Here is a 57671-nt window from a genome sequence, read left to right on the forward strand (position 1 = left end):
CGTTCTTGGTGACCGGCAGCAAGTCGCCCTCGAGCAGCTGGATCTGCAGCGGCACCGCGAGGCCCGCCTGCGGTGAGCGCAGCCGGCGCCGCACCAGCACCTCGCCGTCGCTGAAGAACGCGCGCGCGGCCAGCGTCTGCAGACCGTACAGGTCGTGCACGCCGTCCGCGTCCAGCTCGCTCGTGCTGTCGTCCCACAGTTGCTTCTGTTCACGACGCACCGTCGCGTCCGGATGCTGCGGGTGCGGCTGGACCCCGGTGCCGATCGTGTTCGACACCAATCTCGCGATCGCCGTCTTGGCCCATGCGTCGTTGCGGATCGCATCGCGCGCGCGGTGGCGCATCAGCGGCAGGTTCTGCACCACCGACGCGTTGGGCCCCGCGCTCGATGCGTGCCACGACTTCGCGCGCGCGCCGCGTGTGCCCGCCGATTCGTACGCGGCGGCTTTCAGGCGCGTGGGCACCACAAAGCCGCGCTGCGCGAGCACTGGATACGTGCGACTCATCGCATCCCCTTGCCGGCATGGCGCAGGCGGATCAGCCGCGAGCGGCCGGTCGCGCCGTCCAGTGCCCGAATGATCTCGGTTTGCGCGTCGCGCAGCTCCGCGATCGAGCGGTAACGCACCTTGCGATCCGCGTACTGCACCTCGAGCTCGCCTTTGGCGATCGCGGACTGGATCCGCTCGAGGTCCTGCTTGGTATAGGCCACGATGGCTCTCCTATCGTCGCGTCAGGTAGGTGGAACGTCCAACACGCCGGCCCTGAATGCGCGAAGCCCCGCTCGGGGGCGGGGCTTCGGTCGGTTGTGCAATAGCCGATGACTTCTCGTCGGGCGGATCCGGTGCGTCCGGTGGCTCCAGCGGCGCCAGTGGTTCAGGCGGCGCCATCGGCAGCGCCTCGAGCACCGGCACCATGTCGAACAGCGACACCTGCGACAGGCGCTGCTGCTCGAGCTGCCAGTGCCGCTCGGTCATCAGGTGCGTCTTGACGCTGCGCGCCGCGTGCAGCGCATACACTTCGCAGTCGAGCGCCTCGTTGCGCGCACTCGCCTTCTTCTTCCAGACCCGCTTCGTGCTCACACGCCCCGGCACCTTCACCTCGGCGGTCAGCTGCACCAGGTAATCGGAGCGCACCTCGCGATACCAGTGCAGTCGCCCCGGCCCATCGCCTTCCAGCTTCAGCCGGTTCTCCAGGATCAGGTCCTTGGCCTTGCTGACACCGACCATGTATGGCCTGAGGCCGTACTTCGCCGCCTTGCTGTTGTTGCGCGTCGAGTCGATCGACGGTTTCGGGACACTGAAGATCTCCGCGCCCGCGTCGGTACTGCCCTTGATCGCCATGATCGGCAGCCCTCGCTGCTGCGCGGCGCGCACATAGCGGTACACCGCATCCGAGGTCGAGCCGTCCGACGAGTCGATCGACGCCGCCCTCACCCGCAGCAATCCGCCGCTTTCGTGGCGGTAGGCGTGCGTGAGCAGCATCGTCAAGGCGCCCCACACGCCGTGCGCGAGCGGATCGGCGCCCTGGTCGAGCACGTTGCCGTGCAGCTCGTCCCAAGCGATGAGCCAGCTCTCCTCGCCCCGGCCCCACGCGCGCAACACGATCGCGATCCGGTTGTGCTGGATGTCCACCCCCAGGGTGAGCAGCAGCCCACCGGCCGGTATCGTGAACGCGGTGTACGGCAGCGCCCGCTCGGCCAGCACATCGAGTTCGGGCAGGTCCGTCTTGTATTTGTACGGCCGGCCCATCGAGTTATTCACGAACGCGCGCATCTTGGTGTCGTCGCCCGCGCGCAGCGCGCGCTCGGCGGTCAGCCACTTCTTGACGAGCTCGCTCATGCGCGAGCCCGGAAACGGCGACACCAGCTCGTTCAGCCTGAAACCGGCCACGCCGTGAAACGCGGCGGTGGCCATCCACCGGCCGCCGCGCACCGCACGCATGCGCATCGCGTCGTCCCAGAGGCTCCCGCAATGGGGGCAGGTATAACGCGCGGTCTCGGGTTGCGCCCGGCCGAACACCTCGTGCGGCACCTCGGCGTCTTCCGTCCACGTCACGTTCTCCCACGCGAGCTCGTGTTCTTCGCCACAATCCGGGCACGGCACCAGGTAAATCCGCTGGTCCGATGCCTGGAATGCTTGCTGGATCCGCGAGAACTCGTCGACCGTGGGCGTGCCGCCAAAAATCACCTTGCGGCGGCTGTCCGAATAGCTCTTGTTGCGCTCCTCGAGCAGCGTGATCGAATCGCCCTGGTCGCGCACGTTGGTGTTCGCGTCGTCCGGTTCCTCGACTGCGACAACCGGCGCCGGCGTCGACTTCACGTCGTCCGGCGCGTTCGACGTGATGAATTTCAGAAAGCCGCGCTGGAAGGTCTTGTGGTCCCACAGGTTGCGTTTGTCGCGACCGGCGTGCACCGGCACCTTGGCAGCCAGGCGCGGCGTGACCTCCACCATCGGCTCGAACTTCTCCAGGTTGAACTTCTTGGCCGACTTCTCTTTGGCGAACATCACGATCATCGGGCACGGATCCACGTCGATGCGCCGGCCGATGTAGTTCAGCAGCACCCCGTCGGTCCACGCGACCTGCGCGGACTTCATGCACACGACCTTCTGCACCCGCGGGTCGTCCAGCGCCGCGTGCATGCCCACCACCCACGGCGTGATGTTCGGGTTATAGCGCCCCGGGCTCGCCGAGGCCTTCGCACTCATCCTGCGGTAACGCCTGGCCCACTCCGTCGTGCCGATCCGCTCGGGCGGGCGCAGTTGTTGTGCAATCCGGCGAATGACCGCCTGCACCGTCTGCGTCGTATCGAGATAGCTGCTCAAGACATCCATAAACATGCTCGTTCAACCACTGAACGTCGACCTCGACGCCGTACAGCGTGCGCAACTCCTGCACCAGTTTATCGGGCAGGGCCAGCAGTTCCGCCTGAAATGCGCCGACCATCTGGCCGTACGCCTGTTCGAGTTGCGCCGCGTTCACGAGCTGACCGTTTTTCTCAGCCAGCGTCAGCAGCTTGATCTCGCGATCGACCACTTCCGTCTTGGCGCGCTCGGCGGTCAGGTCCAGTCCATCCGCACTGGTGTGGCTCGCCGCTACCTCGCGCAAGTGCCGGATGTAGGCCACCCGCACGTCGTCCATCGATGCGGATCGGTAATCGAGCGCGAGGCGCGCGACCAGGCGCGAGACGGTCGACTGATCAAGGTCCAGGTGCGCGGCGATCTGCTGTTGTGTTGGCATTTATGTTTATGCCCCCCCTGGGTGTTTGATCAGTAGAGAGAAAGCGCGGGTGGGCGGCACCGCTATGGGAAGCGGCTACAGGGTCCCTGGCGTTCCGTCCCCACTTCACCGTACCCGCCAGCCCCCCCTGAGTCCAAGCGAAGCCGCCGATGCCCTCCACTTCCTGGAGGCCATCTTTGTCAACGTGACCCATATCCGAACGCGTTCGTCCGATCGTCACCACCAGCGGACCGCATGAATCACGATCGACACGGCCGCGGCAATCGCCAGCGTCCAAACAATCCGGCGCACGCCTGCGGCGCGCTCAAGTGCATCAATCATCTTGACGACCTCCTGGCTTACGGTAAAAGGTCATCTCGTCGTGGCCGACACCGACTTTGCGAACTCGCGGTAGGCCCGCGCCATCTGCGCTGCAGCCTGTACCGGGTGCATGCGGCCGACGCCCGTGCACATGCCGGGTGACAGCACATGCTCGAACTGGCGCGCACACGCTTCGGTCAGCGCCGCACGAAACGCGAGATACGCGTGGTCCGACGCCGGCACCGGTTGCGGATAGCGCATCGTCGGCGCGAGGATCAGCCAGGGGATGAACGTGTCGTCGGTCGCGACCGTGGTCGCCGAACCAACCGGAATCGCGCAGCCGTCGTGATTCGCAGCCGCCTCGATCGCGCGTCGTTCGATCGCCACGCCAAAGCGATTGCGGTAAAGCAAGTCGATTCCGCCGTCCATCCAGCCGAAGCTGTTCGCGGGACTGACGATCGCGTCGCCGGACAGGTTCAGAATGTCGTCATACACGACCGTGACATCGGTCTCGTTCGCGAACGCGTCCACGAACGCGGGATACAGCGCAGCGTCGACCGCGCAGAGCGTCACTGTCATAGATCATTACCTCGCATGTCTGGACGTCCGTACACACAAAAGGATCGGCGAGTTGCCGGAATCAGGCGCCAAGCAATCTGCGGCACGCATCGACGAATGGCTCTTTGCGCGCCGCTGCGGCCTTGCCGGTGAATCCCATCACGAGAAACGCGAAGCCCTCGGGCGTCATCAGGTAGTACTTCAACGGCCTTCCGTTCGCTGCCTCGCAGATTGCGAAATGCTTCGCGAAGTTGCGCTGGAAGAACTGACGGGAACATTTGAGGTGCCGTATCGACCGCAATACATCCGCATGCCGTCGGCTGAAGTGCTGCGCCACGGCTCGCGAGTCGATCTTGACTTGATCACCGTCGACCACCGTGAAGTCCGTCAGGTCCGATATCGAATTCATCGTCATCCATGCGCTCCGTGAGCTCACCCAATGAGGTGCGCCTCGGCAGTGCCGGGGAGCAGTCGGCTTCTTCGGTCCGTCGACCTATCCGAGGCGCAAAACAAAAAACCCGCTCGAGGCGGGTTTCGGTGTGGGAAATGAAAACGCCACGCTACCGAGGGTCGGCAAACGTGGCGCCAGAAATGAAAAAAGCCCGCGGGACGCTCATCCGTTAAGGACGGGCTCCGCACGCCGATGAACCAACCCACCACACCACCGACAACACAACAAACATAATCGGGCTGGCGACGGCCCCGAACCGCAGCCAGTCCAGCGCGCGCGCAATCCTTGCATTCGAATGACGTGCCCGAACGATTCGGACTTGCAAATTTTCGAGCTCAACCTCTCTCAGAGCAGTCAACGTATACCTCGGCTGATACAAGTGCATCGGTTCGTTGTAGATCGCCGGCAACTTGCGCCTCATCATGCATCGCACGACCAGGCAAATGCTGAGTAAGAAAAACCACCCGGCAAAACCGGCCGCGCCCGCCGAAAACCAATCCAGACGACCATCCTGAATGGATCTCGCGGCAAGCGCCAGACTGCCCGCCATGATGAGCACGAACACCGAAAGCGTCTGGACAGACTCCTTCGCTAATTGAGCCGCCGATTGGTGATGGCCCTTGAGGTTTTCAATCGCGGCGCTTTCAACCCATTCCAACAGTTCAGTCCGAGCCTCGACGCCACTTGATTCCTTCACGAGACCTCCAAACGCAAAAACCCCGCTCGGCAGAACCGGCGAGGTTTCGTTTGGGCGCACCTCGCGCCCGACCTCGTCAATATACCAAAGCGCGAATGGCTGTGCAATACCCTCTGCGGAAATTATGCAGTTTGATGCTCACGCAACCAATCGCGTAGCGCGTCGTTCATGCGCGTCTGCCAGCCGTCGCCGGTCGCCTTGAACGCGTCCACGATATCGACGTCATAACGCACCGTCAGTTGAACCTTGCACGCCTCAAGTGGCGGTCGACCTCGCTTGCCTCTGCGAGTCATCTTCGCGAAGTCTTCCGCCGGTACCTCATACGTGTCCGGGTCCGCCGCGATGCCGCGATTGATTGCCGCATCTTCCTCGTCTGTCGGCATGACGACCTTACGCTTGTTCGACATAGCTCCTGACCTCCCGCTTGTTCGCCTTGCGCATGCTGATGATGTGCATCGTGTTACCTCGCTGCGTAAACACCACGCAATAGAGGCGATCCTCGATCACGCCGAACCCGACTTCGCGCACCTCGCCGTAATCGTGTCGGGAATCGACGTACGACAACACGTCTGACCAATCCAGAAGCTCCGCTGCCTGCAACGAAACGCCGTGCTTGGCCATGTTCGCTTCGTTCTTGCCCAAGTCGAAAGTAATGTACATAGAATTATCGTAGCTACAATTATTGGAAACGGCAAGGATTTTTTGTAACTACGCCATCAGCCCAGACGTTACTCCACGCACCAATAGCCGGATTCCTGGCTTTTTCGACACGCCCTCCGCTCACGCAGCTTGCGCCCCCATCTCGATCAGCCCCCGCCGTTTCAACATAGGCAACAGCGATCGCTTCGCGCGCTGGTACAGCGCATGCGCATCCGCCTGATCGAATCCCCGCGGGCAACTCCAGACCATTGCATCGCACGCCCGGTTCATTGCGCCGACGCGCCGGGCCTTCATGTGTCGCTGAATCGCCGCGCGCTCCTGCCACTGCAGTCCGTCGACACACATATCGACCTGTTCAGCGCGACGCCGTGCTGCTTTCCGATCAGCTTCCTCTGCCCGCTCGTCGGCGCTCAGATCGCGGCTGCGCTCCTCAAACCCACGACACGATGGATCAATGCGGCCGTGTCCGAGTCCCGGGGTATAGTCCGCTTGCCACGCGTACCATTGCTTGAGTAGCTCTTCAATCTGATTGCTTTCGTCTCTGGTCAGTTCGCACATATTGTTCACGTCGGTCCCCGAAATAAATTTCCCCTTCAAGCTGAAATCTCAGCTAACCCACTCACGAGCGATCCCTCACATCCCACTCCAGGTCGCCGCTGGCGATGAACGCAGCCAGTGTCTTTGAATTCCAGTTCACCGGCACTTCAACCGGATACGTTCCGTCCGGGTTCCATGCGTGCGGAGCAGCCTGGTCGCGGTACTGGTCCGGAACGATGACGTCCGCATAAATCCACGCCGTCGCCGGCTTCGCTGCCGTACCGCGACGGACCGGTCCGCGCAATCGTATCGCCCGGCACTCGAATGTTAGGTAGCTCTCCCGATAGAAGCGCCAGTGACGCACCGCGGCAAGAGACATCTTTACGACAAGCCGCACATTTCCTCCTCCAGTCCCATCTTGCGGGCACGTACAGGTGCCCATCGTTCATACGCCGCATCAAACGTCGCGACCTTCGCCTCCCGCGGCGCCGGCCCGAAGTCGAGCCAGTGATGACAAGGCCCGCAGCCCGGTACCGTGTGCCGATGCGTCGCCTTCAGGCCCATTCCCTTTCCATGCTTCGACTGGTTCGAATGGCAGTCGACCACCGATTCGTGCGCCCAGTCGACCGAGCAACACACGCCTGGTACACGTAGGTAGCACTCCTCACCACGACAGGCGTGCAAATACTTCGAGCCCTCTACCGCTGTCGCCCTCTTGATCCGGCATTTGATCGCTGTCCGACGCTTGAGCGTCGAGCGCGATGCAAGACTGCTGAATGGTGAGCTTTTACGGGAAAAGCCTGTCGAGCGCAGCGGCGTCCTGCGCCGCAATCCCGTGGACCGCTTCAAACCCCCTCCCTCCTGACATCGACCATCGCCCGCATGGCCGGGATCAGCGCATTGAATCCCGCCGAAATGGCTTGTTCTCGCCGCAGCTTCGGCGCAATCAACTCGTACGACGGTGGAAACGCTTTGCCCGTCAGTCGCAGGGTTTTCCCCTTCTTCAGGCGACGGCCGTGTTTGAGATACCCGGCTTCGATGAGCTGCTGCACGCTCCGTTCGGTCTCCTGCACCGTCATGCGCAGCGTTTTAGCCACCTCGCTCGACACCCGTCCCGGATTCGCCTGCAGGCATTCACAGATGCGTCGTTGCGTGAGATTCATTTTTCGACCCAATACCAACATTGCTCTACTTCCCTCCTCTTGTACGAATCCGATTCGTATGAATCTGGTTCAACCTCTTACCGTCCCATGCCGACTGCGCGAAGGGGACGAATCCGATTCGTACCCTTGCGTCGTTCGATTGGTCGCATCGATCCGGTTAGTCCTACTGATGGTTGTATCGATGCAAAAATCCATGTCTTCACGGATGAGCCCCGTTCAGGTCGAGTTGATGAATCGCGCTGGCGATCTGCTTGAGCAGTTTGAGCTCGTCGTCGGTGAAGTCGTCTTGCGCCCGGATCGCCGTCAGCGTCAGGTCCGCATAGGTGCACAGCATCGAGACGTGATTCTCCTGCGCCTGCCGAAGTGCTTCGCGCATCACCTCGATCTTCGGAGCGGTCCTGGATGCGCCGATAGGCTTGGCGGCCGGCTTCGCGATCTTCTTCGCCGCGGCTGGCAAGCTGATCTCGCCGTGCGCGACCTGTTTGGCCAAATCCGGCGCCACCTTGGCCACCTTATCCGCCATCTTCTGCGTTCGGACGGATGCGCCCGATTGCGTCGCGCGATCCTCGACCGTGCGCAAAGGTGCAACGTTGCACTTTTGCTCCTTTTTCGTGTGCTGGTTGCTGCCGTTGCCCCCGAGCGTCTGCGCCTTCGCCCAGTCCTGCGCACTCGCCACAATCGCTGCCTGTTGCCCCGCCGACAGATGACGACGATGCAGGTTCGCTGACAGCACGAACGCGATGAGGTTGCCGCCATCGTACGCGACGGTCTTCGGTGCAATGCCGAGCTCGACACACGCGCGATAGCGGTTACCGCCGTCGAGGATCATGCCCTCGTGCACGACGATCGGTTCGCGCAGGCCGTTCACGCGGATGTCCTCTTTCAAGGACTCGAACTCGGCCCCCGTCAGTCGGGGGAACAGCGTGCAGAGCGGATGAAGCTCCAGATTCAAATCGGTTTCCTCTATGTCAAGTGGATCGGTCAGCTGCTTGACAACCGCCCGATAGGCCGGCGTCAGCACGGGCGTTGCCCCGATTCCGTCGCTGATGTCGTCGAACCCGGCATCGACCGAGGGACGATTGCCCGTCAGCTCCAAGATCTTGCGCTCGGCCGTCGGCATCGACGCGTTGATCACGCGAAATCTCAATTGAACTCCCGCGAGCGCGACTTCCGGCTCTCCGTCATGCTCGGCCACGCACCGGCGTGATTCTCAAAGCGCGTGTGCTCGCCGCAGTACCTGAGCGCGACGTCCACCGGTTTGCCGTTGCGGAACTTCGCGATACGGACCTGGGCGAACCCTCGCCACTGCTCGCCGGCATCCGGGTTCGCCGCTTCCTCGCGGTGGATGAACAGCACCGCGTCGGCATCCTGCTCGATCGAGCCCGAGTCGCGCAGATCCGAGAGCTGCGGAATACGGCTTGCCCGCTGCTCGACCTGCCGGTTCAACTGCGCCAGCGCGATGATCGCGATATCCAGCTCCTTGGCCAGCGCCTTGAGCCCGCGCGAGATCGCCTCGATCTCCGCATTCCGGTTCACGCCGTCGCCCACCATCAGTTGCAGGTAGTCGACGATCAGCACGTCCAGTCCCGCCTTGCGCTTGATGAGACGGGCTTTCGCGCGCACATCCAGCAGTCGCAGCGCGGCCTGGTCGTCGATGTACAGGTTCAGGTCCTTGATCTTCACCGCGGCGGCCGTCACGCGGTTCCAGAAATCCGTATCCGCCTCGGGCGCCTGCATCACCTTGTCCAGCGCAATACGTCCGAGCGAGGCGAGATTGCGGTCGTGGAGCTCGCTCTCAGGCATTTCCATCGACAGGAACAACACGCTGTGGTCGACGGCCGCGTGCGACGCAATGTTCAGCGCGAGCGAGGTCTTGCCCATGCCAGGGCGAGCCGCCAGGATCACCGACCAGCCCGGACGCAGACCGCCATTGAGCGCGCGGTCGAGGTTGTCCAGCCCCGTGGAGATCACCCGTTCCTTGCCGCTCGAGCGGCCCTCCAGCTTCGGGATGTGGTCCGCCAGCCCCTGGGCAGCCAGCTTGGGCTCGCGCTTGACCGACGCCATCCCGAGCGCGTCCAGCTTCGCGGCGGCCCGGTCGATTAGCTCGGCGGCGCTGTCTGCCGATGCGCCGACCGAGTCGCGGATTTCGTTGGCCGCTGCCAGCAGCCCGCGTTTCTGTGCTCGGTCCCGCACCGCACCCGCGTACAGGGCGATATTCGCCGAGCTCGGCGTGTGCTGCGCCAGCGCGTTCAGGTACCGCATACCGCCGAACTCGTCGACCTTGCCTCGAGCCTGCAGCCGCTCGTACACCGTCACCACGTCGGCTCCCGCCCCTGAGACGATCATCTCGACGATCAACGCGAACAGCGCTCGGTGGTCACCGCGGTAAAAATGCTCGGCACGCAGATCGCCGATGCGGTCGATCGCATCGTTGTCGATCAGCAGCGCGCCGATCACCGATTGTTCGGCCTCGATGCTGCACGGCACGCCACGGGGCGACTTGTTCGCGCTCATGCGGGCACCTCGGCAATTACCCCGGCCGTGCCGAGACGGTTTTTCAGCACACGATTGCGGTACATCACGATCGGCGCCGTCAACGATGCGTGGTACGCATCCTCGCGCAATTGGCCCTGAAACGGCTTGCCCAGGTCTCGTTCGCCCTCGGGCTTAAAATCGCTATCCTGCAAAACCAACACGGTCAACATTCGCATGTCAAATCTCCTTGATTCAGTCTGGGTGGTCGTCGTGAGCCACTACCAAAGCCCGTCGATCTACGCCCTGTCGGTCGAACGCGGTCGGGATACGGTCAAGGCCAATCGCGCCATGCTGGCCGATGCCGGAGCCGTCGGCGATCACCTCGTGGTCGGCATGTTCGACTCCGAAAGCGAGGCGCGGTCCCTGGCGAACCAGCTCGCCGAACTCCGCGATCAGACCGCCGCAGCGATCGAGAACGCGCGCCGATGAGCCGTTGAATCGCCCGTCATGTCGCTGGGCCCTCATTGCCCCGTCCTGCGCGTGTGCTGGCCGCCCTTGACCTTGGTGAAGCCCTCCCGGCTGATCAGCCAATCGAAGCCCGCCTTGGGCGGGATATCGACGTTGGCGGCCACCCACGGGAAGTACCGCCGCCAGAAGTCCGGGTCGTGCGGACGCAGCGAAGCAAAATCGCGAATCGCAGCCGCACGCGACTCCACGAAGACCGATTCGTCGATGGTGCCGACTTGCTCCCCAAGCGCCTCGTTGTAGGCGCGGATCATGGCCAGTTCGGCATCGCTGTACTCGGTCTGCACTTCGTCCATCCAGCCACCGGCTCTGAGCCACGTCGCTGCGTACGGGATGAACTGCGGGTTGCGCCACTGAGCCGAAGTCTTGGCACGCTCCAGACCTGCCATCAGGTCGTCAAAGAGCTGCTCGTCCGGGTTCAGCTTGGCAAACGCCTTCTCTGCGGTCGCCTTCGATTTTTTCTTCGGATACGCCGTCCAGAAAATCTCAAAGCGCGCGCCAAGCGTGCGCAAAAGATTTTCTTTTGGAGTTGTCTTTTGGTTATGTCTTTTGGGTATGTCTTTTGTGGTTGTGAATTCCACAACCCTTGAGTTGTGACTTTCACAACCCTTCGTTGTCAATTCCACAACCCCAAGGTTGTGATTTTCACAACCCTTCGAGAGGGTTTGCACCGCCCCGAAGTTATGATTTTCACAACCCTCGGCCATGGGTTCCGTCACGTCGTCGCGCGGCTTTTCCGAGCCCCACGATGGCAACGTGACCCGCACCTCGCTCGCCCACTGCGAATAGACCTTGTTGAGCGACAGCATGCGGGCGTGCCGGCCATCGTCAGCCAGCAATACGTGCATCTCGATCAGCTGCGAGACCGCCCGTGACGCCTGGGCCTTCTCCAGGCCCGTGCGCGCCACAATCTGGCTCAGCGACAGCTGATCGGCGCGTTTGTTGAACCCGTAGGTCATCCGCCACACCGTCAGGATCACCTTGTACTGGTTCTGGGTAAAGGGGGCGAGCGTGATCGCCTCCAGCAGTTCGTTAGCGATCCGCGTGTACCCCTGCTCGCACTGCGGCGAGCGGCTTTCCGGCATGTGAATGACTTCCGCAAGCGCCATATCAGTTCGCCACCGTCTCGACGGTAAAGTTGATCACGTTCATGCCTGCCTCAATGGCCACACGGCACGGAGCCATCCAGGGCTTCACGCGCGCCGCACGAGACGCAGACCCGGGGAAACCTCGGGTGAGATTCAACATCGCGAACAATGCGCTCCGCTTGCTCGAGCGCTGGACTCAACTGCGGCCCCTGGCTGCCGAGCGCGCGCTGATTCTGTTCAATGTTCATTCGACTGCCCCGACAAGGCACGCCGAGACAACAGAGTGGAGCTCAGCGAAGCGTGCAACATACCAATGCGGCTGCGTCTCGCGCGGGTTACCGGGGTGGGTAATGTTCTTACCGTAACGCTGCCCTTCCTCCGTCACTACCCAGAACGACTTCATGCCGTCCACGGCGCGCGACGAGCTGCTCTTGCGCTTACGCTCGACCAGAAAACCAGCCTCGGCCAGCAGGCCGTTGTATACATGCGGACGCATGGCGATTCCGTGATCGCGCAGCAGATCCGTGAGCGGCTTGGTCGGCATCGAGCTGTCGCCAACGACGTCTGCTGCGGCATCGACCGCGTATGCGGGCAGGAAAGCCGCACTGACACCGTTACTTTCGGCGATGCGGGTCAGCATCGCGATCCGGCATGATGGCGACGGGCTCAGCAAACGCGTGTAGCTTTCGACAATTGCCAGTTCTGCCGCGATCTTCGCCGACGTGACCGTCGGTTGAACAATACGTTGCTCGAGCACTCGCCAACGGTCGACCAGGCGCGCGGTGAACTCAGGCGAGAGCTGCGCGACTACGACAATGCTGTCGCGCTTACCGAGCTCGCCGGCGAACACATATTGCTGCGTGATGTAGGTGCGATGGTTGCCGCCGGTTTCTTGCACGCCCTCAATTTGAGGGCATGCGATAACGCCTTGATTTGCTAGCGATTCGATCGTGCGTTTTACATTATCGTGGCGCTTCTCAACCAGCGCCGCAATCTCGCGACTCGACATGGTCAACATCACTTCCTGCAGCATTGCACTCATCACTTGCCCTCCTCCATCCCTTCGATTCGACTCACCAGACCCAGCAGCACCTGGAAATGCTTCCACGTCCGGTCCTTCACCCGCAGTACCTCGTGCCGCTCGACGCTTCCATCCTCGAACGTGCGCACGATCTCGCGACCAATCTCGCCGTTCGTCTCCCAGCTCTTGGCCATCAGCTCGACGATCTCGCCGTCCGAGCAGTTCTCCGGCGCCGGGATCTTGACCAGCACGTAACCGCGCTCGCGCGCCCAAGCCGCGAGAATCCGGTCGTCGTTCGACACCTCCGTCAGGCGCCCCGCTTCGACGAGCGTCAGCTTGTGTGTCTCGTTGTTCGGGTTCACCTTGTTGCGAAGCATTGCCCCCGACAGCCCCACCCGAGGCGCGAGCGATTCGCTGCCACCCGGGTAATCGTGAACCACCGCGTATGCGGCATCCGTGATGTTCATCTGATTTTCACCTGAACGTTGTGCACTGCAATAAGGACTACTAAAGTCCTGTCCTGCAACGCGGAAACGAATTTCATAACTGTTACGACAGGAGGCGAACCACCCCTATGCAAGCACCGAACACACTCAATTCACCGACCGTCGCATCGCGAGGCCCATGTGTATTTTTTGCAATCGCGGAAATCGAAGTGCGGGTACAAAACTCGGCGCAAGTCGCCGTCTACCGAATACACGCGCTAGTTGCAGCGTCGCTTGGCGCGCTCTCTGCGGACGTGGCGGACATGGTTGATGCGATCTGCGACGTAGGGGCTCGCTCTCGTCGCGACCGGATGACTGGCGCTCGCCGCTTTGCGTTTCTGCACGGCACGCGTCGACCACGGGTAGCCGAGCCGAGCGCACCTGCATTTGCGGTTGTGATGTTTCATGCGACCGCGCTCGTTCGGTCGAGCAACCGGATCACGTGTGCGACCTGGTCGGGTGTGGCGAACATGCGCAGCACATTCTCGCCGTCGGTCATGACGATCGACGTCACCCCGTCCGGGCAATGATGGATTTGCAGACTCGTGAGGCGCACGCGGCCGATCTCGAGCCCATTCTTGGTTTCGATGACAGTATTCAACCGAACATTCATCGCTTCAGCCTCCGCGACGGACCTGCGTTCGCTTCTCGGCAGCTTCCTTGAGAGCGACCCAGTCGACGTACTTCACGAAACCGTGCATCGGCAGGTTGCGCAGCGGTTGATTGACGAAAATCCGGCTCGATAGCGTTTCTTTAGCGCCGAGCGTGCCGGGTTCGATGTGGAAGATCTTCGGGTTCTCGGCGGCGATCTGCGCGATCACTGCGTCTAGGTTGCCGTTGTGCACGGCGCGTTGAAGCATCTTTTGGTGGTGGGGAAGGTGCATGGGGAATTCCGGGTGCGGTTATAAATGGCGTCCGATCAGTCGAGCGGCTCGCGGCGCTTGGGCGGCGGACGCCGACAAACGCGGCGATGAAGGTTCACCAGCTTGCGCCCAGTCTCGTAACGAAAGCCCATCGGATAATCGGGCCGGGCGTGCAGGACTTGTGCGACGCGGCCCTGGGTCACCCCGATCACGTCAGCGATGGATCGCTGCGTCCAACGGGCGTCGAGGAGGTCGCGAATTAGTATCTGCCAGTTCATACCCGGAAATTATCAATCTTGCCAAGCATTGTCAACATCACCTTGGCCGGTTTATCTAATATCATGGCTGCATGGATACTTTAGCCTCCCGCCTCAAGCAAGCCCGACTGGCCGCCAAACTCTCCCAGGGGCAGCTGGCCCGCCTCGTCGGCGTCAGTCAAGGCCTGATCGGTCAGATCGAATCCCATAAAAATCAGGGCTCCAGACACATCACGGCGCTCGCTCGTGCCGTGAACGTCTCGCCCGACTGGCTCGAAACCGGCAAAGGCCCGCGGCAGCGCGACACCGCCGCTGGCGACTACCCGCCAGCGCCAGGCGCGCTCACGCTCGTCGAGACCGCCCCGGGCGAGAACGAATCCGAAGACGAGTACGCGTGGCTACCCCGCCTGGTCGTGGAGCTCTCCCCTCGAGACAAGAAGGTCGTCTGGTACATCGACAAAAAAGGCCCAAAACAGGCCTTCAATCGCGACTGGTGCCAGAGCCTCGGCGTCAATCCCATCAATGCCGCCACACTCATCCACCGCGGCCCCAGCATGGAGCCGCGACTGAACGATCGGGACACGCTGCTTGTCGATCACCGAAACACGGAAATCGTCGACGGCAAGGTCTATGTGCTGTCCTACCAGAACGAATTGTTCGTGAAGCGCATCTTCAAGAAGATCGGCGGCGGCATCGTCGTGCGCTCCGACAGCCAGGACAAGATGCGCTATCCGGACGCCGTCGTCTTCCCCGACGACATGGAGCACATCGAGATCATCGCCCGTGTCGTCGGCGTTTGCGGTGCGGTCTAACGGCCCTCAACCCCACCTTCCGCCCTCCCCGGCAGCCCACCCAGCCCCGCACCGCGGGGCTTTTTTTGCGCCCTCGTATCCGATAGGCTCGGTTCCCGTTGACATTTCTACATCCATTTGCCTAATATATACCATCGCGACATTAGCTGTCGCCCCCGCCACGTGCGGTACGTTCCTTAACAACTTGTCGCACCGAACCCGCTCGCCGCCTTGTCTGCGCAGTGGCGCCGGTCGTTTGTCTTCAGTCGGCACAACCGAGAACCGGGGTGGCCCCGAGCCGACTTTCGCGCATGCGACGCCCAGCTTTGAGTGGCGAAGTAACTTGGAGCATCCCCACGCGTCCCGGAGCCGGCTTGGCCTGGTGTTGCCGGGCGTGTGGGTTCATTGATCAATACGCCTTTACGAGAAGGCATTGATCAATGAAAGAATACGGACATTGAAATGACTCATTTCAGATTGGCTCACGATTTCTTTTAAATAACGCACCCTCTATTTGTCTGATGATTAGCACTCCATTTCAAATTAAATCGGGGTCTCGATTTAATCCCGCCCTCAAATTAGGGTTTCCACCTACCACAATTGTCGCATCATGGAACCGGTTTTAATGTGAAATAGAGGAACATTACGGTTAACCATCATATTGGTTTCTGAAGCATGTTTATCTCAACACTACAGTCATTTTAGTAGTGAATTGCACCGCCCTCCGATTCGGTCCCCAACTCGCGAGCATCCTTGCGTATCAAGGCCTCGAGGCGATTGAGAGTGGGGAGATTTACGCCCTTTTCACCAACCTTTCATTTCTGACGCGATTGTAAATATCGGGAATAACTAAAGCAGCATGACGTATTCACACCGATCGAATTATGTGAGTCAATTGAAAGTGTTGTAAGCCGATGCAGCACATTAAGGCGTCGATTTACGACCTTTGGCTTAACCCTGTTTTCGGAAGAATGAGCATGAAGACGAAACGTGCCGGAAAGAGAGGCAGGTTCGGCGTGGCGACCTACCCGCGCCCTCGCACCCACGGCGTTATTCGCCGTTCCGTGGCATCAAAGGTGGGCCTTGATGCCGGAATGCATGGTCCGGGCCGGGCACGTGACATCGATCCCCACGACGAGCCCGTGACCGCATTCAGCATCGGCATGTACGCCATCCGCGAATTCGATGGCCTGTATTGCCTGAACGACCTGCATCGGGCCGCGGGTGGCAAGGCCAAGCATCAGCCCGCCGACTTCCTGTGTCGCAAGAGGATCTTGAACCTGATCCGCGAGCTCAAAGCCTCCGGCAAGCCGCAGCCGGCTTTTGTCAGAACAATCAACACCGGCGCCCACCTTGGCAGCTATGCCTGCCGGGAAATCACGATTGCATACGCCGCATGGATCGGCGACGCGTTCCACATGGCGGTCGACCAAGTAATGTGGGCCGCAGCATTGCGCGACAAGCCTGCGAGTCGTCAGGCCGATGCTGGTACAGCCACGCCGTTGCGCCGGCCCTCAGATGCAGTCGTCGTCTCGCCATCGGATCCGCAGCAGGTCGCCCGGTTTATCCAGTACAGCGTCCCGCCGTCGCTCCTGCCCGATGTCGTTCGGATCAGTGTCGACCGCATGGAGCAAGACGCGCAGGCTGATCTCTGGGTGAAGCGCGCGGCATAGTCCGCGGTCCAGTGCCCCTCGTCGCGATTGCCTCCGCACGATTGCAAACTTTCGGGGATTGCCCGATAATTTGCGAACGGAGGGTAAGAGCTCCATACGCAGCGGCATCCACGCCCGTCAGTACGTGGTTTTTTTGCGCCCGGATTCCAGTCAATGGCCGGGAGGGCGACGGATACAAGACCCGCAAGGGAAAGAAGTCCACCCGTCTGCGTACGGGCTCTTAACCTCCTGGCCACCTCGCGGCGCGGATAAGAGCGCTTCCGTGAGGTGATTGAAACGCCTCACGCAGGAGCGTTCTATGACTCAGTCCGTACCATCGACTCCGGACCGCAATTCTCTCAAGTTCCACGAAATCGAGTTCGACGTCGTTTCTTACGACCGACAGCAGTGGCTAAGGGGTATCCAGATCGGATATGCCTTGGGATACCAGAATCCCGCTCAGAATATTCAGAAACTCTACGAAAGAAATTCGACCGAGTTCTCAACCAGCATGACAGCAGTTGTGACTGTCGATACAGCTGGAGGTCCACAGCAAACTCGCATCTTCTCGCTTCGCGGCGCTCATCTGCTGGCCATGTTCGCGCGAACTCCACCCGCTGCCGAGTTCCGGCGTTGGGTACTGGACATTCTCGATCGCGAAGTCACCAACAGACCGCCAACCAGCCCCGCTGAGGTACTCGCCCGTCTTCAGTCTGGCCGCTGGCTGCTGACATTCCAGGGCCACAACATCCTCCTGAACCCCGTCCCGGACAACGCGCTCGTCGTTGCGCCTGGTGACTTGGCCAACCTCATCGAAACGCGAGAATTTTTCCCGCTCGGCCGCCTGCCCAAGATCATCACGGCTGCCGCATCTCGCCTGCATCGGTCCGATTAACGTCGTCGAGCTCGAGGCGCGAAGCGTTTCGCAGACGCATGCGATAATTTTAGTTCGCATCACTAAACACAGTCGATCAATGGGCGACAGACGCTTCGTCTGTCCGTCCGGGTTTCCTATCGCCCTTCGCGATGAGCCGTCGACGACTTTCATTCTGGGAGGATCACATGCAGGCCCCCTCTGTCAGCAATCTACGTCCCTTCGACTTCGACGATGCGGACTCGATTCCGGTCGGATCAAAGGGGGTGAATCCGATTCATACCCTTGGCGGTGGAACACGTCGAGTCTGGAACCGCCCCGTCTCCGACAACGCCCTCCTCCGATCCTGCGATCGTATCCACGGTCGCGCTGTGCGAGCTTGCGGCGTCACATTCGGGTACGGCGTTGCGATCGGCTGCGCCTGGTTCCTCATCGTCGCTTGCCGCGCAAATTTCTTTGGAGAATTCAGTTGACACCGATCACTGAAGAAGAAGCCCACTATCGAGCACTTGAGCTCCTGCGGACCCAGTTCGATGGAATGCCGCTCGGCGACATTAAGTTCGTCCTGCGCCACGCCGATGCGTGGCTGAACGGTCAGCTCGTCCTCGACTGCTCTACGCAAGAATTTCGGGAAGCTTCCGCACAATGCGCTGATGAGATTAACATTAGCCGACATGGCATAGATTCCCACGCGTAACCGCAGCTTCTCTGCATCACGAGCACCGTTTCATTTGTTATGTAGTCCTTTTCATATTGAGGATATCGATGAAGAAAGCCTTTACCCAAACCCTGATGGAACTGCGCGGCGGCGCCGTCGTGGAAGAAGCAACCAATGAACTGAACACGCTCGTCGCCATGGTTCGCGATACCGGCAAGGGCGGCAAGATCACCCTCACCGTCGAGGTCAAGCCGTTCCCCAAAGTCCAGGACGCGCTCGAGGTCACCGGCAAGATCGTCGCCACCCTGCCACGCGAGAAGGAGACCGCCGAAGTGTTCTTCCCGACCGTCGAAAACAACCTCTCGCGTCACAGCGAGCGTCAAACCGAGCTCCCCGGCATTTCCCTCGCCGACACCCGGTCGGCAGTCAACGGCTGAGCCGTCTTTCATCCATCCCATCACTTTTCAGAGGCACTATGAACCACCTCGATACGATTTCCGGCGAACAGAACATTGCCGCCACCCTCGCCGCTGGCGCAGCCCTTGGCGACATTCGCAGGAGCCCGCTCAGCGATGGCAAGCCGTTCGTGATCGTGCCGGACGGCTATCAAGCCGTCCCTGTCGTCGACACGTTCGAACATCCGCTGCGTGCAAGTGGCACCGTGAGACTGCGTGATTCGAACAGCTTCGTCCGCTACTTCAATCGACAAAAGCGTGCCGAGAGTCTCATCTATGCATCGCTCGATCCGGCCAAGATCCTCGCCGTGATCGACGACCACCGCGCAGCTGGTACCGCACGTGATCACGACGGGGCCAACTGGCGCGCGTATCGCATCGAGTTCGCCGTGCCCGCGTCGCGCGAATGGAAAGTGTGGACCGAGAAGGATCGCCAAGCGCTCAATCAACTCGCCTTCGCGGAGCTCATCGAGGACAACCTGCCTGATATCCAGACGCCGGACGGTTCGACGATGCTGAGCATTGCCCTGAACTTTGAAGCAAGCAAGGAAGGCAATTTCGTGTCGGCCACGCGCCTGCAGGACGGCAGCACCAACTTCGTCTGGAAAGAGGACGTCAATGCGACCGGCAACAAGATCGCGATGCCGTCGCAAATCACGCTCAGCATCCCGGTCTTCGAGAACGGCGCGGCCTATCCGGTGGACGCCCGGATCAAATACCGCGTGAAGGACGGCACGTTGAAGATCTGGTACGAGCTCGTACGCCCGCACAAGGTGCTCGAAGCGGCCTTCCGCGCAATCTGGACACAGATCGAGTCTGAGACGGGCACGAAGATTCTGCTCGGCTCGCCCGAATAACCCCGCATCACCTTTCCCTCAACCTGCACAGGCGGCTGGTACAGCGCCTGCGGTCCCTGGGTGCCCGCACGATGTCGCTGGCACCGGGATCGTGGGGTGCACAAGCTGCACCCCATTCCCAATAGCGTCGGCCGCAACCGCGGGCTCATTCCCGGCCTTATCCCGTCGCCGCGCACCCACGTGGCCCCCCGAGGAACCACCACCATGATCACTCACACCGAAACGAACCGCGCCCATGCGCTCACGCCCAAGCAACCGGGATTCGTGACGACCACACTTTCGCTCATCGGTCTCAGCGCACGATCGCGAATCCGAAAGATATACAAAGCGCTTCGCGCCCTCGTCACCGGATCTCTTGTCGAGCAACCCGCTGTAGCGCCGATCGACGATGCTCCGGAATGGTATTTCCGCGAGGTCCATCCGGGCTGGCCCGAATTCAACAAAGCCAACGTGTTCAGTGACGGACAAGGCGGAGGACAGGCGCCTTATACCAGCACCGCGTCTGAACCCGCAGCAGCCGCGGCCCAGACTGTCGTCGAGCTCGGCGAGCATCATCATGACGCGGCCTACGAATATGCCCTTGCCGGCTGGACAGCGACGATGGCCGCGCTCACTATGCGCAAGTCGATGGAACGGGATTACGCGTCCCAGGTGCACGAATTGATCGCCGGGCTATGGATTAAGCGAGCTGTCGACGGCCGCCCCGAGCTCGAGCGTCGTCTTGCGCTGGTCCGCGAACAGACTGCCACTATTCTGTTCGTCCAACCGGATCAGCGAAAATCGACGTGGCCACCGCTCGAACCCGCCCACCTCGAGTCGATTCTCTCCGCGTACAGCGACGGTTATTCCGAGGCTTACACCGGCGGCAGCTTAGCGAACCGGTTTGCCGAATCGGGATCCCTGGCCGAAGCCTGGCGCAACGGTAGACGTGACGGCACCTGGGCGCGCGAAAGGTGCCGTCCGTTGGCGCCCGGCGAGGACGCGATCCCTTCCCCACGCGCTGTGCCGACGGCCGCCGCACACGATGTCCTCATGGAGCGTCGCCGGCAAATCGAGTTCGAAGGTGTGACATTTGAACGAGACGACGGCTATCAGGACGCAGAGCTGTCTCGTGCCGCAGCGGCCTACGCGCTCAGCGCCAGCGGTTTGAGCAACGCCGTCACGCTCGATTTCTGGCCGTGGATCACGGACTGGTGGAAACCGACAACGCCGCGGCGCGATCTCGTGAAGGCTGGTGCGCTGATTCTCGCAGCGATCGAGCGAATCGACCGTGATGCCGCCCGAACCCAAGCCCACGCAAGGCGAAACGAACCGATATGCCGATGAGCATCTTCGGGGCAGTCGCACTTCCCGAACGCGCTCTTCATTGGCTCAACTCATTTCATAGGCAGACGAATCGCAGCATGAATCTAACGCACGGCAAGCGTGTAAGCGCCAAGGAGGCTGCGGCAATCCTCGGCGTCCCCTATCACCGCATCAGCCGAATCGACCGTGGATGCACGATCATCCAACGCTTTCGATTGGGCCACAGAACGCACGTCTACGATCTCGAATCGCTTTACCAGTATCTCGCATCATGCCAATCGAAACCATCAAAAAAAATGGACGTCGGCGCTTCCGTTGGACGTTCGAACGTGTCATCGAAGGTACGCGCCTTCGCAAAACCAAACTCGTCCCTGCAGGACTTTCTGCGCGCGAAGCTGACGAGTTAGGCCGCAAGTGGGACGCGGAAGTATACGCAAGCGCGACCGGCACCAGAAAGACCGTCGTCACGATCGGAGAGTGCGTCCGGATCCACGTGAACGACAAAAGCGCTCAGTGGAAGGACAAGAAGACCCGTCTGCAAATCTTGACGAAGTACGCGCTCGAGTACGAGGATCAGGACGCCCTTGACCTGTATGAGTGGTCGATAGAGCTCGCGAAATTCATGCGCTCCGGCACCGATCGTCAAGGACGGGCGAAGAAGCCGATGTCCAACGGAACGATTCACAATACCCTGGGCTACATTCGGGCCGCAATAAAGTATGCGCACAAGATCGGAAAATTGGAGTACGACCAGACCGCCAAAATGGTCATCCCGAGGCCGAGCGACGAACGTCACGTGTACAAAGGACGTCGAGAGATGCTGGAAATCGCAAAGCACTGCCAGCACCGCCAGGTCCGAGCGGCGATTCGCGTCGCTTTCTATTCCGGCATGCGCCTGAGCGAGGTTTTGCGCGCCACACCGACCAAGGACGGATTCTCTCTGGGGCTGACGAAAAACGGTCGACCGCGCCTCGTCCCCATCCATCCGCGGATCGCCGTCATCGCGCGCCGAGTGAAATTCACGATCCCGTCATGGAAGGTGAAGGATGAATGGGTTAAGGCACGTCGAAAAGCCGGACACCCCGATCTCCGATTTCACGATCTACGGCACAGCGCGGCCTCAGAAATGATCAACGCCGGCATTGACCTGTACACGGTCGGCGGCGTCCTTGGGCACAAAACGACGACATCAACCAAACGATATGCCCACCTCGTCACCGACAAGTTGGCGGCCGCCGTCAAAAAGATCGGCAGCGCGTAACCCTTCTTGCACGAAACGGGCAGAAAAACCCCACACCCCCGTCACGAAAATCCCTTGATCGGAGCCGCTCAAATTGTCTGAAACCCTTGTGGCGGAAGGCAGCCAGAGTCGAACTGACCCGGGAGTGTCTGACACCCCCAACCGGATTTGAAGTCCAGCCGTACCACCGGATACGAATGCCTTCCGTGGGAAAAAGTCGCAATGGAGCGAGAAAGAGCGAGAAGAACAACGGGCGCCTACGCCTGAATACCCACCCAACCGCTGTCAGGCCGCAGGAAGTGAAGGTCGCGGTAGAAGCGAGTATACCCAACCCGGTCGAAGAACTCGAGAATCTGGATCGCACGCTTGCGTCCGAGCCCGGTCGCGTCGCGGAACGTCGCCGCGTCCAGCCCGCCGCCTCGCGTCGGCGCGAGATGCGCGACCAGCCCGGCCAGCTCGCGCACGACATCGGCGTGATAGAACAGGTCGCGCACGACCTGATGCACGTCGCCGCGCCGCGCGAGCTTGCGCAACAGCGTACGCACCGCTTCCTCGGCCGCACCCGTGTCGCGCGCCAGATCGCGAACCCACGGCGGATCGAAACGCCCGGCATGAATCAGCGGCAGCAGTTGCTGCGCGAGCGCTTCCTCGCGCGCATCGAAACTCACCGAATGTGACGGCAGGTGCAGCCAGGGCCCGCTACGCGCGACTTCCCCGCCTTCCACCAGCGCATCGACCAGCGCGCGCCACAGCGCATCGCCGACGAGCGGCGCCGCCATCCGCCGCAGGCGTGCCGCATCGAGCCCCTGATCGTCCGGCACGCGCTCGTGATACGCACGCAGCGTATCGATCGCCCGCGCCTGCAGCGCATGCCAGTGCGTGCGCGCCATCACCGTGCCGTCGTTCGACCCGCGCTCGCGCTGGCCGATCGCCAGTACATCGGCCGGCAGCGCGAGCGCGTCGGGCGCGTACCCCGTCAGTTGCGTGAGCGTCGCGCGCGCAATGCCGAGCGGCGCCTGCGCGAGCAGCGCATCGACCCGCCCTTCGTCGAGCCATGCCGCGAGCGCATCGAGCCACGCGCGACGCGCGGGCGTGCGGCGCTTGCGCGCGGGACCGAACGGATCGAGCACGCGGCCGCCGCCGACCGTGCGCGTCGCTTGCGCATTGCGGACGATGAAGCGATCGCCCGGCAGCGCGAACACCGGCTCGTCGAACACCAGTTGCACGCGCATCTTCTGCCCGGCGGCCAGCGTGTCGCCGTCGAGCAGCGCGACGTGTGCGACGCGATGCAGCGTGCCGAGATGCACGTGCAGCGGCGCCCAGTGCGTCAGCGTGAGCCCCGCATCGGCCAGCAGCGTCAGATCGACGTCCAGACGCGGCGACGTCGCGACGAGCCGCGCATCCGCCACGGTATCGCCGCGCTCGACGTCCGCCTTGTCGACACCGGCCAGGTTCAGCGCGCAGCGCTCGCCCGCGCGGCCCGCGTCGACCGGCCGGTTCTGCGCATGGATGCTGCGCACGCGCGCCGCGCCGCCGCTCCGCACGATCGCGAGCGTATCGCCGGTGGCCACGCGGCCCGCGAGCGCGGTGCCCGTGACAACGGTGCCCTGCCCGGCAAGCGTGAACACGCGATCGACCGCGAGCCGGAACAGGCCGTCGTCGCGACGCGCACGCCACGCGATCGCCGCCTCGGCCAGGTGCTGCTTCAACGCGGCGACGCCCGGATCGTCGGCAACCGTCGCACGCGTTTCGAAGATCGGCGCGCCGTCGAGCGTCGTGCCGTGCAGCCAGGCGGCAATCTCGCCGCGCACCGCCGCCAGACGTGCGGCGTCGACGCGATCGCACTTCGTCAACGCGATCGCGCCATGCGCGACGCCGAGCAACTGCAGGATCGCGAGATGCTCGCGGGTCTGCGGCATCACGCCGTCGTCGGCGGCGATCACGAGCAGCGCGAAATCGATGCCGCTCGCGCCGGCCGCCATCGTATGAATGAGCTTCTCGTGGCCCGGCACGTCGATCAGGCCAAGCACGTCGCCGTTCTCGAGCGGCGTATACGCATAACCGAGTTCGATCGAGATGCCGCGTGCCTTCTCTTCCTTCAGCCGGTCGGTATCGACGCCCGTCAGCGCCCGCACGAGCGTCGTCTTGCCGTGGTCGATATGCCCTGCGGTACCGACGATCATGCAGCCGGCCCCGCGCTCTGCACGCATTGCGCGACGAAAGCCGCTTCGTCGGCCGCTTCGAGGCAGCGCAGGTCGAGCCGCAGTGCATTGTCGGCGATGCGGCCGATCACCGGGCGCGGCCAGCCACGCAGCCGTTTCTCGAGCTGCGCGAGCGCACGGCCGCCGCGCTTGCCGTCCGGCGTGCGCACGACGAGCCCGGCGCTCGGCAATTGATCGACCGGCAGCGCGCCGCTGCCGATCTGGCTGAACATCGGCTCGACACACACGTCGAAGCCGCTGCCGAGCGCCGCCTGCAGCGCCGGCCGCACGCGCTCGGCGGCGTCGGCGATGTCGCGCTGCGCGCGCGTCAGCAGCCGCAGCGTCGTGAGCCGCTCGCGCAGGAACTCCGGTGCCTGGTAGAGCCGCAGCACGGGTTCGAGCGCGGCGAGCGTCAGCTTGCCGACGCGCAGCGCGCGCTTGAGCGGATGCTTCTTGATCTTCGCAATCAGCGCGCGATCGCCGACGATCAACCCGGCCTGCGGGCCGCCGAGCAGCTTGTCGCCGCTGAACGTGACGAGGTTCGCACCGCCCGCGACGGTTTCCTGCACGGTCGTCTCGCGCGGCAAGCCCCATTGCGACAGATCGGCCAGCGTGCCGCTGCCCAGATCGACCGCGACCGGCAACCCGTGCTCGCGCGCGAGCGGCGCGAGTTCGGCCAGCGTCACTTCCTTCGTGAAGCCGCTGATCGCGTAATTGCTGCAGTGCACCTTCATCAACAGCGCCGTGCGCGGGCCGATCGCGGCCGCGTAGTCGTGCAGATGGGTACGGTTGGTGGTGCCGACCTCGCGCAGCTTCGCCCCCGCGCGGCTCATGATGTCGGGAATGCGGAACGCGCCGCCGATCTCGACCAGTTCGCCGCGCGACACGATCACTTCGCGTTTCGGTGCGAGTGCCGACAGCGCGAGCAACACGGCCGCCGCATTGTTGTTGACGACGGTCGCGGCTTCCGCGCCCGTCAGTTCGCACAGCAGATCGTCGATCAGGTCGTCGCGGTCGCCGCGGCGGCCGGTTGCGAGATCGAATTCGAGGTTGACGGGTTGCGTGAGCGCGTCGACCACCGCGCGCACCGCGTCGTCGGGCAACAGCGCGCGCCCGAGGTTGGTGTGCAGCACGGTGCCCGTCAGGTTGAACACGGCGCGCACGGCGCCTGCGCTCTGCGCGGCCAGCGTGCGCGCGACGGCGGCGGCAATGCGGGGTTCGTCGAGCGGCTCGGCCGCCGACGGATCCTGCTGCGCGACGGTGCGCCAGCGCTCGAGTTCGGCGCGCACCGCGTTCAGCACGCGCGTTCGGCCATAGTCGGCGAGCAGCGGCTGCAGCGGCGCCGACGACAGCACGCGCTCGACCGACGGCACGCGCGCGAGGACAGCATTCAGTTCATTCAAACCCGGTTCGGTCACGTAATGGTGGCTCCGTTTCCATGCGAGGCAGGCAGCCGGCGCGGGCACTCGCGCGCCCGCCACGGGCCGCCTGCCGTCAATTCGCTTCCGCGTCGGCTTCGCGCGACATGTCGGGCCACAGCAGCGGGTTCGGCGAACTGCGCTGGTAGCCGGCTTCGTTCATCAGCAGGTCGAGCGTGAGGCTGGCGAGATCGTCCGCCAGCGGCTCGAACTCGTAGTCCTTGTCCTGGTAGCCGATCTTCCGATAGGTCTTGCACTCCTCGCACGACTCGGCCTTGACGGCTTCGCTGCCGCCCTCGATCCCGTGGTAGGCAATGCCCTTGGTCGAGTCGCAGTGCGAACATTTCGTGCGCACCATGTGCCACTCGGTCGTGCACAGCCCGCACTGCAGGAAACGATAGCCCTGGAACTGGCCGCCGACCCGCACGACGCTCGCGACCGGATGCGTGCCGCACACCGGGCACAGCCCCGGCTGGTCGAGATACGGGACGTCGGCCGGGGCGACGCGGCTCGCGAGATCGGTCCAGACGACCTGCAGCGCGGCCATCAGGAACGGCGCGGTGGCCGGGTCGACTTCGGCGAAGCGCAGCGCGAGGATCGCGTCGGCCTGCGCGTCGAGCTCGGCGGGCGCCATCAGGCGCAGCCGGTCGAGCAGCTTCGCGAGCGACGGGTTGACGAGCCCGGCGCCTTCGACGCGGTCGAGCAGTTCATACAGCACGGCGCGCCAGCGCGCATCGCGCTCGCCGTCGAGCGCCGGCACGAGCGGCATCGAATGTTCCTGCGCGCGGGCGATCGCTTCCTTCGACGGCAGCGGCAGCTCCAGCGTCTGCAGCGTCGCGTGCTGCGCGTCGGCAACCGTCGCCATCAGCCGCAGATAGCCGCTGATGGGGTTCAGATCGGCGAGCTTGCGCAGCCGGGCGGCACGCGCGGCGAACGCGGTGCCGCGCTCCGGCAGGCGAAAGCGCGGAATGGCCGAATGATCGAGCGCCGAGATTTCGGTCGGCTCCAGAATGCGTTGAGTCACGAATATGTCTTCCAAAAAACTAAGCGCCGACGAATCGGCGCTTTCAGGCGATTCCGGCGGTGGCAGAACGATACGCCGCAATCGGCGTACCGCCCTGCTCCAGTGCGCTACTTCACGCTTTCACGGAACCACTTCGGGTGATGCTTGCGGGCCCAGCCCAGCGTGACGGTGCCGCGCACCATCGCGCCGATCGAGCCCTTCACCCACAACGCCGCGTAAATGTGCACGATGATGCTCGCGATCAGCACGAAAGCCGCCACGGCATGCACGACGGCGGCCGCGCGGATCACCCCGATCGGGAAGTAGAACGAGAAGTAGCGTCGCCAGATCACGATTCCCGACAGCAGGAGCAGCAGCAGGCACGCCACCAGCGTGAAGAATAGCAGCTTCTGTCCGGCGTTATAGCGCCCGACCGGCGGCAGCCTGTCTTCACGGTTGGCCACTACGTCGTCGATCTGCCTCAGCCATTGACGGTCGTCCGCGTCGAGCACGTTGTGGTGCCAGAACCGCACCACGAGGATCGCGAACGACACGAACATCACGAGGCCGACGAACGGATGCAGGATCCGCGTCCACTGGCCGCCGCCGAACAGCGCGGTGAGCCAGAACATCGACGGATGGAACAGCGCGAGCCCGGACAGCGCCAGCAGCACGAACGTGATCGCGGTAATCCAATGGTTCGTGCGCTCGTTCGGCGTGTAGCGGACGATCAGGTTGGGGTCGTCGTGGTTCATTTCGCGTCCTCCTTGATGCGTCGCGCCTCGTCGCGAGCGGCAGCTTCCTCGTCGTCGGTGACCTCGTTCGGACCGACCCGCGTGTAGTGGAAGAACCCGGCCAGCGCGGTCAGCGCGAGGCCGGCGACCGCGAGCGGCTTCGCGATGCCCTTCCACAGCTTCACCATCGGGCTGATCGACGGATTGTCGGGCAGCCCGTGATACAGCGACGGTTGGTCCGCGTGGTGCAGCACGTACATCACGTGCGTGCCGCCCACACCTTGCGGGTCGTACAGCCCCGCATGCTCGAAGCCGCGCTCCTTCAGGTCCTCGATCCGCTCGGCCGCGTGCTGCTTCATGTCCTCCTTGGTGCCGAACACGATCGCGCCCGTCGGGCAGGTCTTCACACAGGCCGGTTCCTGCCCGACCGCGACGCGGTCGGAACAGAGCGTGCACTTGTACGCGCGATGATCCTTCTTCGAGATCCGCGGCACGTTGAACGGGCAACCGGTCACGCAATAGCCGCAACCGATGCAGTTCTCCTCGTGGAAATCGACGATCCCGTTGTTGTACTGCACGATCGCGCCCGGCGACGGACACGCCTTCAGGCAACCCGGATCCTCGCAATGCATGCAGCCGTCCTTGCGGATCAGCCACTCGAGGTCGCCGGCCGGGTTTTCGTATTCGGAGAACCGCATCACCGTCCACGAATGTTCCGACAGGTCGGCCGGGTTGTCGTACACGCCGACGTTGGTGCCGACTTCGTCGCGCAGGTCGTTCCACTCCATGCATGCCGTCTGGCACGCCTTGCAGCCGATGCACTTCGATACGTCGATCAGCTTCGCGACGCTCCCGGTCACCGGTTCGCGCGCCGTGGGCGGCGGCGTCGTGGTGGCCGAAACGCGCTTGATATCCAGCGATTGCAATGCCATCTCTTCCCCCTTACGCCTTTTCGACCTTCACCAGGAACGACTTGAATTCCGGTGTGTACGAGTTGCCGTCGCCAACGGACGGAGTCAGGGTATTGGCGAGATAGCCGGGCTTCGCGACACCCTTGAAGCCCCAGTGCAACGGGATGCCGACCGTCTGGACCTTCTTGCCCTCGATCGTCAGCGGCTTGATCCGCTTCGTGACGAGCGCGACCGCGACGATGTAGCCGCGCTTGGACGACACCTTCACGCGATCGCCGTGCGCGACGCCGACTTCCTTCGCGAGGTCTTCGCCGATCTCGACGAATTGCTCGGGCTGGATGATCGCGTTCAGCCGCGCATGCTTGGTCCAGTAGTGGAAGTGCTCGGTGAGCCGGTACGTCGTCGCGACGTGCGGGAACTCCGTCACCTTGCCGAACGACGCGCGGTCGTCCGGGAACACGCGGGCCGCCGGATTGTTCAGCGCCTGCGGGTTGTCCGGATGCAGCGGATTCGCCGCGAGCGGCGTCTCGAACGGCTCGTAGTGCTCGGGGAACGGACCTTCGTTCATCCCCGCGCGGGCGAAGAAGCGCGCGACGCCTTCCGGATTCATGATGAACGGCCCCATCCCGTTTTCGGGCGGCTCGTCCGCCTTGAAGTCCGGAATGTCGGGGCCCTTCCACGCGCTGCCGTTCCAGCCGATCAGCTTGCGGGTCGGGTCGAACGGCTTGCCGCTCACGTCGCACGACGCGCGGTTGTACAGGATCCGCCGGTTGGCCGGCCATGCCCACGCCCAGTTCAGCGTCTGGCCGATGCCGGTCGGGTCGGAGTTGTCGCGCCGGCCCATCTGGTTGCCGGCCTGCGTCCAGGCACCGCAGAAGATCCAGCAGCCGCTCGCGGTCGTGCCGTCGTCCTTCAACTGTGCGAACGCGGCGAGCTGCTCGCCCTTCTTCACGAGCGGCTTGGTCGGATCCTTCGGATCGGGCAAATCGGCGAGGGCGCGCCCGTTGAACTCCATCGCGAGCTCTTCGGGCGTCGGGCTTTCCGGGTTCGCGTACGGCCACGACAGGTTCAGGATCGGATCCGGATACTTGCCGCCGTCCGTCTGGTACATCTTGCGCATGCGCAGGAACAGCCCCGACATGATCTCGAGATCGCTCTTCGCGTCGCCCGGCGGCTCCGCGCCCTTCCAGTGCCACTGCAGCACACGGCTCGAGCTGACGAGCGAGCCGTTTTCCTCCGCGAAACACGTGGTCGGCAGGCGGAACACCTCGGTCTGGATCTTCGACGGATCGACGTCGTTGAAATCGCCGTGCGGCTTCCAGAACTCGGACGTCTCGGTCGCGAGCGGATCCATGATCACGAGCCACTTCAGCTTCGCGAGGGCCGCGGCCGTCTTGACCTTCGACGGCGCCGCCGCGAGCGGGTTGAAGCCCTGGCAAATGTAGCCGTTCATCTTGCCGGCATACATCAGTTCGATCGTCTGCAACAAGTCGTACTGCTTGTCCAGCTTCGGCAGGTAGTCGTACGCCCAGTTGTTCTCGGCGGTCGCGGCATCGCCCCACCACGACTTCATGAAGCTGACGTGGAAAGCCTTGTAGTTTTTCCAGTAGCTCAGCTGGTTCGGGCGCAGCGGCTGCTGCGCGCGCTTCTTGATATAGGCGTCGAAGTCCTGCTCGGCCTGCATCGGCAGCGTCATGTAGCCCGGCAGCAGGTTCGACATCAGCCCGAGGTCGGTCAAGCCCTGGATGTTCGAGTGGCCGCGCAGCGCGTTCATCCCGCCGCCCGCGATGCCGATGTTGCCCAGCAGCAACTGCACCATCGCGCCGGTGCGGATCATCTGCGCGCCGATCGAATGATGGGTCCAGCCGAGCGCGTACAACACCGTGCCGGCGCGGCCGGGAACGGCCGTGCTCGCGAGCATCTCGCACACCTTCAGGAATTTCTCCTTCGGCGTGCCGCACGTCTGCTGGACCATGTCCGGCGTATAGCGCGCGTAGTGCTGCTTCATCAGGTTGTAGACACAGCGCGGATGCTGCAGCGTCGGATCGACCTTCGCGAAGCCGTCGTCGCCGAGCTCGTAGTCCCAGCTCGATTTGTCCGGATACGCGTGTTTCTCCGCGTCGTAGCCGGAATAGATGCCGTCGTTGAACGCGAAATCCTCGCGCACGATGAACGAGAAGTCCGTGTAGTTCTTCACGTACTCATGCTGGATCTTGTCGTTCGTCAGCAGATAGTTGATGACGCCGCCCAGGAAGACGATGTCGGTGCCGGTGCGGATCGGCGCGTAGTAATCGGCCACCGAGGCCGTACGCGTGAAGCGCGGGTCGACGACGATCAGCCGCGCCTTGCGGTGCGCCTTCGCCTCCGTTACCCACTTGAAACCGCACGGATGGGCCTCGGCTGCATTGCCGCCCATCACGAGAATCACGTCCGCGTTCTTGATGTCGACCCAATGGTTCGTCATCGCTCCACGGCCAAACGTCGGGGCAAGACCTGCCACCGTCGGGCCATGTCAGACACGCGCCTGATTGTCGAATGCGAGCATTCCGAGGCTGCGGACAGCCTTGTGCGTCAGGTAACCGACTTCATTGCTGCCGGCCGATGCGGCCAGCATGCCGGTGGTCAGCCAGCGGTTGACCTTCGCGCCGTCTTCCGCCGTCTCGACGAAGTTCGCGTCGCGGTCGGCCTTCATCAGCTTCGCGATCCGGTCGAGCGCGTCGGCCCAAGAAATGCTCTGCCACTTGTCCGAACCCGGCGCACGATACTCGGGATGCGTCAGACGATTCGGGCTGTGGATGAAGTCGATCAGGCTCGCGCCCTTCGGGCACAGCGTGCCGCGATTGACAGGGTGGTCGGGATCGCCCTCGATGTGGATGATGCTCGGTTTCGCGTTCTTCGCGCCGTCACCGAGGCTATACATCAGGATGCCGCAACCGACTGAACAGTATGGACAGGTGTTGCGCGTTTCGACTGTGCGCGCCAGCTTGTACTGTCGGACTTCGGCGAGTGCTTCGGTCGGAGAAAAGCCCAGCAGGGCAAGACTCGATCCGGCAAGCGACGTGGCCGTCACCTTCAGGAACTGGCGCCGGGACATTTGTAGCATGATGGTCTCGGCATTATGGGGTGGGGTGCAACTGAAAGAATTATAGACACCCGTCGCAACTATGATGAAATCTTCGGATCAATACTGATTTGCCTGATTCCCCGAGGTCCGGCGATCAGCACGTTATCGAACCGTCATGAAACGACCGATCACTTCCGAGGCCACGCGCCTCGCGCAACAGCAGGCCAATTGGGCACTCGACGCATTCAAGCGCTTCGCTTCCGACCGCTGCTCGGCGATGGCCGCGAGCATCGCGTTCTTCTCGGCGTTCTCGCTCGCGCCGATGCTCGTGATGGTGATCGCGGTGGCCGGGTGGTTCTACGGCGACGAGGCCGCACGCGGCCAGCTATTCGAGCAGGCCCACCAGTTGATCGGTGACGACGCCGCGGCCAGCATCCAGACGATCGTGCAGAACGCGCATCGCGCCGGCCAGAGCGGCGGCATCGCCACGTTGATCTCGTTCGCCGCGCTCGCGCTCGGCGCATCGGCGACCTTCGCATCGCTGAACACGGCACTGAGCGTGATCTGGCCGAGCACGGAAAACCGCTGGTCGAGCATGTTCGGGCTCGTGCGCGTGCGGCTGATTTCATTCGGGCTCGTGCTCGGCGTCGCGTTCCTGCTGATCGTGTCGCTCGTGCTCGATACCGCGATCACGTTCATCGGCACGTGGCTGCTCGGCAATTCGCCGTATGTCGCGATCACCAACGTGCTGCAGTTCGTCGTCGGCATCGCGGTGCTCGCCGGTGCATTCGCCGTGCTGATGAAGTTCCTGCCCGACGCGCACGTCGCGTGGCACGACGCGGCGATCGGCGGGATCGTGTCCGCGATCCTGTTCTCCGGCGGCAAGAAACTGTTCGCGCTGTATCTCGCGCGTGCGGGCACCGCCAGCGCGTTCGGCGCGGCCGGATCGTTCGCGGTGCTGCTGATGTGGCTGTACTTCTCGGCGGCCGTGCTGCTGCTCGGCGCGGAATTCGCGGCCGCGCGCGGCGATGCGCATCGCCGCGCCCGCAATCTTGCAGCGATGCCCGCGCCGACGAGCCACGCGGCCGATCGAACGCGCGACAACTGATTCGGCGCGCGCGGCTGCATCGGCATCGGCATCCGCACCCGCGGCCGCGCATCGCATCCGCCGGATCGCGCTCTACGCGACCGCTTTCCGTTTCGCAACCCCGCCGCCGCCCGCACGTTCGCGCGTGTTGATGCGTTGCTAACATCGGCGCGCGCGGCGGCTTGCAACGGCAAACGTTTGCTCACCTCGATTTCCGCACGCCCACCGGCGAAAACGGCCCGACTGTTGCCGAGTGCATCGAGCATTGCAACAATCGCAGCGCAGCACTTGTCAACTATTTCAAAAAGAGGAACAGTCCGTGATGTGCTTGATATAGAAGGACTTTTTTCCGCTGTTACCTTTTCGAGACACTTTATTTTTTACGCTTTCTTGCATGTATGGCACTGAGCTATTCTCCAATCCGCAACAAATAACGAATGCCGAATCATTTGCGCGGAGATACTCAACGATGAAGAAACTCGCACTCTCGACCCTCTCGCTCGCCCTGCTGGGCGCCGCTGGTGCTGCTCACGCTCAGTCGAGCGTCACGCTGTACGGCGTGCTCGATACGTCGATCGCCTTTGTCCATGGCAACAACGGTCAAGCCATCAACTCGTGGCAAATGCTGTCCGGTAACCTGCAAGGCCCGCGCTGGGGCTTGAAGGGTTCGGAAGACCTCGGTGGCGGCCTGAAGGCAATCTTCCAGGTGGAAAACGGTTTTGACGTCGGCACGGGCAAGCTCAACCAGGGCGGCCGCATGTTCGGTCGTCAGTCGTACGTCGGCCTGGACCACGCTCAGTACGGTACGCTGACGTTGGGTCGCCAGTACGATCCGTCCGTCGACCTGGTTCAGGCGGTGACGGGCGACAACTATTTCGGCAGCATCATGGCCACGCCGGGTGACGTCGACAACAACGACAACAGCATCCGCGTCAGCAACGCAGTCAAGTATGTGTCGCCGGTCTTCGCAGGCTTCCAGGTCGAAGGCATGTACGCGCTGGGCGGCGTGGCGGGCCATCCGGGCCAAGGCCAGACGTGGAGCGCGGCAGCAGCCTACAACAACGGCCCGATCGGCGTCGCCGCGAGCTACTTGCGCGTGCAGAACGGCAGCGATCGCACGATCGCTTCGAACGGCACGGGCGGCTGGTCGAGCCCGACGGCAACCGGCCTCGACGTGTCGAACAACCCGATCGTCGGCGCATACGCAACGGCGAAGGCGATCAACATCGCCCAGGTCGCTGCCCAGTACGGGATCGGCCCGGTGACGTTCGGCCTCGGCTACAGCAACTCGCAGTACAAGGCGGACGGCCTGTCGGCATTCGGCACGACCGAGAAGTTCAACACCGGCCGCGCATTCGTGAACTACCAGGCATCGCCGGCACTGCTGCTGGGCCTTGGCTACGCGTACACGAAGGCGAACGGCGATACGGACGCGAAGTACCACCAAGTTGGCGTCGCCGCGGACTACTCGCTGTCGAAGCGCACGGACGTCTACCTGATCGGCGGCTACCAGCACGCGAGCGGCACGCAACGCGTCAACGCCACGACGACGCAAACGGCGCAAGCCTCGATCGGCTCGTACGGCTACGGCGGCACGAAGTCGCAAGAGCTGGTCGCACTCGGCATCCGTCACAAGTTCTAAGAAGTACGTTCCCGGTGTGCATGGCGTCTCCGACGCCATGTCGCCGAACTGCAAAACCAGTCATCGGTTTCGGCCGTGGCTGGTTTTTTTTCGTCCGTTGCCGGCAGCGCTGCGGCCGGCGATGGCCGTGGTCGGCAACGACCGCGTACGGTAACCGGTCGGAGACGGCTCCCGGGACGCCTGTCGCACGCAGGAAGCCCGTTTGAAGGCCTCCCGGCCACCCGTGCAGCCCTCGCTCCAACCCGCGTCGAACAGGCCGCTGTAGCCCCTCGTTGTAGCCCCCTCGCTGAAGCCCCTCGTTGACGCCCCACTCGCTGAGAGCCGTCCCAACGTCGCGACGGACAACACGCCGCGCGCGTCGTCGAGCGCGGCACCAATACGCCGACATTTCGATACGAAACACCTATGCTTCGACGTGTCGATTTCGACAACCTTCATCCGTCGTATCGATGGCGGCATCCCGATTGCACCGCCGTCACCGATACCCCGACACCCGACAGGAGACGCTCCATGACGATTCAGAAGATCACGCCGTTCCTCTGGTACGCGACGGAAGCCGAAGAAGCCGCGGCCTTCTATGCAGGCATTTTCCCGAACTCGCGCATCGTGCGCGTCACCGCGGTCGCGGGCACCGACGGCACGCGGATGGTCGAATTCGAACTGTTCGGGCAGCCGTTCATCGCGATGAGCCACCCGCGCACCGAAACGTTCAACCATGCGATCTCGCTGATGATCAGTTGCGCCGACCAGGCGGAACTCGACCGCTACTGGAGCGCGCTGCTCGACAACGGCGGCACGGCCGACGGTTGCGGCTGGCTGCGCGACCGCTTCGGCGTCTCGTGGCAGATCGTGCCGGACGCGCTGATCCCGATGATGGCCGACCGCGACGAGATCAAGGCCGCGCGCGTGGCCGCGGCGATGATGCAGATGACGAAGTTCGACGTCGCCGCGCTGAAGGCCGCATACGCGGGCACGGCCGGCTGACGAAAGCACGGGCGCCGTGCGCTCTTCGCGGGGGCGTCGGCAAGGTCGCGGGACGCGCCGGGTCAGGTAGCGCGCGGCTGCGTGGTTCGACCCGGTGCACGAACGGGCGGCACGTGCGATTGCATCGCGGAACGATGCAATCGCACGTGGCAACGCTGCCGTTCAGCGCAACGGTGCACGTCCCGCGCGCGACCCGCGAAACGCGAATCGCGCGATCTCCGCGACCCGGGCGCGACACGGTTGACCGACGCAACGCAGTGCGCAACGCGTCGCGAAGCAAGGTGTCGCGCCGGCACGAACGCGGCGATCCGGCCACGCGGGCAAATAGTCCGCAGCGACGGATGCGCATCGCGTCACGCGGCGTGCGCGCCGCACGACGTCGTCGCCGCGCGATCGGCGCGGCGAAATAAAAATCCCCGCACGCTTTCGCGTGCGGGGATCGTCGGACTTCGCAACGGCCGCCGACATGCATTCGGCAGCCGTCACGCGGCATTACGCAGCCGCGTCCTTCAGCTTCTTCAGCGCACGTGCCTTCACGCGCACGCTGGCCGGCTTCGCCGGGAACCAGCGCTCTTCGCCCGTGAACGGATCCTTGCCGAAGCGCTTCTTCTTCGCCGGCACGACTTGCGCCGAGATCTTCAGCAGGCCCGGCAGCGTGAACTCGCCTGCGCCCTTCTTGTGAACCGAGCCCAGCACGACGTTCTCGAGTGCGGCGAGCACTGCCTTGACCGCCTTCACTTCGACAGCTGCGCGCTCAGCGATGTGCGTTGCGAGCGATGCCTTCGTGAACTTGTCCTTCAGCGGCGTCGGAGCAGCCGGTGCTGCCTTCGCGACAGCCTTCTTGGCCACTACTTTCTTCGCGGGCGCAGCCTTTTTGGCAGCCACTTTCTTGGTGGCCGGTGCGGCAGCCTTCTTGGCCACCTTTTTTGCGGAAGTCGCCATGTTTCTCCTACCAGGTGTGGTCGTTGGATACACGAAGCGTGCAACGCGCGCGCTTCAACGCCGGATTCTACAAGCGCCGTGACGCTTCGTGGAGTACTTTTATGCGTTTTCGCGGGGTTTCCCGCAGGTTTTGTTGCTCTCGACCGACTTCGCTGACGCTCGAGCATCGAAAAACGCCGTTACGTATACGTCCAAACGCGTGCGCTCGCGAATTACGTTCGATATTTGCGCACCTATACTGACCTCGCTCTGTGCCCCGGATGCCTTCATGCGCGAAGTCAGATACGTCAAAGGACTCGACGGCCTGCGAGCCATCGCCGTCATCCTCGTTTTCCTGTCCCACAAGGGCCACGTCCTCGCTGTCGACGTGGGCAAGCTCGGTGTGTGGACGTTTTTCTTCATCAGCGGATTCCTGATCGTCGGCGAACTGCATCGCAACCGTCAGGCGATCGAATGCAGCACGATGACGCGCCGCCATGCGCTCGCGTTGTTCCTCGCGAAGCGCGCGCTGCGGATCTTTCCCGTCTACTACCTGCTGCTCGCCGCGCTGGCAATCGCGCATGCGCTGTTCTACCAGCGCGGCGTCAATCTCGGGCTCGCGTGGCACGCCGCGTTCCTGTCGAATTACTGGATCGGTGTCGTCAAGGACGGCTGGCCGGGCTCCACGTCGCACTTCTGGAGCCTCGCGGTCGAGCAGCAGTTCTATCTGATCGCGCCGCTCACGCTGCTCGCGGTGCCGGCCGCGCGCCACGTCGCGCTCGGCGTCGCGGCCGTCGTGTTGTGCGCGCTCGCGCATCTCGCGCTGTACGCGCTCGACGCATCGCCGGTGCTGATCTACGCGTTTTCCCCGTGGAATTTCGCGCTGATCGCGCTCGGCGGTGTCGGCGCGATGGCGCTCGCCGATCGCGGGCCGGCCGTCATCCGCCGCATTCCGCCCGGCTGGCTCGGCGCCGCCGGCGTGGTGTTCTTCCTCGCGCTGCCCGCGTTCACGACGCTGCCGGATATCGTCACGGGGCTCGCGGATCTCGGGCTGTCCGCGTCGCTCGGCGCGCTGATGCTGTGGATCGTCACCGAGCCCGATCATCCGGCCGTGACGCTGCTCGACTGGGCGCCGCTCGTCTATCTCGGCACGATCAGCTACGGGTTCTACCTGTTCCACAACCTGATTCCGGCACGTTTCGGCGAGATGCCCGCGCTGTTCGCGCACGTGCCGGTGCCGGGCGTCGTCCGGGAAGCGCTGCCCGAAGTGCTGCAGTTCGCGCTCGCCGTGCTGCTCGCGCATCTGTCGTGGCGCTATCTGGAGAAGCGCCTGCTCGACTTCAAGAAGCCGATCGCCGCGATGCTGGCGCGCTACTTCGTCGCGCCGCCGAGCACGTCGCCGCGCTGAGCGCGGCATCGGGATCGCAGCCGATCGCAGCCGCACCGCAGCCGGGGAATCTGCGACGGGGCGCCGGCGACGCCCTGCACCGAATCGATGCGGCCGCCCGCGCTGCCCCCTTTGAAAACGCACGTGACGTCGGCGGGTGAAAGCTTCCCTGAAGCATCGGCGGCGCGGCGCGTCGTCGACGTTCGTTGCGAGCCGATGCGCTGATCCGGCAACGACCGCTGCTATCGCGGCACGCAATGCAACCGTCGCTCGTCAGACTGCATGCAACCGGCACATCGGCACCGGTTTCATCGCCACGACTTCCATCCGCCTGCATACCGCATCCGCACCGCGCTCCGCGCTCGAAGGCGGAGCCCCGCCCCGCGGCACACCCGCGTCGCCGGAGTCGTACCGGTAGGCTTCCGCCAGCGCAACATCGCGCGACCCGCTCGAACCCGGCGCGCCGCCAGGCGGCACACCCGCATCGCCGCAGCCGCACGGGTATGCTCACGCCCAGCGCAACATCGCCGGTTTCCGCCCGCCCCGCACACACGCAAAAAAGCCCCGGCGCAGAAGCGGCCGGGGCCAACGGAACAACCACCACCTGAAACAGCGGAGCAGCGCAGCTGCTTATGCGACAGCAGCCAGCGCGGGCAGGCAGGTACGCAGGTACGCCTCGAATTCGCGGCTCACTTCCGGGTGCTGGAGCGCGAGTTCGACGGTCGCCTTGAGATAACCGATCTTGCTGCCGCAATCGAAACGCGTGCCGTAGTAGCGATACGCGAGCACCTGTTCGTTCGCCAGCAGCGACTGGACGGCGTCGGTCAGCTGCAGTTCGCCGCCTGCGCCCGGCTTGAGCCGGCGCAGGTGATCGAAGATCGTCGGCATGAACACGTAGCGGCCGACCACGCCGAGGTTCGACGGCGCGTCTTCCGGCGCCGGCTTCTCGATGATGCCGGACAGCTTGATGATGTCCTCTTCCCACTCGCGGCCTTCGACGACGCCGTACGAGCGGCTGTCTTCGCGCGGGATCGTCTCGACCCCGATCACCGAGCTGTGATAGTGATCGAACACGTCGACGAGCTGCTTGAGCACCGGCTGCTCGCCGTGCAGCAGGTCGTCGGCGAGGATCACCGCGAACGGCTCGCCGTGCACGAGCTTTTCGGCGCACAACACCGCATGGCCGAGACCGAGCGCTTCGGGCTGGCGCACGTAGAAGCAGTTCACGTGGCTCGGCTTGATGCCGCGCACGAGCTCGAGCAGCTTTTCCTTGCCGCGCGCCTCGAGTTCGGCCTCGATCTCGTACGACTTGTCGAAGTGATCCTCGATCGCGCGCTTGCTGCGCCCGGTCACGAAGATCATCTCGGTGATACCGGCGTTGATCGCTTCCTCGACCGCGTACTGGATCAGTGGCTTGTCGACGACCGGCAGCATTTCCTTCGGGCTCGCCTTCGTTGCCGGGAGGAATCGCGTGCCGAGACCGGCGACCGGGAACACGGCCTTGGTGACTTTCAACATGTTCGCATCCTGATTGCGTTGACTGCGCCGCGTCGCCCAGCGACCCGGCGCGATTGTTTTCCGAACGGCATATCGAGAATCGACGGTACGGCCAATTCCACTCCGCTCATTTCCGATATGGACCGATTGCCCAGGTTTCCGGAAAAGGGATAATCCGCGAATCCGGTCGATATTGCCGAACCCATTGCCGAAGCAGAAACAAATTACCGATTTTCCGGATACAAATTCTTACGATTCGAATTCCTCGATATACGGGACGCCGCCCCGCTCGAGACCAGGGCGAATCGGCTCGTTGTTCAGCGCCTCCCGGTACGCCGACAGCACGGCCATGACCAGCAGGACTGCTGCGCTCGCGATCCAATGCATGTCCATCTTGCGCTCCTTGCATCAATCAACTGGAGCTTCAAATTATCAGAAAAAAATCGGCAAATAATTGTGGCGCCGACGAAACTGCTTTCGGACAGATATCGAACCACTATCCGAAATACCGTTATTCCGCGGCGTGATTTTTTTATTGATTCGCTCGAATTCTTGCGCATTACGATTGGACCATCCCCTTCATCCGTCGCAAGGAATCGAATCGCATGCAAACTTTCAGCGGATCGTCTTTGACCGCGCCGCCCGTCGCCGACCACAAGGAACACGTGATCGACGCGATGCGCGGGTTCGCGGCGCTGCTCGTCGCCTATTTCCACTGCCGCCAGGTCGTGTGGGTCGGCATGCAGAGCTTCCATCAGGCTTACGGTCATGCACTGACTCCGAGCGCGATCGCCGGCTACCTGACCTTCCCGTTCGCGTGGGGATCCGCCGGCGTGCCGATCTTCTTCGTGATCAGCGGCTACTGCATCCACCGCAACGCGGCGTTGAAGCTCGCGGCCAATCCGGCGTACCGGCTCGATGCGCCGAACTTCTGGGCGCGCCGCTTCGCGCGCATCTATCCGGTGCTGCTCGCCGCGCTGCTGTTCACGCTCGCGATGGATGCGGTCAGCCTGCAGATCGCGCCGGTCAGCCACAAGATCCGCGACGTCGGCATGACCGCGTTCCTCGTGAACCTGTTCTCGCTGCAGGGCGTCGCCGGCTACACGTACGGGTCGAACGGCGCGCTGTGGACGCTGTCGCTCGAAGTGCAGTTCTACGCGATCTATCCGCTGCTGTTCGCGCTGCGCCGGCGCATCGGGATGCCGGCGATCGTGGCGGTCGTCGCGCTCGTCAACGTCGCGTCGGCGTGGCTGCTCGAACGGCATGACCTGCAGTTCTTCACGTCGTACTGGCTGTCCTGGACGATCGGCGCGTGGATCGCCGACGTGCGTGCGCAGCCCGCGCGCGACCCGGCCGCCGTGCCGTCGCGCGCGTGGTACGGCGCGGCCGCCGTGCTGCTGGCCGCGGGTTGCGGCGCGTTCCATTTCGGCCAGTACGGCGCGTTCCAGCTTTGGGCGGCCGGCTTTGCGTGCTTCCTGTACCGTGCGCTCGCGTGTCCGCCGCGTCCGACGCTGATCTCGCGCGTGCTCGGCTGGTTCGGCGACTTCAGCTACTCGCTGTACCTCGTTCACCTGCCGCTGTTCGTCTGCCTCGGCTCGGTGCTGTTCCATTCCGAACTGCAGCTGTCGATCTGGCCGTCGATCGCGTTCATGGCCGCCGCGATTCCGGTCGCCTACGTGTTCTACCGGCTGTTCGAACGCCCGGCGATGATGTGGTCGGCGAGCCTGAAGCCGGCGCGCCCGGCCCGCGTCGTCGCGACGACGCCCGAACGGGCGGCCTGAGCGGGCTGTTCCGGCTGTTCCCGCTGTTGTTTTCTGGCCCCCGTGCGACGTTAGATTGCGCGGGGGCTTTTCATGCGCCGAGCGGCGCATGAAAACTCGATCACGTGCGGAGATGTGACAGGCGCGCCGATTCGACGCCTGTCAGCCCTTCGTAGGGCCTTCCTGAGCGGCTGCGCTGCCGTCGCCGCGCCCTACCCGCCGGATTTCCCGAAAAACCGCACCGAGCCGCTGCTGGCGCCCGCATGGCGATCCCGTTGGCGGGGGACGGCGGACGGCGGATCGGCGACGCAAGCATCCAGGTCGTCCGACAGGGGTGTTCGGCGTGCCAAGCAACGCCGGCGTTGCGCATCAGCGAACGCGGCAGGAAATGCAGCCCCGACTGGCCCCGGCTATCTGCGCCAGGCGCGCGACATCCTCTTGCGCCGCCCCAAAAACACAAAACCCTCATGCAGCACGACGCCGCATGAGGGCCGGTTTCCCGCCGGTGCGAACGACACGTGTCGCGTGCCGCCGCCGCCCGGCGCTTACCGGCTAACCGCCTACCGTTTCTTCGCCTTCGCGGCCTTCGCCGTATCCGCGAGGATCTTCTCGACCCGCTCGACATAAGTTTCGGTGCCGAACCGGCGCACCGCGGTCGCGCGCCCGCTCGCGACGAGCCGCTCGCGCAGCGCGCCGTCCTGCTCCAGCCTGCGGAGCGCATCGGCCAGCGCGCCCGCGTCACCCGGCTCGCACAGCAGCCCGTTCTCGCCATCCTCGATGATCTCGACGACGCCGCCCGCACGAGCCGCGACCACCGGCCGCCGCGCGAGCATCCCTTCGACGATCACGCGCCCGAACGGCTCGGGCGTGATCGACGTGTGCGCGACCACGTCGACCGCCAGCATGCACGCGGCCACGTCGCGCTGGAAGCCGAGGAAATGCACGCGATCGCCCATCCCGTGACGCGCGACGATCTCATGCAATTGCGCCGCGTAGTCGTCCTCGCCGAACAGCGGCGCGCCGACCAGCACCACGTGCAGGTCCGGAAGCCGCGCCGCGGCTTCCAGCAGCAGATGCTGCCCCTTCCAGTGCGCGAGGCGGCTGAACGAGCCGACCAGCCACGCATGCTCGGGCAGCCCGAAACGTGCGCGCAGCGCCGCCTGGCTCGCATCGGCCAGCGCGTCGAACGGTTCGGCGGAAATGCCGTTGAACACGACGTCGACGTGCTGCGGCGTGAAGCCCGTCAGCGTACGAAACGCCTGCGCGGACGCATCCGAGTTCGCGATCACGCGCGTGACGCCCAAGCGCGCGCAGTACTTGATCGCCATCAGCTGCTTGTTGCCGAAATGGTCGCTGCTGACGATGTCGCGCAGATGCCAGACCACCGGCTTGCGCGCGAGCCGCCCGGCCAGCGCCGCGACGACCATCGCGCGCTGCGTGTTCGCATAGATCACTTCGGCGCGGCGTGCCCGCCGTGCGACGTCGCGCACCAGGCCGGCGAGCCGCTTCAACGCGTCCAGCGACACGCCGCCCTGCTTGCGCACGCCGGCAAGCGCACCCTGGTCGAGCACGTCGACGCGCGCGCCGATTTCATCGAGCGCCGCGCGGAACGGGCCGTCGTCGAACAGCACCACGTCGGCGTTCGTGCGCATGTGCTTCATGATCTCCAGCAGCGACAGCTCCGCGCCGCCGAGCACGCCGCTCTGGTCGAGCACGAGCGTCGCCGGCCCGCGCGCGGCCGGCATCGGCGCGACGGCCGTGCCGCGCTGCGCGGTCGAGCCGGGCAGCGCCGTTTCCACGTAGTCGAGAAAGCGCCGCCGGAACGTGTCGGCGGAGAAGCGCTCCGCGTTCGCGCGGCACGCGTGCGGCGTGAAGCGCTGAGGCGCCCGCTCGAAATCGTCGACCGCCGCGACGATCGCCTGCGGCGTCTGTTCGTCGAAGAACAGCCCGGTCGGCTTCGCATGCGCGCGCGGTTCGAGCACGGTTTCGAGCGCGCCGCCCTTCCCGTATGCGATCACCGGCGTGCCGCACGCCTGCGCCTCGACCACGGAAATCCCGAAATCCTCCTCGGCCGCGAACACGAACGCCTTCGCGCGCCGCATCCGGTCGTGCAGCACCGCGAACGGCTGATAGCCCATGATCTCGACGTTCGGGCCGGCCTTCGCGCGGATCTTCTGCATCTCCGGGCCGTCGCCGATCACGACGAGCTTGCGCTCCGGCGTGCGCGAGAACGCTTCGACGATCAGATCGATCTTCTTGTACGGCACCATCCGCGACGCGGTCAGGTAGAAGTCGTCCTTCACCTCGTTCAGCGAGAAGCCGTCGACGTCGACCGGCGGGAAGATCACCGCCGCATCGCGCTGGTACACCTTGCGGATGCGCCGCGCGATGAACGCCGAGTTCGCGACGAAGCCGTCCACCGCGTTCGCGGTGCGCGTGTCCCAGTTGCGGATGTAATGCAGGATCATCCGCGCGAGCAGCGACTTCGGCCCGTGCGTGAGGTTCGACTGTTCCAGATACTGGTGCTGCAGATCCCACGCATAGCGGATCGGCGAGTGCACGTAGCTGATGTGCATCTGGTCCGGCCCCGTCAGCACGCCCTTCGCGACGGCGTGGCTGCTGGAAATCACGAGGTCGTAGTCCGACACGTCGAGTTGCTCGATCGCGAGCGGCATCAGCGGCAGGTAGCTGCGGTACTTGGTGCGCGCGAACGGCAGTTTCTGGATGAAGGAAGTCGTCACCGGCTTGCCGCGCACGAATGCGCGATCGTCGAGAAAATCGACGAGGCTGAACAGGTCCGCGTCGGGAAAGCACGCGACGATCTGTTCGAGCACGCGCTCGGCGCCGGCGTAAGTGACGAGCCAGTCGTGGACGATCGCCACGCGCAACGGGCGCGACGCATTGCGCGCACCGGCCTGCCCGGCCCGTTCGGTCCGGCGCAACGAGGCGGCGGCGTCGGCATGGGCCGCGGCGGCATCGGCCGTGGCGACGTTCAGGATGGCGTGTTCCGCCAGATCGCGATTCATATCGTTTTCCTCGCATTGAGACGGACGAAGAGGTCGCGCACGAGCGCGCGGAGCCCCGGCGTCATCGTGAGCGACCACGCAAGGTTCAGCACCAGCACGATCGTGCAGAGCCCGATCGACTCGCCGAGCCCCGACCACGCTTGCGCGAGAAACAGGCTCGCGAGCAGGAAGGCGAGATGCGCGAGCATGTCGAGCACGATCGCGCGCATCCGGATCGCCGACAGGTACAGCAGCACGCCGTAGTCGACCAGCGCGCGCGTCGCGACGACCACCGCCGCGCCGATCAGCCCGAAGTGATGGATGCCGAACCACAGGCCGCCGACGAAGAACGGCATCTCGATGAGCCCGGCGAACGCGGCGCGCGCCGGATTGACCTGCGACTGGATCAGGATCCGCGTGACGCTCGCCTGGCCGACGAGCCACACGCTGATCACCAGCACGCGGCCGACCGGCGCCGAATGCGCGGCGAGGTCCGGGCCGACCCACAGTGTGAGGAACGGCGCGAGCGCGAAGATCGCGACGATGCCGACCGGCGTGAACACGCCGTTCAGGAATTCGAGCGACTGGCGCGCGAGCGTGTCGGCGTGATCGCGGCCGACCGCCGACAGGCGCGGGAACAGCGTGCGCACCAGCGCGTTCGGCAGCATGTTCAGTCGCGTGACGAGGTTCTGCGGCACGGTGTAGTAAGTGACGAACTTCGCGCCCATGCCGGCGCCGAGCATCACGCGATCGAGCGTGTCGGCGATCATGCTCGCCATGCTCGCGATCAGCATCCAGCCGCCGAAGTTGAACAGCCCCTTCGCGGTGCCCCACTGCGGCGGGTCGATGCGCCGGATCCCGAGCACCTTGATGCTCGCGTGGCCGAGCATCACCGCCGCGATCAGCCGCGCGACGACGGCCGCGGCCAGCACCGTCTGCAGGTTCGGCGCGATCCACCACGCGGCGCCGAGCGGCAGCAGCTGGAACAGGAACGTGCCGATCGTCTGGTTCGTGTTGAACACGCCGAACCGTTCCGCGCCGTTGATCGCGCCGGCGAACACCCATGACACGTTCGCAAGCGGAATCGCGAGCGCGAGCCACGGCAGCGCGAGATACACCTCGTGCTGCATCGCCGCCGACACCTTCGTGAAGTACGCGGTGTAGACAAACGCGCCGAAATAGATCAGCAGGCCGCCGGCGATGCCGGTGCCGAGGTTCAGCCAGAACGCGCTCCAGAACACGCGCGCGCTTTCGTCCGCGTTGCCGCTCGCGAGCGCCTTCGAGATGTGGTTCTGCGCGGCCATGCTCATGCCGAGATCGAGGATCCCGAAATAGCCGATCAGCGTCCACACGAGGCTGACGACGCCGTAGCGTTCGACGCCGAGCGCGTGGATATACGCGGGCACCGTCACCAGCGACACGAAGGTCGGCAGGATCAGCCCGATGAAGTTGATCGAAACGTTCTTGAGTATGCCTTTGTCCATGCTTGTGCCTTGTGTGACGGCGACGACTGCGGCGACGGTGCGCCGCCCGTCACGGTTTCCAGCGATACATCAGCACCTTGCCGCGCGCGTCTTCCTCGACGAACACCAGGTATTCGCCGTTCTCGCGCCGGAACGCGCTGATGCCGAACGGCACGTCGACCCAGCCCGACGCCTTGCCGACCTCGGCGCCCGGGCTCATCACGCCGACTTCCTTGCCGGTTTCCTTGTCGTACACGTGGATCTTGCCGACCGGCTCCACCGTGAAGATGTAGCGGCCCTCGACCGTGATCCCGATCAGGTCGAGGATCGGTTTCGCATCGAGCTGCCACGGCAGCGCGGCCTGGTAGCGCACCACCGGCGAGCCGCTCGACCACTTGTCGAAGCGCACCAGCACGCGGCCGACTTCCTTGTTGATGCCCGGCTGCGGCGGCGCGTCGGCCGTGTAGCCCGTCACGTAGAGCGAGTCCGTCTGCGGCTCGTAGATCGCGCGGCGCAGCTGCGTGAACGGCTGCGGCATCGGATAGGTCGTGACCTTGTCGTACGAGTAGATCGGGTTGCCGGCCTTGTCCAGGCCGCCATAGCCGAAGCGGTGAATGCCGCGCACATCGCTCGTGCGCCAGACGTCGCCCTTCGTGTCCACCCACCAGCCCCAGCCGCCCGCCTTCGCCTTGCCGGTCGTGTTGGTCGTGAATTCGTCCTCGTCGAGCCGGCCGTTGCCGTTCGTGTCGCGCCAGATCCAGTCGCCGCCCGGCGGCTTGTTCGGCACCTTGTCGACCGGCCGCGCGCGGCCCGCGATCAGGCCCGACGGAATCGCGACCTCGCCGTCGCGCTTCGCGTCGAAGCGATAGATCTTCAGGTGGTCGGCGTACATGTCGGTCAGGTACAGGAACGTGCGGCCGTCGATGCGCCGCGCGAACGGCATGCCGGGGTACTGGTCCGTGTGGAACACGGGATCGTCCGGATACTTGAAGCGGTTCGACAGGAAACCGGCGTATTTCCAGTCCTGGCCGGGCGGCTTCGACAAATCGAGCTCGAAGCGCTTGTTGCCCGTGTACACGCTGTTCGGCCGCGCGGGGTCGAGCCACGCGCCGTCGACGAACAGCAGCCCCTGCACCTGCCAGCGCAGCTTGCCGTCCGGCGTGTAGCTCTCGAGCACCGCGCCGAGCCCCGCCCCGATCGTGTCGTGACGCGGGCCGATGCCGTTCATCGACACATACACGTTGCCTGCGCGGTCGACGCCCACGCCCGTCAGTCCGTTGAAGCGCTGCGGCCCCGGGCGGCCCGGCACCGGGCCCGCGAAGATCCCGCCGCGCTCGCCGAGCGTGCCTGACGGCGCATAGCCCTTGCCGCCCTTCGAGAAAATCAGCACCTGCTGGCGCGGGCCGTTGTCCGCGACCAGCACGCGCCCTTTCGCGTCGACCGCCACGTCCACCAAGTCGGTGCCTTCCGACAGCGCGGGCGCGTCGTCGAGCTTGCGGCCGTCCGCGCGCACGTGCACGAGGTGCGCGGGCCCGCTGATCGTATCGGTCAGCAGCCACAGCGTGCCGTCGCCGGCGAGCGCGATGCGCCCCGGCTCGTGCGCGCTCCACGTACCCTTCTTCTGCATTGTCTCGGCGTCGAACACGTCGACTTCGTCATGCGACGGGTTCGTCGCGAACAGCGTCTTGTCGTCGGCCGCGAGGCCGCCGACTTCCGCCTTCGCTTCGCCGACTTCCGAGCGCGCCGGCGCGGGCACCTCGTTCATCACCATGAAACTGGCGGCCATCCGCGCGCGGCCGGCGTCGGCGCGCCCGCCGGGCGCGACCTGCGGCGCCGCGCGGAACGGCGCGGGCTGCTTCATGTCGCCGATCGTGCGCCGCGAGATGCCGAACCACTGCTTGCCCTTGTCCGGCCAGATGCCGGGCGCCTGCAGATGGCCGCGCTCGTTGCCGACGCCGATCGCGACGTACGCATATTTGCTGTTCACCGCCACCGCGTTGCCGCCGAGGTTGCCCCAGCCGTGCGTGCCGCCGGCGAAGCCGAGCATCTTGCCGTCCTGGTAGACGCTCGCCTCGGCGCCGCTCTCGTCCCAAGGCGCGTTCGTATACACCTTGCCGTCGGGCGTCACCGCGATCGCGCGGATGTCGATCTGCGTCCAGCTGCCGTCGCCATAGCCGAACGTGTTGCCGATCCACGACGTGGTCGCGGGCAACACGGTTTCAGCCGATGCGGCGCTCGCCGACAGCGCCGCGCATACCGTCACGCCAACCAGAATCAGACGTCGCAATGCGCTCTCCAGACTCGATGCGAAGCGACCGGCGCGGTGGCGTACTGCATGCCGGGACGACCTGTCGCTATAAATGGGTTTCAAACGTCGCGATGCAGGTTACCGGCAAAAATAATCACAAGAAATTTGGAAATATTTGGGGATGTTTCTGCGTGAAATATCGAACCCGAACAATGTGGAATAGCGCCGACCAAGCGGAAATAACGACCGCCCGTTACGCAAAAACGTGTAGAAAATGCCGCTCCGGGCCGCCGGACGGGCCGCCCAGCCTGCAAAACTTTCATGCCGCGATTGCACTCGCCGTCATTTGAAGGTTTTCAGCCGGATAAATGACACGCGTTTTTTTGCCGATTTCTTTTCCCTAGAATCGATTTCGATTCCATATTTCATTTAAACGCATGCATTACGTTCACGCATCGGATGCGCGGCGCGCCACGGCATCGGCCGCGCGCCGCGAAGGAGCGGCGCGATGACAGGCCTCTCGCGCACCGCCGACCTTGCCCCGCCGCAACACGGCCGCATCGTGCAGCTCGACGGGCTGCGCGCGATCGCGGTCGGCGCCGTGTTCCTGCAACACGCGCTGAAGGCGCCGCTATGGATGGGCGTCGACCTGTTCTTCGTGCTGAGCGGCCTGCTGATCACCGGCATCCTGCTCGACCGCAAGGCGCGCGGGCAGTCGTACTTCAGCCACTTCTACGCGCGCCGCGTGCGTCGGATCCTGCCGCCGTACGTGCTGCTGCTCGTCGTGTCGACGCTGCTGTTCGGCGCGAGCTGGCTGCCGCACTGGCCGTGGTTCGCGTTCTTCTCGACCAACATCGGGCTGTCGCTCGGCAGCATCGGCCACGACAGCCTGAACGTGCTGTGGTCGCTCGCCGTCGAGGAGCAGTTCTACATCTTCTGGCCGTTCGTCGTGCTGTGGTGCTCGGAGCGCGCGCTGCTGTGGATCGCCGCCGCGCTGATCGTCGCCGCACCGGTGCTGCGCGCGATCGCGACGCCGTGGTTCGATTCGTTCTGGCCGATCTACTACCTGACGCCGTTCCGGATGGACCTGCTCGCCGCGGGCGCCCTGCTCGCGATCGTGCTGCGCCGCGACCGGCGCGCGCTGGAGCCGTTCTATCCGCTCGCGATCGTCGGCGCGCTGGTGTCGCTCGCGATCCTCGGCTGGCTGCACCTGTCGTTCCCGCGTTTCCGTGCGGCGAACACGCCGCTGTCGAATGCCGCGCTCTACAGCATCTCGCTGCTGCTGTGCACGTCGATCGTCGTGATCGCGCTGCGCGGACGCGGCCTCGTGCAGCGCGTGCTGACGAACCCGCTGCTCGTCTACGTCGGCACCGTCAGCTACACCGTCTACCTGATTCACCTGAGCGTGCTGTATGCGCTGTGGCCGCTGCACCTGAACCGTTTCGTCACGGCCGCGCTCGCGCTCGCGATCACGCTCGCGTACGCCACCCTGAGCTGGTACGGCTTCGAGCGGCGCCTGACCCGCGGCCCCGCCCGCAGCCCGGTGCCCGCCTCCGCGCGCACGACCGCCTGACTTTCTCAATCCATCGTTTCGACCAGGACAATGCCATGAGCCAAACTCGCAAGAAGGCCATCATCACGGGGATCACGGGGCAAGACGGCGCCTACCTGACCAAGCTGCTGCTCGACAAGGGCTACGAGGTCACGGGCACCTACCGCCGCACCAGCTCGGTCAACTTCTGGCGCATCGCCGAACTCGGCGTCGACACGCACCCGAACCTGTCGCTCGTCGAGCACGACCTCACGGATGCCGGCTCCAGCCTGCGGCTGCTCGAGCGCACGCAGCCGGACGAGCTGTACAACCTCGCCGCGCAGAGCTTCGTCGGCGTGTCGTTCGACCAGCCTGCGACCACCGCCGAAGTCACGGGCATCGGCCCGCTGAACCTGCTCGAGGCGATCCGCGTGGTGAGCCCGAAGACGCGTTTCTACCAGGCGTCGACGTCCGAGATGTTCGGCAAGGTGCAGGCGATCCCGCAGACGGAAACCACCGCGTTCTACCCGCGCAGCCCGTACGGCGTCGCGAAGCTGTACGCGCACTGGATGACCGTGAACTACCGCGAGTCCTACGACCTGTTCGGCTGCAGCGGCATCCTGTTCAACCACGAATCGCCGCTGCGCGGCCGCGAGTTCGTCACGCGCAAGATCACCGACACCGTCGCGAAGATCAAGCTCGGCAAGGCGACCAAGCTCGAGCTCGGCAACCTCGACGCGAAGCGCGACTGGGGCTTCGCACTCGAATACGTCGAAGGGATGTGGCGGATGCTGCAGGTCGACGAGCCCGACACCTACGTGCTCGCGACCAACCGCACCGAGACCGTGCGCGACTTCGTGCGGATGGCGTTCGCGGCCGCCGGCTACCAGATCGAATGGACCGGCAAGGGCGAGCAGGAGCGCGGCATCGACGCATCGAACGGCAACGTGCTCGTCGAAGTGAATCCGAAGTTCTACCGCCCGGCCGAAGTGGACCTGCTGATCGGCTGCGCGGACAAGGCGAAATCCAAGCTCGGCTGGGCACCGGAGACGACGCTCGAACAGCTCTGCCAGATGATGGTCGAAGCCGATCTGACACGGAATCGTCACCATGACACGTACTGAGGCCGGCCGCCCGTCGCGCCGTGCGTTCGTCACGGGCCTGACGGGCTTCACCGGCCGCTACATGGCGCAGCACCTCGCGGCGGCGGGCTACGACGTATGGGGAACCGTGGCGCCCGGCGCGGCGCGACCGGACGATCCGGCGTTCGCGAACTGCACGCTGCTGCCGGTCGACCTGCTCGACACGAACGCGATGCGTGCGGCGGTCGCCGACGCACGGCCCGACGCGGTCGTGCATCTGGCCGCGCGGGCGCACGTCGCGCAGGACGAGCCGTCGCAAACCTACGCGGTCAACATCGTCGGCACGCGCAACCTGCTGGCCGCGCTCGCGGGCCTCGACCGCCGTCCGTCGGCGGTACTGCTCGCGAGCAGCGCGAACATCTACGGCAATTCGACGGCCGGCGTGCTCGACGAAACGGTGACGCCGGCGCCAGCGAACGACTACGCGGTCAGCAAGCTCGCGATGGAATACGCGGCGAAGCTGTGGGCCGACCGCCTGCCGATCGTGATCGCGCGGCCGTTCAACTACACGGGCGTCGGTCAGGCCGATGCGTATCTGCTGCCGAAGCTCGTGTCGCACTATGCGCGCAACGCGCCGCGCATCTCGCTCGGCAATCTCGACGTGAGCCGCGATTTCTCCGACGTGCGCGACGTGACGGCCGCCTATCTGAAGCTGCTCGAAGCCGCGCCGGCCGGCGAGACGTTCAACGTCTGCTCGGAGCGCGCGTATTCGCTGAAGGAAGTGCTGGCGATGCTGTCGCGAATCGCCGGCTACGTGATCGACGTGACGATCGATCCGCGTTTCGTGCGGCACAACGAAGTCAAAAGCCTCTCCGGCTCGCGCGACAAGTTGCGGCGCACTGTGGGCGAGCTGCCCGTGACGCCGCTCGACGACACGCTGCGCTGGATGATGGACGCAATGCGCAACGCGCAGGGCCACTGATTCCCGCAACGCCGTACGTTCTCAGCCACTCAAAAGAAACGGGCCGCTCGAAGTCGAGCGGCCCGTCGTCATGGCGGCGCTGAAAGCCGTGCTGCCGTGCTCAGCCCGCGAGGCCGCGCGCGAGATCGTTGCGCAGGTCACCCGCATTTTCGAGGCCGACCGCAAGGCGGATCAGCCCTTCGGTGATCCCCGCGGCCGCACGCGCTTCCGGCGTGACGCGTGCATGCGTCGTCGTCGCCGGATGCGTGATCGTCGTGCGCGTGTCGCCGAGGTTGCCGGTGATCGAGATCAGCTTCGTGCTGTCGATCACGCGCCACGCGTTCGCGCGCTGCTGTTCCGGCGTGTCGCCCTTCAGCTCGAACGACACGATCGCGCCGCCCGCCTTCTGCTGACGCTTCGCCAGCTCATGCTGCGGATGCGATGGCAGCCCCGGATAGAACACGCGCGCAACCGCCGGATGCGAATCGAGCCAGCGCGCGATTTCCAGCGCGTTCGCCGACTGCTTCTCGACGCGCAGCGACAGCGTTTCCATCCCCTTCAGCAGCACCCACGCGTTGAACGCCGACAGCGTCGGGCCCGCGCTGCGCACGAACGGGAACACCTTGCCCATGATGAATTCTTTCGAGCCGACCAGCGCGCCGCCGAGCACGCGGCCCTGCCCGTCGAGGAACTTCGTCGCCGAGTGCATCACGACGTCCGCGCCGAGCTTCAGCGGCTGCTGCAGCACCGGGCTGCAGAAACAGTTGTCGACGACGAACAGCGCGTTCGCAGCCTTCGCGATCTTGCCGATCGCCTCGATGTCGGCGAGCTCGGTCAGCGGGTTCGACGGCGTTTCGAGGAAGAACATCTTCGTTTCGGGCCGCACCGCTTCCTGCCATGCGTTCAGGTCGGTCGGATCGACGAAGGTCGTCGTGATGCCGAACTTGCTGAAGATCTGCGAGAACATCCCGAGCGTCGAGCCGAACAGGCTGCGCGAGCTGACGAGGTGATCGCCCGCCTGCAGCGCCGACATCACGACCGACATGATCGCGGCCATGCCGGATGCCGTCGCGATGCAGGCCTCGCCGCCTTCGAGCGCGGCGAGACGATCCTGGAACATGGTGACGGTCGGGTTCGTGAAGCGCGAATACGTGAAGTAGTCTTCCGAATTCGCAAAGCGCTCCGCGGCCTCGGCCGCGCTCGTGAAGCAGAAGCTCGACGTGAGGAACAGCGCTTCCGAGTGCTCGTTGTAGTCGCTGCGCTGCGTGCCCGCGCGCACGGCGAGCGTGTCAAAGTTGAGGGAGTCGTCCATGTTCCGTTTTCCGTATTCGAGGGTCGCGCCGCGCGTCATGCATCGGGCGCGAATCCAGCCACAAAGTCAGGCCAAAACAAAAAGCCCGCTATGCGTCGGCATCAGCGGGCTTCGGTGCGGTACGACAGCGATCGACTCGGGCCGGCTGCCGCCGGCCTTCGCTTTAGCTGTTTTGGGAAGTCGCCCCGCGTCCGCAAGCTGAATCAAATCGACGCAAGGCCACATCCTATCACGCTTCATTCGCAGCGTGCGCCGGCATCACTCTACCGACAGCTGCAGGTTCATCTGCGACACCGCGGTGTCGCTGGCCGCGTCGCGATCGGCCTGCGAAGCCGGTGCGAGACGGGCACGCTCGATTGCATCGAGATACTCGGGCGTCACGGCGCCGGTGATGTAGTTGCCGTCGAAGCACGACGCCTCGAAGCCCTCGAGCTTCGGGTTGATGTCGCGCACCGCGCGGCGCAGATCGTCGACGTCCTGATAGATCAGGTAGTCGGCGCCGATGATCTTCGCGACTTCGTCGTCGGTGCGGCCGTGTGCGACCAGCTCGCCGCGCGTCGGCATGTCGATGCCGTACACGTTCGGGAACTTCACGGGCGGCGCCGCCGACGCGAAGATCACCGACTTCGCGCCCGCATCGCGCGCCATCTGCACGATCTCGTGCGAGGTCGTGCCGCGCACGATCGAGTCGTCGACGATCAGCACGTGCTTGTCCTTGAACTCGATGCTCATCGCATTGAGCTTCTGGCGCACCGACTTCTTGCGCACGGCCTGGCCCGGCATGATGAAGGTGCGGCCGACGTAGCGGTTCTTGAAGAAGCCTTCGCGATACTCGACGCCCAGCTTCGCGGCCACCTGCATCGCAGCCGGACGCGACGAATCGGGAATCGGCATCACGACGTCGATCGGCACGTTCGGCAGCTCGCGCTTGATCTTCGCCGCGAGGTAGTCGCCCATGCGCAAGCGCACGTTGTAGACCGGCACGCCGTCGAGGCACGAATCCGGACGGGCCAGATACACGTATTCGAACATGCACGGGTTCAGCGTCGGGTTCTCCGCGCACTGCTGGCTGTGGAAGTTGCCGGCCTTGTCGATGAAGACCGCTTCGCCCGGCTCCAGGTCACGCACGAATTCGAAACCGATGCCTTCGACCGCCACCGACTCCGACGCAACCATCCATTCGGTGCCGTGCTCGGTCTCGAGCTTGCCGATGCACAGCGGGCGGATGCCGAACGGGTCGCGGAACGCGAGCAGGCCGTAGCCGGCGATCAACGACACGATCGCGTACGAACCCTGCAGGCGGCGATGCACGCCGGCGACCGCCTTGAACACCGACGCCGGATCGAGCTCGAGGCCCGTGGTCGACAGTTGCAGCTCGTGCGCGAACACGTTGAGCAGCACTTCGCTGTCGGAATTGGTGTTGATGTGCCGGCGGTCGATCCGGAACATCTCGTCCTTCAGCTGTTCCCAGTTCGTCAGGTTGCCGTTGTGCGCGAGGATGATCCCGAACGGCGCGTTCACGTAGAACGGCTGCGCCTCGGCTTCGCTCGACGCCGAACCGGCCGTCGGGTAGCGCACCTGGCCGATGCCGAAGGTACCGGGCAGGCTGCGCATGTTGCGCGTGCGGAACACGTCGCGCACCATGCCGTTCGCCTTGTACATGTGGAAATTGCTGCCGTCCGCCGTCGCGATGCCCGCTGCGTCCTGACCGCGATGCTGCAGCAGCAGCAGGCTGTCATAGATCAGCTGATTGACCGGGGATTGGGAGATAACACCTACGATGCCGCACATGGCATGTCCTTCAAGATGACAAAATCGGTTCCGTCCTGCCCGGCCGCGTCGTCACACGCGTACGTACTGGGCCATGCCGTCGGGCAGGAGCTGCTTCAGCTCGTGCACGCCCTGTTCGGCGATAGGACGCAATAGCGCATTGCGCCAGAAATCCTGTTTGGGCAATTCGGTCAGCCCGGCCGCCGCGACCAGCAGCAGCACCAGCACGCAGCCGCGCACAAGCCCGAACATCATGCCCAGCGAACGATCGACCCCGCCGAGGCCCGTCGCCTGCGCGATCCGCGACAACAGCGCGTTGCCGACACCGGCGACGAACACGACGCCGATCACGATCAGCGCGAACGCGAGCACCCACTGGGTCAACGCGCCGCCCGGCCAGTTCGCCGGAATATACGGCACCACCAGACCGACATAGCGGGCCGCGATCACAATTGCCGCGATCCAGCCGATCAGCCCGAAAATCTCCGAGACGAAACCGCGCCATGCGCCACGCAGCGCAGACAACGCGATCACCGCCAATACAGCGTAGTCGAAAGCCGTCAGCATCGCACGTTACTGCGTGAGTCCGGCTTCGCGCACCTTCGCGATCGCGGCGGACGCCGCCGCGCGATCCGCAAACGGGCCGGCACGCAGCAGTGTAGCCGTGCTGCCGTCCGCCTGCTTGCGATGCTCGACATATGCGGGCACACCCGCCGATTTCAACTTGGTGGCCCACGAACGGGCCGTCGTGTCGTCCTTGAACGAGCCGAGCTGCACCGCGAAGCGCGCACCGGCCGGCGATGCGGGTGACGATGCGTCGCCGCTGTCGGCCGCCGCGTCGGCATTCGCGACCGTCGCGGGGGCCGGCTTGGGCGCAGCCGGCTTCGCCGCCGGCGCGGCCGCGGCCGGCTTGGCGACGGGCTTCGGCGGCGTCACGCTCGCCGTGGTCGTCGCGGTCGACGTATCGGGTTTCGCGGCCGGCTTCGCCGCATCCTTCGCTGCGGGCGCGGGCACGGCCGCCACCGCGACATCGGAGGCCGGCGGCTCGTCGTGGGCGACGCCCGCCTGCACGTCGGACACGTCGTCGTCACGCGGCGCGACCGCCTGATGCGCAGGCCGGTTCGGGATGTCGATCGCGATGTCGTCCGTCACCGGCTTCGGGTGCGAATCGAGCACCATCGGCAGCACGATCACCGCGGCGACGACGAGCGCGATCGCGCCGACGAGGCGCCGGCGGGCGCGCTGCTTTTCAGGAAGGGTCGGATCGAGGAGCAGTGCGTCCGATTCCGGACGCTCGGTGCGGCGCGTGCGACGCTCGACGCGTTCAGTGCGCTCCGTGCGCACGTTCCGGGAGGCCCCGGTACGACCGCCGCGCCGGGTGGGCGCGTCGTCGTCTTTCTTGCCGAACGAGAAAATTCCCATGAATGGCTGAGTCCGAAACTGCCCGTCAGTCAGTGTTGCTGCGATTTCCGGTAGGCCATCACACCTGCCACCGTATGGAAACTGCCGAAAACCACGATTCTATCATTCTCGGATGCTCTTTTTAGTGCATCGCGAAACGCGTCGGCGGGCGACGCGAAGCGCGTCACGCTCGAATCGGCCCCCTCCTCCACGCCGGCCTTGCGCAGCGCGGCTTCGAGCTGCTCCGCGCTGGCCGCGCGCGGCAGCGGCAGGTCGGTCACGCACCAGTGGTCGATCTCGCCCTTCAGGTGCCGCAGCACGCCGTCGATGTCCTTGTCGTGCATCGCGCCGAACACCGCGTACGTGTACGGGAAGAAGCCCATGTTGCCGAGATTCTGCTCGAGCACGGCCGCCGCATGCGGGTTGTGCGCGACGTCGAGCACGATCGCCGGCTTGCCGGGCAGCACCTGGAAGCGCCCCGGCAGCTCGACGTTCGCGAGCCCGAGCCGGATGTCCTGCGCGGACACCGGCAGCACCGGGCGCAGCGCCTCGAGCGCGGCCAGCGCGGCCGATGCATTGATCAGCTGGTTCGCACCGCGCAGCGCCGGATACGCAAGGGCCGGATAGCGCTTGTCGCGGCCGAGGTAGCTCCATTGCTGGCGCTCCGCGCCCGGCTGCGCTTCATAGCGGAAATCGCGCCCGACCAGCCACAGGTCGGCGCCGATCGCGGCCGCATGCTCGACGAGCGTGTTCGGCACCGCGGGATCGCCGCAGATCGCCGGCTTGCCCGCGCGGAAGATCCCCGCCTTCTCGAACGCGATCTTCTCGCGCGTGTCGCCGAGGTATTCGGTGTGGTCGATGTCGATGCTCGTGACGATCGCGCAATCGGTATCGATGATATTGACCGCATCGAGCCGGCCGCCGAGGCCGACTTCGAGGATCACCGCGTCGAGCCCGCGCGATGCGAACAGGTGCAGGATCGCGAGCGTCGTGAATTCGAAGTACGTGAGCGACACCGGCTCGGGCAGCGACGTGCGCGCCGCTTCGACGGCCTCGAAGTGCGGCAGCAGCTCGGCATCGCTGACCTGCTGCCCGTTCACGCGCGCGCGCTCGGCGAATTCGAGCAGGTGCGGCGACGTGTGGCAGCCGACCTTGTAGCCCGCGTTCACGAGAACCGCCTCGAGGAACGCACAGGTCGAGCCCTTGCCGTTCGTGCCGCCGACCGTGATCACGGGGCAAGCGAATTCGAGCTGCAGCGCCGCCTTGACCTGCCCGATGCGGGTCAGGCCCATGTCGATGCCGACCGGGTGCGCGCGTTCGAGATGCGAAAGCCACGCGTCGAGAGTGGGAAAAGTGCTCATCGGATCAAATCTGGATCGATACCGCCACTACGCCAAAAAACGAAGCGCGCCGCCTGACGCTGGAGCCAGGCGACGCGCAGAGTTCACCACTTGCGCCGGTCAGGCCAGCGCGTCGGCCGGCTGTCGCTGCAGCAGCGCGAGCAACTGCGCGATCTCGTCGCGCATCTTGCGGCGATCGACGATCATGTCGATCGCGCCCGTCTTCAGCAGGAATTCCGCACGCTGGAAGCCTTCCGGCAGCTTCTCGCGCACCGTCTGCTCGATCACGCGCGGGCCGGCGAAGCCGATCAGCGCCTTCGGCTCGGCGATCACGACGTCGCCGAGGAACGCGAAGCTCGCCGACACGCCGCCCATCGTCGGGTCGGTCAGCACCGAGATGAACGGCAGCTTGGCTTCGGCCAGCTTCGTCAGCATCGCGGTGGTCTTGGCCATTTGCATCAGCGACAGCAGGCTTTCCTGCATCCGTGCGCCGCCCGACGCCGTGAAGCAGATGAAGGGCACGTGCTGTTCCAGTGCGTTCTGCGCGCCGCGCGCGAAACGCTCGCCGACGACCGAACCCATCGAGCCGCCCATGAACGAGAACTCGAAACAGGCCGCGACGACGGGCAGCGTGTGGATCGCGCCGCCCATCACGACCATTGCGTCGGTCTCGCCCGTCTCGTCCATCGCTTCCTTCAGACGATCGGGATACTTGCGGCTGTCCTTGAACTTCAGCGAGTCGACCGGCACGATTTCCTGGCCGATTTCATAGCGGCCTTCCGGATCGAGCAACCCGTCGAG

Annotated in this window: 57 protein-coding genes and 1 tRNA gene (1 of these 58 running past the window's edge); 17 read left to right on the forward strand and 41 right to left on the reverse strand. The window is 64.4% G+C overall.

Annotated elements, in window-relative coordinates; translation table 11 throughout:
* The 16 genes from C7H84_RS09445 to C7H84_RS09520 form a co-directional block, all read right to left on the reverse strand.
* On the reverse strand, positions 1–505 hold a 505-nt coding region (locus C7H84_RS09445; RefSeq protein WP_121858568.1), incomplete at its 3' end, for a phage portal protein.
* Positions 502–708: a hypothetical protein gene (locus C7H84_RS09450; RefSeq protein ID WP_121858569.1), complete on the reverse strand. Its 207-nt coding sequence runs from the start codon at positions 706–708 to the stop codon at positions 502–504. The genes C7H84_RS09450 and C7H84_RS09445, both read right to left, overlap by 4 nt.
* 10 nt (positions 709–718) lie before the next feature.
* Positions 719–2704 carry a terminase gpA endonuclease subunit gene (locus tag C7H84_RS09455; RefSeq protein ID WP_205611411.1) on the reverse strand — a complete coding sequence of 662 codons (1986 nt, stop codon included), beginning with the start codon at positions 2702–2704 and terminating at the stop codon, positions 719–721.
* On the reverse strand, positions 2667–3236 hold the full coding sequence (locus C7H84_RS09460; protein WP_205611412.1) for a MarR family transcriptional regulator: 570 nt from the start codon (positions 3234–3236) through the stop codon (positions 2667–2669). The genes C7H84_RS09455 and C7H84_RS09460 overlap by 38 nt, the downstream gene beginning before the upstream one ends.
* A gap of 351 nt (positions 3237–3587) precedes the next feature.
* Positions 3588–4115 (reverse strand): macro domain-containing protein, encoded by a 528-nt coding sequence (locus tag C7H84_RS09465; protein WP_121858571.1) that lies wholly within the window; start codon positions 4113–4115, stop codon positions 3588–3590.
* Between the two features lie 61 nt (positions 4116–4176).
* Positions 4177–4509, reverse strand: coding sequence for a Rha family transcriptional regulator (locus C7H84_RS09470; protein ID WP_121858572.1), 333 nt, complete (start codon positions 4507–4509; stop codon positions 4177–4179).
* A gap of 205 nt (positions 4510–4714) precedes the next feature.
* Positions 4715–5242 (reverse strand): hypothetical protein, encoded by a 528-nt coding sequence (locus C7H84_RS37100; RefSeq protein WP_240462011.1) that lies wholly within the window; start codon positions 5240–5242, stop codon positions 4715–4717.
* 122 nt (positions 5243–5364) lie between these two features.
* A complete protein-coding gene (locus C7H84_RS09480; protein ID WP_121858573.1) occupies positions 5365–5649 on the reverse strand; it encodes a BrnA antitoxin family protein in 285 nt (94 codons plus the stop codon).
* Complete coding sequence (locus C7H84_RS09485) at positions 5633–5902, reverse strand: BrnT family toxin (protein ID WP_121858574.1); 270 nt, start codon at positions 5900–5902, stop codon at positions 5633–5635. The genes C7H84_RS09480 and C7H84_RS09485 overlap by 17 nt, the downstream gene beginning before the upstream one ends.
* 120 nt (positions 5903–6022) lie before the next feature.
* On the reverse strand, positions 6023–6499 hold the full coding sequence (locus tag C7H84_RS09490; RefSeq protein WP_162999246.1) for a hypothetical protein: 477 nt from the start codon (positions 6497–6499) through the stop codon (positions 6023–6025).
* Positions 6500–6521: 22 nt separating this feature from the next.
* Positions 6522–6818 (reverse strand): hypothetical protein, encoded by a 297-nt coding sequence (locus C7H84_RS09495; protein ID WP_121858576.1) that lies wholly within the window; start codon positions 6816–6818, stop codon positions 6522–6524.
* Positions 6819–6820: 2 nt separating this feature from the next.
* Complete coding sequence (locus C7H84_RS37105; RefSeq protein ID WP_121858846.1) at positions 6821–7252, reverse strand: DUF1364 family protein; 432 nt, start codon at positions 7250–7252, stop codon at positions 6821–6823.
* A 32-nt stretch (positions 7253–7284) separates the two neighbouring features.
* Positions 7285–7602 (reverse strand): winged helix-turn-helix domain-containing protein, encoded by a 318-nt coding sequence (locus C7H84_RS09505; RefSeq protein WP_162999247.1) that lies wholly within the window; start codon positions 7600–7602, stop codon positions 7285–7287.
* Between the two features lie 199 nt (positions 7603–7801).
* On the reverse strand, positions 7802–8737 hold the full coding sequence (locus tag C7H84_RS09510; protein WP_240462012.1) for a ParB N-terminal domain-containing protein: 936 nt from the start codon (positions 8735–8737) through the stop codon (positions 7802–7804).
* Between the two features lie 8 nt (positions 8738–8745).
* A complete protein-coding gene (gene dnaB, locus C7H84_RS09515; RefSeq protein ID WP_121858578.1) occupies positions 8746–10116 on the reverse strand; it encodes a replicative DNA helicase in 1371 nt (456 codons plus the stop codon).
* Positions 10113–10313, reverse strand: coding sequence for a hypothetical protein (locus tag C7H84_RS09520; RefSeq protein WP_121858579.1), 201 nt, complete (start codon positions 10311–10313; stop codon positions 10113–10115). Before C7H84_RS09520 ends, dnaB begins: the two co-directional genes overlap by 4 nt.
* Before the next feature lie 34 nt (positions 10314–10347).
* Here C7H84_RS09520 and C7H84_RS09525 point away from each other — a divergent pair, with 34 nt between their 5' ends.
* A complete protein-coding gene (locus C7H84_RS09525) occupies positions 10348–10566 on the forward strand; it encodes a hypothetical protein (protein ID WP_162999248.1) in 219 nt (72 codons plus the stop codon).
* A 32-nt stretch (positions 10567–10598) separates the two neighbouring features.
* Here C7H84_RS09525 and C7H84_RS09530 read toward each other — a convergent pair whose 3' ends face one another.
* The 6 genes from C7H84_RS09530 to C7H84_RS09555 all read right to left on the reverse strand — a co-directional run bounded on the left by C7H84_RS09530 (position 10599) and on the right by C7H84_RS09555 (position 14337).
* Positions 10599–11711, reverse strand: a complete 1113-nt coding sequence (locus C7H84_RS09530; RefSeq protein ID WP_121858581.1) for a replication protein — start codon at positions 11709–11711, stop codon at positions 10599–10601.
* 223 nt (positions 11712–11934) lie between these two features.
* Entirely contained in the window at positions 11935–12732 is a 798-nt protein-coding gene (locus C7H84_RS09535) for a Rha family transcriptional regulator (protein WP_121858582.1), read from the reverse strand.
* Positions 12732–13178 (reverse strand): phage regulatory CII family protein, encoded by a 447-nt coding sequence (locus C7H84_RS09540; RefSeq protein WP_121858583.1) that lies wholly within the window; start codon positions 13176–13178, stop codon positions 12732–12734. Before C7H84_RS09540 ends, C7H84_RS09535 begins: the two co-directional genes overlap by 1 nt.
* Before the next feature lie 421 nt (positions 13179–13599).
* Entirely contained in the window at positions 13600–13797 is a 198-nt protein-coding gene (locus C7H84_RS09545) for a hypothetical protein (protein WP_121858584.1), read from the reverse strand.
* A gap of 16 nt (positions 13798–13813) precedes the next feature.
* Positions 13814–14080 (reverse strand): hypothetical protein, encoded by a 267-nt coding sequence (locus C7H84_RS09550; protein WP_162999249.1) that lies wholly within the window; start codon positions 14078–14080, stop codon positions 13814–13816.
* A 35-nt stretch (positions 14081–14115) separates the two neighbouring features.
* The gene (locus tag C7H84_RS09555) at positions 14116–14337 is read right to left on the reverse strand and encodes a hypothetical protein (protein ID WP_121858586.1); all 222 of its coding nucleotides are present in this window, start codon (positions 14335–14337) and stop codon (positions 14116–14118) included.
* Between the two features lie 71 nt (positions 14338–14408).
* Here C7H84_RS09555 and C7H84_RS09560 point away from each other — a divergent pair, with 71 nt between their 5' ends.
* The 8 genes from C7H84_RS09560 (at position 14409) to C7H84_RS09595 (ending at position 22169) form a co-directional block, all read left to right on the forward strand.
* Positions 14409–15128, forward strand: a complete 720-nt coding sequence (locus tag C7H84_RS09560) for a S24 family peptidase (protein ID WP_121858587.1) — start codon at positions 14409–14411, stop codon at positions 15126–15128.
* A 956-nt stretch (positions 15129–16084) separates the two neighbouring features.
* The gene (locus C7H84_RS09565; RefSeq protein WP_162999250.1) at positions 16085–16780 is read left to right on the forward strand and encodes a KilA-N domain-containing protein; all 696 of its coding nucleotides are present in this window, start codon (positions 16085–16087) and stop codon (positions 16778–16780) included.
* A gap of 298 nt (positions 16781–17078) precedes the next feature.
* Positions 17079–17654: a Bro-N domain-containing protein gene (locus C7H84_RS09570; protein WP_121858589.1), complete on the forward strand. Its 576-nt coding sequence runs from the start codon at positions 17079–17081 to the stop codon at positions 17652–17654.
* 448 nt (positions 17655–18102) lie between these two features.
* Entirely contained in the window at positions 18103–18330 is a 228-nt protein-coding gene (locus C7H84_RS36300) for a hypothetical protein (RefSeq protein WP_162999251.1), read from the forward strand.
* Positions 18331–18398: 68 nt separating this feature from the next.
* Positions 18399–18728 carry a hypothetical protein gene (locus tag C7H84_RS09580; protein WP_121858590.1) on the forward strand — a complete coding sequence of 110 codons (330 nt, stop codon included), beginning with the start codon at positions 18399–18401 and terminating at the stop codon, positions 18726–18728.
* A 38-nt stretch (positions 18729–18766) separates the two neighbouring features.
* Positions 18767–19603, forward strand: coding sequence for a DUF2303 family protein (locus C7H84_RS09585; RefSeq protein ID WP_121858591.1), 837 nt, complete (start codon positions 18767–18769; stop codon positions 19601–19603).
* A gap of 204 nt (positions 19604–19807) precedes the next feature.
* A complete protein-coding gene (locus C7H84_RS09590; protein WP_121858592.1) occupies positions 19808–20929 on the forward strand; it encodes a hypothetical protein in 1122 nt (373 codons plus the stop codon).
* Positions 20930–21179: 250 nt separating this feature from the next.
* Positions 21180–22169, forward strand: a complete 990-nt coding sequence (locus C7H84_RS09595; protein WP_121858593.1) for a site-specific integrase — start codon at positions 21180–21182, stop codon at positions 22167–22169.
* Positions 22170–22258: 89 nt separating this feature from the next.
* Here C7H84_RS09595 and C7H84_RS09600 read toward each other — a convergent pair.
* The 7 genes from C7H84_RS09600 to fdnG form a co-directional block, all read right to left on the reverse strand.
* Positions 22259–22354: transfer RNA gene (locus C7H84_RS09600), tRNA-Sec, on the reverse strand.
* Between the two features lie 51 nt (positions 22355–22405).
* Positions 22406–24331 carry a selenocysteine-specific translation elongation factor gene (gene selB / locus C7H84_RS09605; RefSeq protein WP_121858848.1) on the reverse strand — a complete coding sequence of 642 codons (1926 nt, stop codon included), beginning with the start codon at positions 24329–24331 and terminating at the stop codon, positions 22406–22408.
* Entirely contained in the window at positions 24328–25767 is a 1440-nt protein-coding gene (gene selA / locus C7H84_RS09610; RefSeq protein ID WP_121858594.1) for an L-seryl-tRNA(Sec) selenium transferase, read from the reverse strand. Before selA ends, selB begins: the two co-directional genes overlap by 4 nt.
* A gap of 76 nt (positions 25768–25843) precedes the next feature.
* Entirely contained in the window at positions 25844–26791 is a 948-nt protein-coding gene (gene fdhE / locus C7H84_RS09615; RefSeq protein WP_205611413.1) for a formate dehydrogenase accessory protein FdhE, read from the reverse strand.
* A gap of 107 nt (positions 26792–26898) precedes the next feature.
* Positions 26899–27525 (reverse strand): formate dehydrogenase subunit gamma, encoded by a 627-nt coding sequence (locus tag C7H84_RS09620; protein WP_121858596.1) that lies wholly within the window; start codon positions 27523–27525, stop codon positions 26899–26901.
* Positions 27522–28436 (reverse strand): formate dehydrogenase subunit beta, encoded by a 915-nt coding sequence (gene fdxH, locus C7H84_RS09625; RefSeq protein WP_121858597.1) that lies wholly within the window; start codon positions 28434–28436, stop codon positions 27522–27524. Before fdxH ends, C7H84_RS09620 begins: the two co-directional genes overlap by 4 nt.
* A 10-nt stretch (positions 28437–28446) precedes the next feature.
* Positions 28447–31518, reverse strand: coding sequence for a formate dehydrogenase-N subunit alpha (fdnG, locus tag C7H84_RS09630; RefSeq protein WP_162999252.1), 3072 nt, complete (start codon positions 31516–31518; stop codon positions 28447–28449).
* A 136-nt stretch (positions 31519–31654) separates the two neighbouring features.
* On the opposite strand from fdnG, the gene C7H84_RS09640 reads away from it, so the two are divergent.
* From C7H84_RS09640 to C7H84_RS09650, 3 genes are all read left to right on the forward strand, one after another.
* Positions 31655–32587 carry a YihY/virulence factor BrkB family protein gene (locus tag C7H84_RS09640; RefSeq protein ID WP_121858600.1) on the forward strand — a complete coding sequence of 311 codons (933 nt, stop codon included), beginning with the start codon at positions 31655–31657 and terminating at the stop codon, positions 32585–32587.
* 448 nt (positions 32588–33035) lie between these two features.
* A complete protein-coding gene (locus tag C7H84_RS09645) occupies positions 33036–34208 on the forward strand; it encodes a porin (protein ID WP_121858601.1) in 1173 nt (390 codons plus the stop codon).
* 510 nt (positions 34209–34718) lie between these two features.
* Complete coding sequence (locus tag C7H84_RS09650; RefSeq protein ID WP_121858602.1) at positions 34719–35192, forward strand: VOC family protein; 474 nt, start codon at positions 34719–34721, stop codon at positions 35190–35192.
* Positions 35193–35684: 492 nt separating this feature from the next.
* Here C7H84_RS09650 and C7H84_RS09660 read toward each other — a convergent pair whose 3' ends face one another.
* Positions 35685–36134 carry an HU family DNA-binding protein gene (locus C7H84_RS09660; protein ID WP_121858604.1) on the reverse strand — a complete coding sequence of 150 codons (450 nt, stop codon included), beginning with the start codon at positions 36132–36134 and terminating at the stop codon, positions 35685–35687.
* Positions 36135–36402: 268 nt separating this feature from the next.
* Here C7H84_RS09660 and C7H84_RS09670 point away from each other — a divergent pair, with 268 nt between their 5' ends.
* Positions 36403–37521 (forward strand): acyltransferase, encoded by a 1119-nt coding sequence (locus tag C7H84_RS09670; RefSeq protein ID WP_121858606.1) that lies wholly within the window; start codon positions 36403–36405, stop codon positions 37519–37521.
* 609 nt (positions 37522–38130) lie between these two features.
* Here C7H84_RS09670 and galU read toward each other — a convergent pair.
* Together galU and C7H84_RS36305 are read right to left on the reverse strand one after the other, a co-directional pair.
* Positions 38131–39018, reverse strand: a complete 888-nt coding sequence (gene galU, locus C7H84_RS09680; RefSeq protein ID WP_121858608.1) for a UTP--glucose-1-phosphate uridylyltransferase GalU — start codon at positions 39016–39018, stop codon at positions 38131–38133.
* Between the two features lie 228 nt (positions 39019–39246).
* Positions 39247–39390, reverse strand: coding sequence for a hypothetical protein (locus tag C7H84_RS36305; protein ID WP_162999253.1), 144 nt, complete (start codon positions 39388–39390; stop codon positions 39247–39249).
* A gap of 212 nt (positions 39391–39602) precedes the next feature.
* Between C7H84_RS36305 and C7H84_RS09685 the strand changes: the two genes are divergently transcribed.
* Positions 39603–40778, forward strand: coding sequence for an acyltransferase (locus tag C7H84_RS09685; protein WP_121858609.1), 1176 nt, complete (start codon positions 39603–39605; stop codon positions 40776–40778).
* Between the two features lie 539 nt (positions 40779–41317).
* On the opposite strand, the gene C7H84_RS09690 is transcribed toward C7H84_RS09685, so the two are convergent.
* From C7H84_RS09690 to C7H84_RS09700, 3 genes are read right to left on the reverse strand one after another with little or no spacing between them, the layout of a single operon-like run.
* The gene (locus C7H84_RS09690) at positions 41318–43783 is read right to left on the reverse strand and encodes a glycosyltransferase family 4 protein (protein ID WP_162999254.1); all 2466 of its coding nucleotides are present in this window, start codon (positions 43781–43783) and stop codon (positions 41318–41320) included.
* The gene (locus C7H84_RS09695) at positions 43780–45246 is read right to left on the reverse strand and encodes a flippase (RefSeq protein WP_121858610.1); all 1467 of its coding nucleotides are present in this window, start codon (positions 45244–45246) and stop codon (positions 43780–43782) included. Before C7H84_RS09695 ends, C7H84_RS09690 begins: the two co-directional genes overlap by 4 nt.
* Before the next feature lie 49 nt (positions 45247–45295).
* Positions 45296–47512 (reverse strand): hypothetical protein, encoded by a 2217-nt coding sequence (locus C7H84_RS09700; protein WP_121858611.1) that lies wholly within the window; start codon positions 47510–47512, stop codon positions 45296–45298.
* Between the two features lie 469 nt (positions 47513–47981).
* On the opposite strand from C7H84_RS09700, the gene C7H84_RS09705 reads away from it, so the two are divergent.
* From C7H84_RS09705 to C7H84_RS09715, 3 genes are read left to right on the forward strand one after another with little or no spacing between them, the layout of a single operon-like run.
* A complete protein-coding gene (locus tag C7H84_RS09705; protein WP_121858612.1) occupies positions 47982–49046 on the forward strand; it encodes an acyltransferase in 1065 nt (354 codons plus the stop codon).
* 35 nt (positions 49047–49081) lie between these two features.
* Positions 49082–50128: a GDP-mannose 4,6-dehydratase gene (gene gmd, locus C7H84_RS09710; protein ID WP_121858613.1), complete on the forward strand. Its 1047-nt coding sequence runs from the start codon at positions 49082–49084 to the stop codon at positions 50126–50128.
* Positions 50115–51068, forward strand: a complete 954-nt coding sequence (locus C7H84_RS09715) for an NAD-dependent epimerase/dehydratase family protein (protein WP_121858614.1) — start codon at positions 50115–50117, stop codon at positions 51066–51068. The genes gmd and C7H84_RS09715 overlap by 14 nt, the downstream gene beginning before the upstream one ends.
* A 100-nt stretch (positions 51069–51168) precedes the next feature.
* Here the strand turns inward: C7H84_RS09715 and C7H84_RS09720 are convergent, their stop codons facing one another.
* The 6 genes from C7H84_RS09720 to accD form a co-directional block, all read right to left on the reverse strand.
* Positions 51169–52359, reverse strand: a complete 1191-nt coding sequence (locus tag C7H84_RS09720) for an O-succinylhomoserine sulfhydrylase (protein WP_121858615.1) — start codon at positions 52357–52359, stop codon at positions 51169–51171.
* A gap of 258 nt (positions 52360–52617) precedes the next feature.
* Positions 52618–54150, reverse strand: coding sequence for an amidophosphoribosyltransferase (gene purF / locus C7H84_RS09730; RefSeq protein ID WP_121858617.1), 1533 nt, complete (start codon positions 54148–54150; stop codon positions 52618–52620).
* A gap of 51 nt (positions 54151–54201) precedes the next feature.
* Positions 54202–54696, reverse strand: coding sequence for a CvpA family protein (locus C7H84_RS09735; RefSeq protein ID WP_121858618.1), 495 nt, complete (start codon positions 54694–54696; stop codon positions 54202–54204).
* A gap of 6 nt (positions 54697–54702) precedes the next feature.
* Complete coding sequence (locus C7H84_RS09740) at positions 54703–55551, reverse strand: SPOR domain-containing protein (protein ID WP_121858619.1); 849 nt, start codon at positions 55549–55551, stop codon at positions 54703–54705.
* 29 nt (positions 55552–55580) lie between these two features.
* Positions 55581–56891, reverse strand: coding sequence for a bifunctional tetrahydrofolate synthase/dihydrofolate synthase (gene folC / locus C7H84_RS09745; protein WP_121858620.1), 1311 nt, complete (start codon positions 56889–56891; stop codon positions 55581–55583).
* 99 nt (positions 56892–56990) lie between these two features.
* Positions 56991–57671 carry the 3' portion of an acetyl-CoA carboxylase, carboxyltransferase subunit beta gene (accD, locus tag C7H84_RS09750; RefSeq protein ID WP_009691548.1) on the reverse strand. The gene runs 192 nt beyond the window's last position, so only the last 681 of its 873 coding nucleotides appear in the window; the start codon falls outside the window, past its right edge — the gene reads right to left on this strand; the stop codon is at positions 56991–56993.

It is taken from the genome of Burkholderia sp. Nafp2/4-1b, from assembly GCF_003635165.1.
In the GTDB taxonomy this organism is placed as follows: Bacteria; Pseudomonadota; Gammaproteobacteria; order Burkholderiales; family Burkholderiaceae; genus Burkholderia.

Bases quoted from the DNA above. Each gene is read 5' to 3' on its own strand.
- C7H84_RS09455 (WP_205611411.1), bottom strand. From the start codon at position 2,704: ATGAGTGCGAAGGCCTCGGCGAGCCCGGGGCGCTATAACCCGAACATC.
- C7H84_RS09460 (WP_205611412.1), bottom strand. From the start codon at position 3,236: ATGCCAACACAACAGCAGATCGCCGCGCACCTGGACCTTGATCAGTCG.
- C7H84_RS09465 (WP_121858571.1), bottom strand. From the start codon at position 4,115: ATGACAGTGACGCTCTGCGCGGTCGACGCTGCGCTGTATCCCGCGTTC.
- C7H84_RS09470 (WP_121858572.1), bottom strand. From the start codon at position 4,509: ATGACGATGAATTCGATATCGGACCTGACGGACTTCACGGTGGTCGAC.
- C7H84_RS09480 (WP_121858573.1), bottom strand. From the start codon at position 5,649: ATGTCGAACAAGCGTAAGGTCGTCATGCCGACAGACGAGGAAGATGCG.
- C7H84_RS09485 (WP_121858574.1), bottom strand. From the start codon at position 5,902: ATGTACATTACTTTCGACTTGGGCAAGAACGAAGCGAACATGGCCAAG.
- C7H84_RS09495 (WP_121858576.1), bottom strand. From the start codon at position 6,818: ATGTCTCTTGCCGCGGTGCGTCACTGGCGCTTCTATCGGGAGAGCTAC.
- C7H84_RS09505 (WP_162999247.1), bottom strand. From the start codon at position 7,602: ATGAATCTCACGCAACGACGCATCTGTGAATGCCTGCAGGCGAATCCG.
- dnaB (WP_121858578.1), bottom strand. From the start codon at position 10,116: ATGAGCGCGAACAAGTCGCCCCGTGGCGTGCCGTGCAGCATCGAGGCC.
- C7H84_RS09520 (WP_121858579.1), bottom strand. From the start codon at position 10,313: ATGCGAATGTTGACCGTGTTGGTTTTGCAGGATAGCGATTTTAAGCCC.
- C7H84_RS09530 (WP_121858581.1), bottom strand. From the start codon at position 11,711: ATGGCGCTTGCGGAAGTCATTCACATGCCGGAAAGCCGCTCGCCGCAG.
- C7H84_RS09535 (WP_121858582.1), bottom strand. From the start codon at position 12,732: ATGAGTGCAATGCTGCAGGAAGTGATGTTGACCATGTCGAGTCGCGAG.
- C7H84_RS09540 (WP_121858583.1), bottom strand. From the start codon at position 13,178: ATGAACATCACGGATGCCGCATACGCGGTGGTTCACGATTACCCGGGT.
- C7H84_RS09550 (WP_162999249.1), bottom strand. From the start codon at position 14,080: ATGCACCTTCCCCACCACCAAAAGATGCTTCAACGCGCCGTGCACAAC.
- C7H84_RS09555 (WP_121858586.1), bottom strand. From the start codon at position 14,337: ATGAACTGGCAGATACTAATTCGCGACCTCCTCGACGCCCGTTGGACG.
- C7H84_RS09560 (WP_121858587.1), top strand. From the start codon at position 14,409: ATGGATACTTTAGCCTCCCGCCTCAAGCAAGCCCGACTGGCCGCCAAA.
- C7H84_RS09565 (WP_162999250.1), top strand. From the start codon at position 16,085: ATGAAGACGAAACGTGCCGGAAAGAGAGGCAGGTTCGGCGTGGCGACC.
- C7H84_RS09570 (WP_121858589.1), top strand. From the start codon at position 17,079: ATGACTCAGTCCGTACCATCGACTCCGGACCGCAATTCTCTCAAGTTC.
- C7H84_RS09580 (WP_121858590.1), top strand. From the start codon at position 18,399: ATGAAGAAAGCCTTTACCCAAACCCTGATGGAACTGCGCGGCGGCGCC.
- C7H84_RS09585 (WP_121858591.1), top strand. From the start codon at position 18,767: ATGAACCACCTCGATACGATTTCCGGCGAACAGAACATTGCCGCCACC.
- C7H84_RS09590 (WP_121858592.1), top strand. From the start codon at position 19,808: ATGATCACTCACACCGAAACGAACCGCGCCCATGCGCTCACGCCCAAG.
- C7H84_RS09595 (WP_121858593.1), top strand. From the start codon at position 21,180: ATGCCAATCGAAACCATCAAAAAAAATGGACGTCGGCGCTTCCGTTGG.
- selB (WP_121858848.1), bottom strand. From the start codon at position 24,331: ATGATCGTCGGTACCGCAGGGCATATCGACCACGGCAAGACGACGCTC.
- C7H84_RS09620 (WP_121858596.1), bottom strand. From the start codon at position 27,525: ATGAACCACGACGACCCCAACCTGATCGTCCGCTACACGCCGAACGAG.
- fdxH (WP_121858597.1), bottom strand. From the start codon at position 28,436: ATGGCATTGCAATCGCTGGATATCAAGCGCGTTTCGGCCACCACGACG.
- C7H84_RS09640 (WP_121858600.1), top strand. From the start codon at position 31,655: ATGAAACGACCGATCACTTCCGAGGCCACGCGCCTCGCGCAACAGCAG.
- C7H84_RS09645 (WP_121858601.1), top strand. From the start codon at position 33,036: ATGAAGAAACTCGCACTCTCGACCCTCTCGCTCGCCCTGCTGGGCGCC.
- C7H84_RS09650 (WP_121858602.1), top strand. From the start codon at position 34,719: ATGACGATTCAGAAGATCACGCCGTTCCTCTGGTACGCGACGGAAGCC.
- C7H84_RS09660 (WP_121858604.1), bottom strand. From the start codon at position 36,134: ATGGCGACTTCCGCAAAAAAGGTGGCCAAGAAGGCTGCCGCACCGGCC.
- C7H84_RS09670 (WP_121858606.1), top strand. From the start codon at position 36,403: ATGCGCGAAGTCAGATACGTCAAAGGACTCGACGGCCTGCGAGCCATC.
- galU (WP_121858608.1), bottom strand. From the start codon at position 39,018: ATGTTGAAAGTCACCAAGGCCGTGTTCCCGGTCGCCGGTCTCGGCACG.
- C7H84_RS36305 (WP_162999253.1), bottom strand. From the start codon at position 39,390: ATGGACATGCATTGGATCGCGAGCGCAGCAGTCCTGCTGGTCATGGCC.
- C7H84_RS09685 (WP_121858609.1), top strand. From the start codon at position 39,603: ATGCAAACTTTCAGCGGATCGTCTTTGACCGCGCCGCCCGTCGCCGAC.
- C7H84_RS09690 (WP_162999254.1), bottom strand. From the start codon at position 43,783: ATGAATCGCGATCTGGCGGAACACGCCATCCTGAACGTCGCCACGGCC.
- C7H84_RS09695 (WP_121858610.1), bottom strand. From the start codon at position 45,246: ATGGACAAAGGCATACTCAAGAACGTTTCGATCAACTTCATCGGGCTG.
- C7H84_RS09705 (WP_121858612.1), top strand. From the start codon at position 47,982: ATGACAGGCCTCTCGCGCACCGCCGACCTTGCCCCGCCGCAACACGGC.
- gmd (WP_121858613.1), top strand. From the start codon at position 49,082: ATGAGCCAAACTCGCAAGAAGGCCATCATCACGGGGATCACGGGGCAA.
- C7H84_RS09715 (WP_121858614.1), top strand. From the start codon at position 50,115: ATGACACGTACTGAGGCCGGCCGCCCGTCGCGCCGTGCGTTCGTCACG.
- C7H84_RS09720 (WP_121858615.1), bottom strand. From the start codon at position 52,359: ATGGACGACTCCCTCAACTTTGACACGCTCGCCGTGCGCGCGGGCACG.
- purF (WP_121858617.1), bottom strand. From the start codon at position 54,150: ATGTGCGGCATCGTAGGTGTTATCTCCCAATCCCCGGTCAATCAGCTG.
- C7H84_RS09735 (WP_121858618.1), bottom strand. From the start codon at position 54,696: ATGCTGACGGCTTTCGACTACGCTGTATTGGCGGTGATCGCGTTGTCT.
- C7H84_RS09740 (WP_121858619.1), bottom strand. From the start codon at position 55,551: ATGGGAATTTTCTCGTTCGGCAAGAAAGACGACGACGCGCCCACCCGG.
- folC (WP_121858620.1), bottom strand. From the start codon at position 56,891: ATGAGCACTTTTCCCACTCTCGACGCGTGGCTTTCGCATCTCGAACGC.